Annotated in this window: 54 protein-coding genes and 3 pseudogenes (1 of these 57 only partly in view); 26 read left to right on the top strand and 31 right to left on the bottom strand. The window is 63.4% G+C overall.

Annotation, left to right across the window (positions count from 1 at the left end):
- The 7 genes in view from NKG59_RS17385 to NKG59_RS17355 are tightly spaced (at most 49 nt apart) and all read right to left on the bottom strand, a layout consistent with a single transcriptional unit that may run on beyond the window.
- Positions 1-593: the 5' portion of a 1,6-dihydroxycyclohexa-2,4-diene-1-carboxylate dehydrogenase gene (locus tag NKG59_RS17385; protein ID WP_253539346.1), read on the bottom strand. It extends 190 nt beyond the left edge of the window; the window shows 593 of its 783 coding nt (coding positions 1-593); its start codon is at positions 591-593; its stop codon lies off the left edge, out of view.
- Positions 590-1,618, bottom strand: a complete 1,029-nt coding sequence (gene benC, locus NKG59_RS17380; protein WP_253539343.1) for a benzoate 1,2-dioxygenase electron transfer component BenC — start codon at positions 1,616-1,618, stop codon at positions 590-592. Before benC ends, NKG59_RS17385 begins: the two co-directional genes overlap by 4 nt.
- 35 nt (positions 1,619-1,653) lie before the next feature.
- A complete protein-coding gene (gene benB, locus NKG59_RS17375; protein WP_253539340.1) occupies positions 1,654-2,142 on the bottom strand; it encodes a benzoate 1,2-dioxygenase small subunit in 489 nt (162 codons plus the stop codon).
- Positions 2,139-3,497: a Rieske 2Fe-2S domain-containing protein gene (locus NKG59_RS17370; protein ID WP_253539338.1), complete on the bottom strand. Its 1,359-nt coding sequence runs from the start codon at positions 3,495-3,497 to the stop codon at positions 2,139-2,141. Before NKG59_RS17370 ends, benB begins: the two co-directional genes overlap by 4 nt.
- A 28-nt stretch (positions 3,498-3,525) precedes the next feature.
- The gene (catA, locus tag NKG59_RS17365) at positions 3,526-4,461 is read right to left on the bottom strand and encodes a catechol 1,2-dioxygenase (RefSeq protein ID WP_253539336.1); all 936 of its coding nucleotides are present in this window, start codon (positions 4,459-4,461) and stop codon (positions 3,526-3,528) included.
- Between the two features lie 49 nt (positions 4,462-4,510).
- Positions 4,511-4,801 carry a muconolactone Delta-isomerase gene (gene catC, locus NKG59_RS17360; protein ID WP_253539334.1) on the bottom strand — a complete coding sequence of 97 codons (291 nt, stop codon included), beginning with the start codon at positions 4,799-4,801 and terminating at the stop codon, positions 4,511-4,513.
- Positions 4,802-4,839: 38 nt separating this feature from the next.
- A complete protein-coding gene (locus NKG59_RS17355) occupies positions 4,840-5,949 on the bottom strand; it encodes a muconate/chloromuconate family cycloisomerase (RefSeq protein ID WP_253539332.1) in 1,110 nt (369 codons plus the stop codon).
- 112 nt (positions 5,950-6,061) lie between these two features.
- Here NKG59_RS17355 and NKG59_RS17350 point away from each other — a divergent pair, with 112 nt between their 5' ends.
- Together NKG59_RS17350 and NKG59_RS17345 are read left to right on the top strand one after the other, a co-directional pair.
- Positions 6,062-6,973 carry a LysR family transcriptional regulator gene (locus NKG59_RS17350; RefSeq protein ID WP_253539330.1) on the top strand — a complete coding sequence of 304 codons (912 nt, stop codon included), beginning with the start codon at positions 6,062-6,064 and terminating at the stop codon, positions 6,971-6,973.
- 103 nt (positions 6,974-7,076) lie between these two features.
- The gene (locus NKG59_RS17345) at positions 7,077-10,112 is read left to right on the top strand and encodes a transglycosylase domain-containing protein (protein ID WP_253539328.1); all 3,036 of its coding nucleotides are present in this window, start codon (positions 7,077-7,079) and stop codon (positions 10,110-10,112) included.
- Positions 10,113-10,115: 3 nt separating this feature from the next.
- Here NKG59_RS17345 and NKG59_RS17340 read toward each other — a convergent pair whose 3' ends face one another.
- A complete protein-coding gene (locus NKG59_RS17340) occupies positions 10,116-11,669 on the bottom strand; it encodes an MFS transporter (protein WP_253539325.1) in 1,554 nt (517 codons plus the stop codon).
- Positions 11,670-11,733: 64 nt separating this feature from the next.
- On the opposite strand from NKG59_RS17340, the gene NKG59_RS17335 reads away from it, so the two are divergent.
- The 12 genes from NKG59_RS17335 to NKG59_RS17280 all read left to right on the top strand — a co-directional run bounded on the left by NKG59_RS17335 (position 11,734) and on the right by NKG59_RS17280 (position 23,794).
- Positions 11,734-12,699 carry a LysR family transcriptional regulator gene (locus NKG59_RS17335; protein ID WP_253539322.1) on the top strand — a complete coding sequence of 322 codons (966 nt, stop codon included), beginning with the start codon at positions 11,734-11,736 and terminating at the stop codon, positions 12,697-12,699.
- A gap of 33 nt (positions 12,700-12,732) precedes the next feature.
- On the top strand, positions 12,733-13,212 hold the full coding sequence (locus NKG59_RS17330; protein ID WP_253539319.1) for a CreA family protein: 480 nt from the start codon (positions 12,733-12,735) through the stop codon (positions 13,210-13,212).
- 181 nt (positions 13,213-13,393) lie between these two features.
- Positions 13,394-13,570 (top strand): hypothetical protein, encoded by a 177-nt coding sequence (locus tag NKG59_RS17325; RefSeq protein ID WP_009238172.1) that lies wholly within the window; start codon positions 13,394-13,396, stop codon positions 13,568-13,570.
- Positions 13,571-13,940: 370 nt separating this feature from the next.
- Positions 13,941-14,468, top strand: coding sequence for a (2Fe-2S)-binding protein (locus NKG59_RS17320; protein ID WP_253539317.1), 528 nt, complete (start codon positions 13,941-13,943; stop codon positions 14,466-14,468).
- Positions 14,469-14,487: 19 nt separating this feature from the next.
- On the top strand, positions 14,488-16,866 hold the full coding sequence (locus tag NKG59_RS17315; RefSeq protein WP_253539315.1) for a xanthine dehydrogenase family protein molybdopterin-binding subunit: 2,379 nt from the start codon (positions 14,488-14,490) through the stop codon (positions 16,864-16,866).
- A gap of 15 nt (positions 16,867-16,881) precedes the next feature.
- Positions 16,882-17,688 carry an FAD binding domain-containing protein gene (locus NKG59_RS17310; RefSeq protein ID WP_253539313.1) on the top strand — a complete coding sequence of 269 codons (807 nt, stop codon included), beginning with the start codon at positions 16,882-16,884 and terminating at the stop codon, positions 17,686-17,688.
- A gap of 20 nt (positions 17,689-17,708) precedes the next feature.
- Positions 17,709-18,605, top strand: coding sequence for an AAA family ATPase (locus NKG59_RS17305; RefSeq protein WP_253539311.1), 897 nt, complete (start codon positions 17,709-17,711; stop codon positions 18,603-18,605).
- Between the two features lie 3 nt (positions 18,606-18,608).
- Complete coding sequence (locus NKG59_RS17300; RefSeq protein WP_253539309.1) at positions 18,609-19,841, top strand: vWA domain-containing protein; 1,233 nt, start codon at positions 18,609-18,611, stop codon at positions 19,839-19,841.
- On the top strand, positions 19,832-20,509 hold the full coding sequence (locus NKG59_RS17295) for an SRPBCC family protein (protein WP_253539292.1): 678 nt from the start codon (positions 19,832-19,834) through the stop codon (positions 20,507-20,509). Before NKG59_RS17300 ends, NKG59_RS17295 begins: the two co-directional genes overlap by 10 nt.
- Before the next feature lie 54 nt (positions 20,510-20,563).
- Positions 20,564-21,595 (top strand): XdhC family protein, encoded by a 1,032-nt coding sequence (locus NKG59_RS17290; RefSeq protein WP_253539276.1) that lies wholly within the window; start codon positions 20,564-20,566, stop codon positions 21,593-21,595.
- A gap of 273 nt (positions 21,596-21,868) precedes the next feature.
- Positions 21,869-22,972: an SDR family oxidoreductase gene (locus NKG59_RS17285; protein ID WP_045206380.1), complete on the top strand. Its 1,104-nt coding sequence runs from the start codon at positions 21,869-21,871 to the stop codon at positions 22,970-22,972.
- 99 nt (positions 22,973-23,071) lie between these two features.
- Positions 23,072-23,794: an MgtC/SapB family protein gene (locus NKG59_RS17280; protein WP_082076180.1), complete on the top strand. Its 723-nt coding sequence runs from the start codon at positions 23,072-23,074 to the stop codon at positions 23,792-23,794.
- A gap of 17 nt (positions 23,795-23,811) precedes the next feature.
- Here the strand turns inward: NKG59_RS17280 and NKG59_RS17275 are convergent, their stop codons facing one another.
- From NKG59_RS17275 to NKG59_RS17250, 6 genes are all read right to left on the bottom strand, one after another.
- Entirely contained in the window at positions 23,812-24,279 is a 468-nt protein-coding gene (locus tag NKG59_RS17275) for a hypothetical protein (RefSeq protein ID WP_253539273.1), read from the bottom strand.
- Between the two features lie 101 nt (positions 24,280-24,380).
- The gene (locus NKG59_RS17270; RefSeq protein ID WP_253539270.1) at positions 24,381-25,922 is read right to left on the bottom strand and encodes a methyl-accepting chemotaxis protein; all 1,542 of its coding nucleotides are present in this window, start codon (positions 25,920-25,922) and stop codon (positions 24,381-24,383) included.
- A gap of 143 nt (positions 25,923-26,065) precedes the next feature.
- Positions 26,066-26,998 (bottom strand): fimbrial protein, encoded by a 933-nt coding sequence (locus tag NKG59_RS17265; protein WP_253539267.1) that lies wholly within the window; start codon positions 26,996-26,998, stop codon positions 26,066-26,068.
- A gap of 451 nt (positions 26,999-27,449) precedes the next feature.
- Positions 27,450-28,415 (bottom strand): fimbrial protein, encoded by a 966-nt coding sequence (locus tag NKG59_RS17260; protein WP_253539265.1) that lies wholly within the window; start codon positions 28,413-28,415, stop codon positions 27,450-27,452.
- 384 nt (positions 28,416-28,799) lie between these two features.
- The gene (locus tag NKG59_RS17255; protein ID WP_253539262.1) at positions 28,800-29,930 is read right to left on the bottom strand and encodes a 3-deoxy-7-phosphoheptulonate synthase; all 1,131 of its coding nucleotides are present in this window, start codon (positions 29,928-29,930) and stop codon (positions 28,800-28,802) included.
- Positions 29,931-30,008: 78 nt separating this feature from the next.
- Positions 30,009-31,235, bottom strand: coding sequence for a DUF2252 family protein (locus NKG59_RS17250; RefSeq protein WP_253539259.1), 1,227 nt, complete (start codon positions 31,233-31,235; stop codon positions 30,009-30,011).
- A gap of 37 nt (positions 31,236-31,272) precedes the next feature.
- On the opposite strand from NKG59_RS17250, the gene NKG59_RS17245 reads away from it, so the two are divergent.
- Together NKG59_RS17245 and NKG59_RS17240 are read left to right on the top strand one after the other, a co-directional pair.
- The gene (locus NKG59_RS17245) at positions 31,273-33,144 is read left to right on the top strand and encodes a glycoside hydrolase family 15 protein (RefSeq protein WP_253539256.1); all 1,872 of its coding nucleotides are present in this window, start codon (positions 31,273-31,275) and stop codon (positions 33,142-33,144) included.
- A 30-nt stretch (positions 33,145-33,174) separates the two neighbouring features.
- Positions 33,175-33,435, top strand: a complete 261-nt coding sequence (locus NKG59_RS17240) for a DUF1289 domain-containing protein (protein ID WP_024975718.1) — start codon at positions 33,175-33,177, stop codon at positions 33,433-33,435.
- A 68-nt stretch (positions 33,436-33,503) separates the two neighbouring features.
- Here NKG59_RS17240 and NKG59_RS17235 read toward each other — a convergent pair whose 3' ends face one another.
- Positions 33,504-34,940, bottom strand: a complete 1,437-nt coding sequence (locus NKG59_RS17235; RefSeq protein WP_045206387.1) for an aldehyde dehydrogenase family protein — start codon at positions 34,938-34,940, stop codon at positions 33,504-33,506.
- A 151-nt stretch (positions 34,941-35,091) separates the two neighbouring features.
- On the opposite strand from NKG59_RS17235, the gene NKG59_RS17230 reads away from it, so the two are divergent.
- Together NKG59_RS17230 and NKG59_RS17225 are read left to right on the top strand one after the other, a co-directional pair.
- On the top strand, positions 35,092-35,628 hold the full coding sequence (locus NKG59_RS17230; protein ID WP_253539254.1) for a hypothetical protein: 537 nt from the start codon (positions 35,092-35,094) through the stop codon (positions 35,626-35,628).
- Between the two features lie 168 nt (positions 35,629-35,796).
- Positions 35,797-36,690, top strand: coding sequence for a LysR family transcriptional regulator (locus tag NKG59_RS17225; RefSeq protein ID WP_253539252.1), 894 nt, complete (start codon positions 35,797-35,799; stop codon positions 36,688-36,690).
- A gap of 17 nt (positions 36,691-36,707) precedes the next feature.
- Here NKG59_RS17225 and NKG59_RS17220 read toward each other — a convergent pair whose 3' ends face one another.
- The 9 genes from NKG59_RS17220 to NKG59_RS17185 all read right to left on the bottom strand — a co-directional run bounded on the left by NKG59_RS17220 (position 36,708) and on the right by NKG59_RS17185 (position 45,325).
- Positions 36,708-38,255 carry an acetyl-CoA hydrolase/transferase family protein gene (locus NKG59_RS17220; protein ID WP_045206390.1) on the bottom strand — a complete coding sequence of 516 codons (1,548 nt, stop codon included), beginning with the start codon at positions 38,253-38,255 and terminating at the stop codon, positions 36,708-36,710.
- A 322-nt stretch (positions 38,256-38,577) separates the two neighbouring features.
- Positions 38,578-39,201, bottom strand: a complete 624-nt coding sequence (locus tag NKG59_RS17215) for a carboxymuconolactone decarboxylase family protein (protein ID WP_315862605.1) — start codon at positions 39,199-39,201, stop codon at positions 38,578-38,580.
- A 242-nt stretch (positions 39,202-39,443) separates the two neighbouring features.
- Positions 39,444-41,066, bottom strand: coding sequence for an ABC-F family ATPase (locus NKG59_RS17210; protein ID WP_253539248.1), 1,623 nt, complete (start codon positions 41,064-41,066; stop codon positions 39,444-39,446).
- A gap of 110 nt (positions 41,067-41,176) precedes the next feature.
- Positions 41,177-42,103, bottom strand: a complete 927-nt coding sequence (gene ldcA, locus NKG59_RS17205) for a muramoyltetrapeptide carboxypeptidase (RefSeq protein ID WP_253539246.1) — start codon at positions 42,101-42,103, stop codon at positions 41,177-41,179.
- Complete coding sequence (gene tadA, locus NKG59_RS17200) at positions 42,100-42,648, bottom strand: tRNA adenosine(34) deaminase TadA (RefSeq protein ID WP_253539231.1); 549 nt, start codon at positions 42,646-42,648, stop codon at positions 42,100-42,102. Before tadA ends, ldcA begins: the two co-directional genes overlap by 4 nt.
- Before the next feature lie 19 nt (positions 42,649-42,667).
- On the bottom strand, positions 42,668-43,144 hold the full coding sequence (gene queD / locus NKG59_RS17195) for a 6-carboxytetrahydropterin synthase QueD (protein WP_253539229.1): 477 nt from the start codon (positions 43,142-43,144) through the stop codon (positions 42,668-42,670).
- A gap of 78 nt (positions 43,145-43,222) precedes the next feature.
- Positions 43,223-43,861, bottom strand: a complete 639-nt coding sequence (gene queE, locus NKG59_RS17190; RefSeq protein ID WP_253539227.1) for a 7-carboxy-7-deazaguanine synthase — start codon at positions 43,859-43,861, stop codon at positions 43,223-43,225.
- A 121-nt stretch (positions 43,862-43,982) separates the two neighbouring features.
- The gene (locus tag NKG59_RS26425) at positions 43,983-44,111 is read right to left on the bottom strand and encodes a hypothetical protein (RefSeq protein ID WP_301288186.1); all 129 of its coding nucleotides are present in this window, start codon (positions 44,109-44,111) and stop codon (positions 43,983-43,985) included.
- Complete coding sequence (locus NKG59_RS17185; RefSeq protein ID WP_253539214.1) at positions 44,108-45,325, bottom strand: MFS transporter; 1,218 nt, start codon at positions 45,323-45,325, stop codon at positions 44,108-44,110. The genes NKG59_RS26425 and NKG59_RS17185 overlap by 4 nt, the downstream gene beginning before the upstream one ends.
- Before the next feature lie 149 nt (positions 45,326-45,474).
- Between NKG59_RS17185 and NKG59_RS17180 the strand changes: the two genes are divergently transcribed.
- The 4 genes and pseudogenes from NKG59_RS17180 to NKG59_RS17165 all read left to right on the top strand — a co-directional run bounded on the left by NKG59_RS17180 (position 45,475) and on the right by NKG59_RS17165 (position 48,783).
- Positions 45,475-46,419, top strand: a complete 945-nt coding sequence (locus NKG59_RS17180; RefSeq protein WP_253539211.1) for a LysR substrate-binding domain-containing protein — start codon at positions 45,475-45,477, stop codon at positions 46,417-46,419.
- Positions 46,420-46,426: 7 nt separating this feature from the next.
- Positions 46,427-46,708 (top strand): annotated as a pseudogene (locus NKG59_RS17175) (DsbA family protein); the annotation flags it as partial.
- 3 nt (positions 46,709-46,711) lie between these two features.
- Positions 46,712-47,539 (top strand): isocitrate lyase/PEP mutase family protein, encoded by an 828-nt coding sequence (locus NKG59_RS17170; RefSeq protein WP_253539208.1) that lies wholly within the window; start codon positions 46,712-46,714, stop codon positions 47,537-47,539.
- 29 nt (positions 47,540-47,568) lie between these two features.
- The gene (locus NKG59_RS17165) at positions 47,569-48,783 is read left to right on the top strand and encodes an MFS transporter (protein ID WP_253539205.1); all 1,215 of its coding nucleotides are present in this window, start codon (positions 47,569-47,571) and stop codon (positions 48,781-48,783) included.
- Here NKG59_RS17165 and NKG59_RS26530 read toward each other — a convergent pair.
- A pseudogene (locus tag NKG59_RS26530) lies at positions 48,776-49,366 on the bottom strand (substrate binding domain-containing protein); the annotation flags it as partial. The gene NKG59_RS17165 and the pseudogene NKG59_RS26530 sit on opposite strands and share 8 nt — an antisense overlap.
- A 144-nt stretch (positions 49,367-49,510) precedes the next feature.
- Positions 49,511-49,687, bottom strand: a pseudogene (locus tag NKG59_RS26525) (helix-turn-helix domain-containing protein); the annotation flags it as partial.
- 108 nt (positions 49,688-49,795) lie between these two features.
- Here NKG59_RS26525 and NKG59_RS17155 point away from each other — a divergent pair.
- Both NKG59_RS17155 and NKG59_RS17150 read left to right on the top strand, forming a co-directional pair.
- Entirely contained in the window at positions 49,796-50,677 is an 882-nt protein-coding gene (locus NKG59_RS17155) for an MBL fold metallo-hydrolase (protein WP_253539199.1), read from the top strand.
- Between the two features lie 25 nt (positions 50,678-50,702).
- Complete coding sequence (locus NKG59_RS17150; RefSeq protein ID WP_253539196.1) at positions 50,703-51,404, top strand: DsbA family protein; 702 nt, start codon at positions 50,703-50,705, stop codon at positions 51,402-51,404.
- 11 nt (positions 51,405-51,415) lie between these two features.
- Here the strand turns inward: NKG59_RS17150 and thpR are convergent, their stop codons facing one another.
- From thpR to pcaH, 3 genes are all read right to left on the bottom strand, one after another.
- On the bottom strand, positions 51,416-52,000 hold the full coding sequence (gene thpR / locus NKG59_RS17145; protein ID WP_253539193.1) for an RNA 2',3'-cyclic phosphodiesterase: 585 nt from the start codon (positions 51,998-52,000) through the stop codon (positions 51,416-51,418).
- Positions 52,001-52,145: 145 nt separating this feature from the next.
- Positions 52,146-52,841 (bottom strand): protocatechuate 3,4-dioxygenase subunit alpha, encoded by a 696-nt coding sequence (gene pcaG / locus NKG59_RS17140; protein WP_253539174.1) that lies wholly within the window; start codon positions 52,839-52,841, stop codon positions 52,146-52,148.
- Positions 52,841-53,590, bottom strand: a complete 750-nt coding sequence (gene pcaH, locus NKG59_RS17135; protein ID WP_253539171.1) for a protocatechuate 3,4-dioxygenase subunit beta — start codon at positions 53,588-53,590, stop codon at positions 52,841-52,843. Before pcaH ends, pcaG begins: the two co-directional genes overlap by 1 nt.
- A gap of 102 nt (positions 53,591-53,692) precedes the next feature.
- Between pcaH and pcaQ the strand changes: the two genes are divergently transcribed.
- Positions 53,693-54,637: a pca operon transcription factor PcaQ gene (gene pcaQ / locus NKG59_RS17130; RefSeq protein WP_253539168.1), complete on the top strand. Its 945-nt coding sequence runs from the start codon at positions 53,693-53,695 to the stop codon at positions 54,635-54,637.
- 59 nt (positions 54,638-54,696) lie between these two features.
- On the opposite strand, the gene NKG59_RS17125 is transcribed toward pcaQ, so the two are convergent.
- Positions 54,697-56,085, bottom strand: coding sequence for an L-cystine transporter (locus tag NKG59_RS17125; protein ID WP_253539150.1), 1,389 nt, complete (start codon positions 56,083-56,085; stop codon positions 54,697-54,699).
- Between the two features lie 89 nt (positions 56,086-56,174).
- On the opposite strand from NKG59_RS17125, the gene NKG59_RS17120 reads away from it, so the two are divergent.
- On the top strand, positions 56,175-56,387 hold the full coding sequence (locus tag NKG59_RS17120) for a hypothetical protein (RefSeq protein WP_253539147.1): 213 nt from the start codon (positions 56,175-56,177) through the stop codon (positions 56,385-56,387).
- Here NKG59_RS17120 and NKG59_RS17115 read toward each other — a convergent pair.
- The coding region (locus NKG59_RS17115) for a porin (RefSeq protein WP_253539144.1) at positions 56,375-56,586 on the bottom strand (212 nt) is incomplete at its 5' end. The genes NKG59_RS17120 and NKG59_RS17115 overlap by 13 nt on opposite strands.

The raw sequence follows: 56,586 nt of genomic DNA, 5'->3' as shown, positions 1-56,586 counted from the left end.
TTGCGCGGAATCTTCCGCGGCGGCGCTTCGGTGCCACCCGTGGCGACCGCGTTGACGCGGATGTTGTCCTGCGCATGCTCCAACGCCATGCTAGCCGTGAGCGCATTCACGCCACCCTTGGCCGCCGAATACGGAATCCGGTAGATGCCGCGCGTGGCAACCGATGACACGTTCACGATCACGCCCTGCCGGCGCTCCACCATGTGCGGCAGCACAGCGCGGCAGCACCACAGCGTGGGAAACAATGAGCGGCGTATCTCCGCCTCGATCTGCGCTTCTTCATAGTGCTGATACGGTTTTGCCCAGATCGTGCCGCCGACGTTGTTGATCAGTGCGTCAATGTGGCCGAAGGCATCGAGTGCGGCCTGCACGGCATGCTGAGCGCCAGCGTAGGTTTCCAGATCGGCCGTAGTGGCGTGGGCCTGGCCACCCGCTGCGGTAATCTCGGCCTGCACCTCGTAGACCAGCTCTGCTCGATCCACCAGCAGCACCTGGGCGCCCTCTTCTGCCAGCGCCAATGCCACGCCACGCCCGATACCTTGGGCCGCGCCCGTCACGACGACGGTCTTACCTGAGAATCGTTGCATGCTCATGCCGCCTTCGCCTCCGGTACTGCATTGGGCGTGAATTTCTCGTAGTAGAAGCTGCTGGGCTTCACGCCCTCGTCGTCAAAGTACTTGCGCACGGCGTCGACCATCGGCGGCGGCCCGCACAGATAGACATCCACGTCGCCATCGTTCAGGGCGTTGGCGGGCACGTGCTGCGTCACCCAACCCTTGCGCGGATGATTCGACGCTGCGTCGGCCACGACGGTGGCGTAGGTGAAGTTCGGCAACCGCGCCGCATAGGCTTCAAGCGCATCGACCTGCACCAGGTCGAGGTCACGGGTCACGCCATAAATGAGATGCACCTTCTGCTGCGAATTGGTGCGTGCCAGCACCTCAAGCATCGACAGGAACGGCGCGAGACCCGTGCCGCCCGCAAGGAACAACAGCGGCCGCTGCACATTGCGCAGATAGAAGCTGCCCAGCGGCCCCTGCAGATCGAGCTTGTCGCCTGGCTGCGCGGTTTCCAGCCAACGGCTCATCACGCCACCGGGAATCTTCTTGATCAGGAAGCTGATCTTCGATTCTCCGGGGGCGGATGAGAACGAATACGAGCGGTGCTGCCCGCTGCCCGGCACGCCGATGTTGACGTACTGGCCAGGGAGAAACACCGGCGCAGTAGCGTCCACGTCCAGTTCCAGCACGACGGCTGCGTCGTTATGCAACTCGACTTTCGACACCGTTGTCCCGAAGCTGCTCTGACCAGTCTTACAGCTGGTCGACGTGGTGGGCACCGCGATCACGCAATCGCTTTGCGGCACCATCTGGCACGTCAGGACGAGGCCCGTGTTCTTCTCGTCTTCGGTCAGGGCGTCGTCAATGTAATCGTCGCCAAGGTCGTAGCTTCCGCTCTCCGCGCGGCACTTGCAGGTTCCGCACACACCATCGGAGCAATCCATGGGCAGGTTGATCTTGGCGCGGAAGGCGGCATCGAGCACCTTCTCGCCCGCTTTGCAATCGATGAAACGGGTCACCCCGTCCTCGAAGTTCAATGCGACTGTGAAACTGGACATGGAAAACCTCGCTGCCTTGGATACGGATGTGCAAATCAGACGTGATAGACGTCGAGCACCTGCCGGATGTAGTCGTTCTTCAGGACGATCTTCTTTGATGCGATCAGGAAACCATCGCCGGCGCGGCGCAGGGTGACGAACATCGTGCCGAAGAAGTGATCGGTGGTTTTGTACCGATGGCTGAGCGTGTGAAAGTTGTAGCGCACGTCGACTTCATCGCCGCGTTCGGCCACAACTTCGACGTTGGCGACGGTGTGACTGGTTCTCGGCTCCGGCGTTGAAGCGCCGCTGCGTTCGGTCTTGATACGGAAGACGCGATCCTCCAACCCGCAGCGATTGGCGTAGTACATCAACGAGATCTGGCTCTGCGGGTCGTCGGTCAACTGGTCGTCGTCATCCCATGCGGGCATCCAGTACGTGACGTCTTCTGCGTAGCATTCGAGCCACGCGTCCCACTGGCGGTCGTCAAGCAGTCGCGCCTCACGGTACAAGGCGGCGCAAATGTTCTGGTAATCCGCGCTCATGCCGGCACCCCTTCGCATTCCTGCTTGAGCGCCTCGCGCATGACGTGCACCCAATATTCGTGCTGGCAGACGAACAGGCCTTCGTCTTCACTGCGCTCGCCCGAGATGAGCGGCTTCAATCCCATCCTGGTTGCGTTCTCATCGGGGCCGTGAATCCACAGCGGTGCCCCGCGCGACAGGTCGTTCCACAGCGCGGTAGTGCCGGCATATCCGTTCTGGCAGGCGCGGAATTCCTCCAGGTCATCGGCGGTGCCCATGCCGGTGACGTTGAAGAAATCCTCGTACTGGCGGATGCGCGTGGCACGGTCGGTTGCGCTCTCACCCTTTGGCGCGAAACAGAAGATCGAGACCTCGGTCTTGTCGACGCTGATCGGCCGGACCACGCGAATCTGCGTGCTGAACTGATCCATCAGGAACACGTTCGGATACAGGCACAGGTTGCGGGTCTGGTTGACGATGAAGTCTGTCTGGATTTCGCCCACGCGCGCCTTGATTTCGTCACGGTGCGCATAGACGGGCCGCACCTCCGGATTCATTGTCTTGGTCCACAAGAGGATGTGGCCATGCTCGAACCCGTAGACGCCCGCCACCGACTTGCTCCAGCTGTTCGCATCCACCGCCTGGGTACCGCCTTCCTTGCGCCGCCCCATCGTTGCGGCGTAGTTCCAGTGCACGGTGCTCACGTGGTAGCCGTCGCAGCCGTTCTCCATCTGCATCTTCCAGTTGCCGTCATAGACGTAGGAAGAATTGCCGCGCAGCACTTCCAGGCCATCGGGCGACTGATCGACGATCTGGTCGATGATCACCCGCGCTTCGCCAAGGTAGGTCTCCAGCGGCTGCACGTCGGCATTGAGGCTGCCGAACAGGAAACCACGATAGTTCTGGAACCGCGCCACCTTCTTCAGGTCATGCGAGGCATGCGTGTTGAACTGCACCGGATACTCGGTGGTCTTCTCATCCTTCACCTTGAGCAGCTTGCCGGTGTTGGAAAACGTCCAGCCGTGGAACGGGCACGTGAAGCTGCCCTTGTTGCCATGCTTGCGGCGACACAGCATCGCGCCCTTGTGCGCGCACGCGTTGATGACCGCATGCAGCTCCCCGGTCTTGTCGCGGGTGATGACGATCGGCTGGCGACCGATCCACGTGGTGTAGTAATCGTTGTTGTTCGGAATCTGGCTTTCGTGCGCCAGATACACCCAGTTGTTCTCGAAGATGTGCTTCATCTCCAGCTCGAACAGATCCGGGTTGGTGAAGATGTCGCGGCGGCAGCGGAAAATGCCGGCCTCTTCGTCATCCACCACGGCGGTTGACAGCAGTTGGTCCAGTTCGCTGGCTTTATCAATCAGGGCGGACATGGTCTTCTCCACGTTGAGGCACTCGGCCTCAAGCCTCGGCCGAAGCGCGCAGGCGATTCACGCGCTGGTTGTCCTTGCCCTGAACCAGCGGCGTCAGGGCAATATTGAATTCAATGTCTTTGTACGCATCGGCCTTCAGGGCGAGCGCGGCACCACCGGTTTTTTCCACCACGTGCGGAATCAGTTCTTCGCGTGTGGCATAGGCAAAGTCGTCCCAGATCAGCGGATCGCCTTCGATGTTGAATTGCGTCGTCAGCTTGCGGTGGCCTTTGCTCGTGACGAAGAAGTGCACATGCGCAGGCCGGTTGCCGTGGCGGGCAAGCCCGTTCAGCAGTTGCTGCGTGGCACCTTGCGGCGGGCAGCCGTAGCCCACCGGCATCAGCGTGCGGAATTCATATTTGCCATCGGCGCCGGTCCTGACCGCGCCGCGCAGGTTGAACGGGCTTTGCGCACCGGTCGGATCGAAATGCGAATAGAAGCCGTTCGAGTTCGCATGCCAGCATTCGACCACCGCGCCAGCCACCGGCTTGCCGTCGGCACCGGTCACCGTGCCGTGAATGATCAGCGGGCCCGCAGCCGGATCCGGGTCGATATCGATCCTGGACACGCCATCGCGCACCGTCGTGCCCGCTACGTACAAGGGGCCCTCAATCGTGCGCGGCGTACCGCCGTTGATGCCAAGCGCCTCGTCCGCAGCGTCCATGCGGATATCGAGATACTTCTCCAGGCCAACGCCTGCCGCCAGCAATGCGGCCTCCCCGTCCTGGCCGAGCTTGTTCAGGTAGTTGATGCCCGCCCAGACTTCATCGGGCGTGATGTCGAGGTCGTCGATGGCCTTGAACAGATCGGCCAGCAAACGATGGGTGATCTGCTTCAGGCGGGCATCGCCCTCCTTGCCATCCAGATTGGTGGCGGCCTTCAGCAGGTCCTGTACTTCTTTCGTTTGGAATACGCGCGCGTTCATGATGGGTGTCTCCACGTGGTTTTCTGGGGGGAATGTCTCAGGCGGGATCTCAATCGTCCGTGCCGTGAACTGACGAGGGGTGACGGCACATCGGTGTCACCGAAATCTCCATGTACGGAAACAGCGGCAGCGCCGTCAGGATGTCGTGCAGTTCGGCATTGCTCTGCACGTCGAAGACGCTGTAGTTCGCGTACTCGCCAACCAGGCGCCAGATGTGGCGCCACTTGCCGCTGCGCTGCAGATCTTGCGAGTAGGCTTTCTCGCGCGCCTTGATCTCGTTGGCGACATCGGCGGGCATGTCGGCCGGCAGGCGGACATCCATGCGAACGTGGAACAGCATCGTGGGCTCCTTGGTGGGGTGTCTTGGTCTGGTTGTTCTTATTGGCGGCGCAGGCGCGCCAGCTTGTCGCGGTCAATCTGGATGCCCAGGCCGGGGCCGGTGGGCACCTGCAACATGAAGTCGCGGTACTGCAGCGGCTCGGTCAGCAGTTCTTGCGTAAGCAACAAGGGGCCGAACAGCTCGGTACCGAACTGCAGCTCGCCAAAGGTGGAAAACACGTGGGCGGAGGCTGCCGTGCCAACGGCGCCTTCGAGCATCGTTCCGCCGTACAGGCCGATGCCCGCAAGCTGCGCGATGGCGGCGACTTGCATGGCCGGCACAAGGCCGCCGGATTGCGCGATCTTTACTGCGAAGACGTCGGCGCTTGCAGAGCAGGCCAACTCAAATGCGTCCAGCGGACCATGCAGCGCTTCGTCGGCCATCATCGGCACGGCGAACTGGCGAGCGAGGCGTTCCAGCGCGGCGCGGTTCTCGGCACGCACCGGTTGTTCGATCAAGTCGATGCCGCCGGCCTGCAACGCGGCGATGCCGTTGGCGGCGTCAAGCTCGCTCCAGGCCTGGTTGACGTCCACGCGCACGCTCACGGCGTCGCCCAGGGCGCGCTTGATGGCCAGCACGTGGGCAACATCGTCTGCCACAGGGCGCAGGCCGATCTTCAGTTTGAAGATGCGGTGGCGGCGCTCAGCCAGCATCGCCTCTGCCTCGGCAATGTCCTTCTTGGTGTCGCCACTGGCGAGCGTCCAGGCCACCGGCAGCGCATCACGCAGCCGGCCGCCCAGCAGCTCCGACAGCGGTACGCCAAGCCGGCGGGCCTGCGCATCCAGCAGCGCCGTTTCCAGCGCGCACTTGGCAAAGCGGTTGCCCTGGATGGTCTTTCGCACCTTTGCCATGGCAGCCGCCACATTGCGGGCCTCCATGCCGATCAGCAGCGGCGCGATGTGCGTGTCGATGTTGACCTTGATGCTCTCGGGGCTTTCTTCGCCGTAGTTGAGCCCGCCAATGGTGGTGGCCTCGCCCCAACCTTCGATGCCGTCTTCGCAGCACACATGCACGAGGACGAGCGTCTGCGTATGCATGGTGGCGACGGACAGTTTGTGCGGACGGATGGTGGGCACATCCACTAGAATGGCCTCGATCGAGCGAATCATGTTTTCCAGGTATCAGAAGAACTGCTATCAACGTGGAATCCAGATTACGCAACGCGATTTATTGCGTCCAACACCGATTTAGTATCAGTTTCATACCCATCAGGTATAAAAAATGGAGCTGCGCCACCTTCGCTACTTCGTTGCCGTCGCTGAAGAGCTGAACTTCACGCGTGCCGCTGAACGGCTGCACATCGCGCAGCCGCCGCTCTCGAGGCAGATCCAGCAGTTGGAAGAGGAAATCGGCGTGCTGCTGTTCGAGCGCGGCAGCCGCCCGCTCAAGCTCACCGAAGCCGGCCGCTTTTTCCACGCGCACGCGCGGCAGTTGCTCGCGCAAACGGCAGAACTTGCGTCGATGACGCAGCGCGTGGGTCAGATCGAGCGGCGCATGTCCGTCGGCTTCGTGGCGTCGACGCTGTATGGGATGCTGCCGAAGGTCATCCGGCGCTTTCGGGCGGAATACCCGATGGTCGATCTGACCATGCACGAGATGACCACCATGGACCAGATCCAGGCGCTCAAAGATGGCCGCATCGACGTCGGGTTCGGCCGCATCCGCTATGAAGACCCGAACGTGCGGCGCATCCTCCTGCGCGATGAGCGATTGATCGTCGCGCTGCCGTCAGGCCATGCCCTGCTGGACGGCAGAACGACGGTATCCCTGCGCGACCTTGTCGGCGACACGCTCATCATCTACCCGCGCGCGCCGCGCCCGAGCTATGCGGACCAGGTGCTCGCCCTCTTCCACGACCGCGCGCTCGAACCCAGCAAGATCTACGAGGCACGGGAATTGCAAATTGCGCTGGGGTTGGTTGCTGCAGGCGAAGGTATATCGGTGGTGCCGCGTAGCGTGGCGGGCTTGCGGCGAGAAGATGTCTGCTACATGGAACTCGACGATCCGCAATTGGTCTCCCCCATTATCTTCAGCACGCGCCTGCTCGACGAGTCTGAAGACATCCAGGCCATGCTGGCGCTGACGTATCGGTTGTATGACGAGCAGAAGATCCCGTATTACGCGCCCTCGTAAGGCTTGCAATGGCAGCACCAAAGTTACAAGCCGCTGGACACGACGGCCGCATGGGCTAGATTGAAGCAAGGCGCCCGTCCGCCTGCGATTGGAGCGCAAGCGAGTGAAAAGAATACGCCGCCCCATCATCATCAAGTTGGCCCTCTTCGTGGCGCTGCTGCTTGCGATGGCCGCCTTGCTTGTCGCTCACGAATTCCGCACCTCCGCCTGGCAAGCCCGCTACTTCGCGCATCTGGCGAAATCGCAAACCTTTCCCGTCAAGCCGGGGCCAAACAATTCGGCCCGCTACCCGAACTCCGGCCCTTACGACCAGCGGCTCGGTTATCACGACCTCCCCACGTTTCTAGACCGCCTGCGCTCGCGCGGCTACATCGTCGCTCAGCAGGCCGTGCCATCCAACGAGATGGTCGCGCGAATGGACAGCGGCATGAATCCGCCCTATCGCGAGAAAGACCAAGCGGGGCTGGAATTGCTGGACGACGATGGCCGACCGATCTACAGCGTGCGGCACCCCGAACGTGTGTATGACAGTTTCGCGTCGGTGCCGCCGCTGCTCGTCAACTCGCTGCTCGCCATCGAAAACCGAACGCTGTTGCAGACCGAATACCCCAAGCGCAACCCGGCCGTGGAGTGGTCACGCCTGGCGCGCGCCGTGTGGGACCGCGCCCTGCACGCCGTCAACCCGGCGCATGAATCGCCCGGCGGCAGCACGCTTGCCACGCAAATCGAGAAGTACCGTCACTCCCCCGAAGGCCGCACCGATTCCCCCAGCGAAAAGCTGCGTCAAATGTTTTCAGCATCCGCGCGCGCTTACCTGAACGGGGAAGACACCACAGTCACGCGCCACCAGCTCGCCGTCGATTATCTGAACACCGTACCGCTGGGCGCGCGCGCCGGGTTTGGCGAGATCCAGGGGATTGGCGATGCGCTGTGGGTCTGGTACGGACGCGACTTTGCGCAGGTGAATGGGTTGCTCTCGGCCAACTCCGCTGCGCCGCTGGCAGACCGTGCGCTGGCGTACAAGGAGGCGTTGAGCCTGCTCGTATCGCAGCGGCGGCCGTCGTATTACCTTGAGAACCTCGATGAACTCGAAACACTGACCAACGCCTACCTGCGCGTGTTGGCCGTGACCGGCGTGATTCCGCCGGCGCTGCGCGATGCGGCGATCGCGCAATCGCTCAAGCAACAGGCCCTGAACACACGCGTGCCGCCTCCGCCAATTGAGCACAAAGGCACAAACGCGGTGCGCGTCAACCTGGCGGGCATGCTCGGCATCTCGCGCATGTATGCGCTTGACCGGCTCGACCTGACCGCCAGCAGCACGCTCGATGCGCCGTTGCAGCGCGATATCTCCACTGAGCTGCGCAAACTGCGCGACCCGGCACAAGCCAAGGCTGCCGGCCTCGTCGGCGACATGATGCTGGAGCGCGGCGACCCGCGCGGCGTGACTTACAGCTTCACGCTCTATGAACGGGCGCCGGGCGGCAACCGCGTGCTGGTGCAGGCCGACACGTTCGACAAGCCGTTCGACATCAACGAAGGCGTCAAGCTGGATCTGGGCTCGACGGCCAAGCTGCGCACACTTGTGACGTATCTCCAGATCGTGGCCGAGCTGCACAAGCGCTATGCCGACCAGCCTGCGGCGGCGCTGCGCAAAATCAACATCCCAGTGCAGAACCCGATCGAGCGCTGGGCGGTGGACTACCTCGCCCACACGCAAGACCGGTCGCTCGAGGCAATGCTCGATGCGTCGATGGAGCGCAAGTACTCCGGCAACGCTGGCGAATGGTTTGCCACCGGCGGCGGCATGCAGAGCTTCGAGAACTTCGAGAAATGGGAAGGCACGCAGAACTTCACGGTGCGTGAGGGGCTCAAGCACTCCGTCAATCTCGTGTTCGTACGGATCATGCGCGACATCTCGCGCTACTTTCAGCACCAATTGCCCAACGCCGGCGCCGAGGCGTTGACCAACCCCGATTCCCCGCAGCGGCAGGTCTACCTGCAACGCTTTGCCGACCGCGAAGGCAAGCTGTTCATGGGGCGGTTCTACGCAAAGTACAAGGGCAAGACCGACCAGGAGCGCGAAGCCATCCTGGTGCAAAGCACACGTGCCACACCGGTGCGCTTGGCCACGATCTACCGCAGCATCGACCCGGAAGCCGGCCCGGGCAAGCTCGCAGCGTTCATCCGCAGCTACCTGCCGGGCGCAAAGCTGGATGAGGCCGAACTCACCAATCTGTACGAGAAGTATTCCGTCCAACGTTTCGACCTGGCCGACCGCGGCTACATCGCACGGCTGCATCCGCTGGAACTCTGGCTGGTGGCCTACCTGCGAACTCATCCGCAAGCCACGCTCACGCAGGTGAACGAGGCAAGCGCCGATGAGCGCTTGTCCGTCTACAAATGGCTGCTGCAATCGCACCGCAAGGCCGCGCAAGACAAGCGCATCAAACAGATGTTGGAGATTGAAGCGTTCCAGCAGATTCACGCCATGTGGAAGCGGCTGGGATATCCATTTGAATCGCTGGTGCCGTCATACGGCACGGCCATCGGCGCATCGGCAGACCGGCCGGCATCGCTGGCGGAGCTGATGGGCATCATCGAAAACGACGGCATTCGCCTGCCTAGCGTACGCATCGACCGCCTGCGCTTCGCCGCCGACACGCCGTACGAAGTGATGCTCTGCCGCGACCCCAGCGCTGGAGAACGTGTGCTGCCGCCCGAAATTCCGCCTTTGGTCAAGTCAGCGCTGGCCGGCGTCGTCGAAGGCGGCACCGCCAAGCGGATCTCCGGAACGTTCGTTCAGAAGGATGGCAAACCCATCGCCATCGGCGGTAAAACCGGCACCGGCGACAATCGCTTCAAAACCTTCAGCCGCGGCGGCGGCCTCATCTCTGAGCGAGTCGTCAGCCGCTCCGGCGCGTTTGTCTTCTATTTGGGAGACCGCTACTTCGGCACCGTCGTCGCATATGTAGCCGGCGCCGACGCTGCCAAGTACAAATTCACCAGCGCACTGACGGTGCAAGTGCTAAAAGTCCTGGCGCCCACGCTGATGAACCACCTGAACCTGCAAGACGAGGCGCCAGCCTTCAACTGCAAGGTGCCGCAGGCCATGGCGCCGGAACAAAAGCTGGATTGACCCTCACCGCAACGACCGCTGCAACCAAATCGCCCCCGCGCAAACCAACGCCACCACCGCGCCCCAGGCAAACAAATCTCCCACAGCCAACAACGTCGCCTGCCGGTCAATCTCGGCGGAGATGCGAATCAACTCAGCGCCCTGCAACGGATGCGGCCACTGCCAAGCAGGCGTCAGCGCGCTTACGTGCCCGACCAGGTCGGTGCGATGCTGCGCCTGTCCGCGCTGCAGTAACAGCGTGGCTCCCATCGTCCCAAACGCCTGCGCCCAAGCCCGCATGATTCCCTTGAACTGGTAGGCATGGCCGAAATCCTTGGCCGGCAAATCCACGTAAGAGAGTCCCGCCACCTGGATCACCACAAACATCCCCACCATGCCTTCGATCATGAACCCCGGCACCACTGCCGCCACCGAAGCCCCCGGCATGGCCACACGCGACATCCACAGCAGCGCAGTCGCCATCAGCACAAAGCCAATGGAAATCAGCACGCGCTTGGTCGGCAGCAGGTTCGTCAACTGAAAGTTCAGGATGCCCAGCACCACCGTTACCAAGCCGCCCAGGCTCATCAACTGGGCGGTGGTCTCGTAACGGAAGCCCAAACCGTTCTGCAGCAGGCTCGACGAGAGAAACCCCCAGGCGCTCGCAAACATGTAATAGATGGCGTAGAACACCATGCCCATCAGGAAACGCCGCTGCAACGTCGCCCGCAAATCGACCCACGGCACGGGATGGCCCGTCTGGCGAATGCCAACCCAGATGATGAGCGTCACCACCGCAATGATCGGCACCACTTGCGCGGGCGAACCATCGGGGTGAATGAAGCGGGCCTGCTGGAAGCCATGCAGCGCAATCAGCGCCGCCAGCCCGAACGCGATGGCCGAGGGCCAGTCGAGCGACGCGAAATCGCCCTTGCGCTCGTGCATCTTTGGGTGCGGATAGAACGCCGCCACGAGCCCGCACACCACCACCGCCACCAGCAACTGCGCGACGAAGATGGCGCGCCAGCCAAATTGCTCCGTGAGCGCCGCCGACAGCATCGGTGACACGCAACTCAGCCCGAAGATGCCGTAGATCATGCCCTTCATCATCGTGCGGCGTTCGTGCGCGGGGCTGTGCTGCACAAAGATGCGCGAGGTGGACAGCATCGGCCCGCCGCCAAACCCCTGCACCGCCCGGCCGACGATCAGCATCGTGCCGCCCTCGGCAGCCGCGCACATCAGCGTGCCGACGATGAAAACAAGCAGCGACAGCAGCGTGTGCTTCCGGTACGTCATGTGATCGGCCAGCCGGCCCATCACCAGAATCGCCAGGCTGGCCGCTGCCGCATACGCCGTCACGGCCCACAGATACACATCTTGTGACGCCAGCACCCCGCCTTCGATATGCGGCCCGGCAATCGAGAACATCAGGTTGGACATGTAGTCCACGCCCGTCGCCAAGCCAATCACCATGCCCACCATGCGCAATTCCATCCGGCTGCCGACGGTCGATGCGGCGGCCGGTTTGCGCGGTGCGGGCGGCGGAGAAACCGTGTGGTCTGTGCTTGGCGTGTTCATGCAGGGATGGTAATTTGCCTCGAAACCGGCGGAAATCGCCTGCTAACAAATTCATTGTTCAACTATGCGAACGACGGACTGGAACGACTGGGACACTTTCTGCACCGTGGCCACGCTCGGCAGCTTCACGCGCGCGGCCGATCGGCTGGGGTTGCCCAAGTCGTCGGTCAGCACAGCGGTGTCGCGGCTGGAAGGCAAGATGGGCGTGCGCCTTTTCGAGCGCAGCACGCGCCGCCTGCGCCTGACCGATGCCGGAGAAGCCCTATTGCGCGACGCCGGCCCATTGTTCCAGCGGCTGCGCGAAGTTTCGGAAGATGCCGCAGCGACGTTCCAGTCACCCGCGGGCACCTTGCGCATTGCCATGCCATACGAATTTGCCGCCAAGCAGCTCGCCGAGGTGGTGCTGGAAGTCATGCGCGAGCACACCGGCTTGCGCATCGAGGTGGATGTCGCGCCGCGCCAGATCGACCCGCTCGCCCAGGGCTACGACATCATGCTGACCGTGCCGCGCGGCCCGTTGCCCGATTCCGGCCTCGTCGCCCAGCGCGTCTTTGACTTGCGGCGCGCCGTGGTCGTCGCCCCGCAGCTGCTGGAGCGTCTTGGGCCGCTCACCCACCCAGACCAGCTCGCCGATTGGCCCTGCCTCGGTACCTCAAACGAAGCCGAATGGCAGTTCCGCACGCCCGGCGGCGAGACGATCAACCTGCCGCTGGACTTCCGCATGCGCACCGCCAACAGCGAGTTGCGCATGCAGGCCGCGATTGCGGGTCTGGGTGTCGCTCGCATCACCTCCGTGTTTGCTACCGACCTGATCGCTTCAGGCGCGCTTCAGGAAGTGCTGACGGATTTCCAATCCCCGCCGATGCGCGTGTATGCCGTATTTCCAGGCCGCCGCCTGATGCCCGCCAAGGTCAAGGTCTTCATGGACGCCCTGCACCGCCGCATAGAGCATTCCCGCCAACACACCGACATGCGGCCCACCTTTGTCGACGAAGCTGCCGCTTCCTGGCCGCCTGAGTCGCTGCTCTGACTTTCAATCTTCCCTTTTTATCTACGCAAAGCCATGCGCCCGTTCACCAAACTCCCCGTTTTGATTGCCGCGCTCGCTCTGAGCACCGTTGGCTGTTCCCGCGCCGAAGATATCGGCAGCGTCAGCACCAATTTCCGCATCACGGGCTCTGACAAGATCGTCATCGAAGCCTTTGACGATCCGCTCGTGCAGGGCGTGACCTGCTACGTCTCGCGGGCCCGCACCGGCGGCATCAAGGGCACGCTGGGCGTGGCCGAAGACGTGAGCGAAGCCGCCGTGGCCTGCCGCCAAGTCGGTGACATCAGCTTCGTCAAGCCCCTGCCGCAGCAGGACGACATGTTCACGCAGCGCCTGTCGCTCGTCTTCAAGACGCTGCACGTGGTGCGCACGGTCGATCGCAAGCGCAATGTGTTGGTCTATCTGACGTATTCAGACAAGGTCATTTCAGGCAGCCCGAAGAACAGCGTGACGGCGGTGCCGATTCCGGCCAGCCAACCCATTCCGGTCAAGTGAGACGCAAGGCGTATAGAAAGCGGTGACCGCACCACATTGGTGCGGCGCAACGCCAGCGTGGTGGCCGAGCAACGATAGACGGCGCAAAAGGGGTGCATACGTAAGCCTACGTATGGTGCATTGCGTCATCTGATGTATGATCAGGGTATTCCCTAACCGGGATTTCCCTAAGAGGCCAATCATGCAAAACACGAACGACCTGAAGCTGACCGATCAACTCGAACGCGAACTGATCGAGCGCGAAATGTCCGAAGGTATCTACTACTATCGTCGTCCGAGCGGCCAATCGTTCTCGTTCGCCCAGTTCTTCTCGGCAATCGCGAACCTGTTCGGCACGCACCGCACCGCCAAGGCCTAACCCGCCACGCTATTGTTGATGGGCGTGTGCCCAGGTTAGCTGTATGCAGCAATCGCAGTTTCAGTAGCACCGTGCGCCGGCCGTGTGTCATCACACCCGCCGCCACACCCGCCAGGTCATGACCGCCTGGTGCCAATCGAGGGCCGGATTCCGGCCCTTTGTCATTTCTGCGGCATTTGTTTGCTTTGTCTGCGTGCCGCAGCATCGCCCTTTTTCCTCCGACCAGCTCACCGCGCTGCGGTTGTCTTCTGGTTCGCCTGTGCTTTACTGAGTAGAGCCGCGACCACCGATATCGAGACCACGCGCGCATCTTCGCAGCAACGAAGGCGCACAGCATGGCACCCGGCGCCCATCCCCCAAGGAGACTCCCATGGCGATCAGCCTCAAGCTGTCGGTCAACGGTGCGCCTGTCACCGTCAGTGTCGAACCCCATACCCTGCTAGTCCAATTGCTGCGCGAAAACTTGCGCCTGACCGGCACGCACGTCGGCTGCGATACGGCGCAATGCGGCGCCTGCACCGTGCATATGAATGGGCGCGCGGTGAAGTCCTGCAACATCCTGGCCGTGCAGGCGGACGGCGCCGAGGTGACCACCATCGAAGGCCTGTCGAAGGACGGCACACTGCACCCGATGCAGGAAGCCTTTCGCCAATGCCACGGCCTGCAATGCGGCTTCTGTACACCGGGCATGGTGATGGCCGCCACGGCGCTGGTTGCACAACACCCGCATCCCGATGAACACACGGTGCGTGAGCAGCTCGACGGAAATCTTTGCCGCTGCACGGGTTATCACAACATCGTGCGGGCCGTGATGCACGGTGCCGAAGCCATGGCTGAAGCTGAGGGCGACGATGCCTCTCTGCAAAGCCTGGCCGCAGCGCGCGCCCACGCCGCCTGACCCGAGCGAGGAGACCACCATGAACGCTCCCGCAGAACCCAACAGCCACCTGATCGGTGCGTCCGTCAAACGCAAGGAAGATTTCCGCTTCCTGACAGGCGCCGGACAGTACACGGACGATGTCGTCCAGGCCCACCAGTCGTACGCGGTATTCCTGCGCTCGCCGTATGCACATGCGCGCATCAAACACATCAATGCGGATGCCGCACGCAACCATCCGGGCGTGCTGGCCGTCCTCACCGGCGACGACCTGGCCGCCGACAAGGTGAACGGCCTGCCGTGCGGCTGGCTCATCCACAGCATTGACGGCACGCCGATGAAGGAGCCGCCCCACCCCGTGCTCGCGCAAGGCAAGGTGCGCCACGTGGGTGATCAGGTCGCGCTGGTGGTGGCTGAATCGGTGAAGATCGCCAAGGACGCCGTCGAGATGATCGACGTGGAATACGACGAACTGCCCGCCGTGGTCAACACTGCCACCGCAGATGCCGCCGGCACCGCCGTCCACGACGACGTGCCCAACAACACCTGCTACACCTGGGGGCACGGCGACAAGGCCGCCACCGACGCGGCGTTTGCCAAGGCCGCGCACGTGACGCACCTCGACATCGTCAACAACCGGCTGATTCCGAACGCCATCGAGCCGCGCGCCGTCAATGCCAGCTATTCGCGCCAGGACGACAGCTACACGCTTTACGTCGCCAACCAGAACCCGCACGTGGAGCGCCTGCTGATGTCGGCGTTCGTGCTGGGCCTGACCGAAGCCAAGGTGCGCGTGATTGCGCCGGATGTGGGCGGCGGGTTCGGCTCGAAGATCTTCCTGTACCCGGAAGACGTCGCGCTTACGTGGGCATCGAAGAAGGTCGGCCGGCCGATCAAGTGGACGGCCGAGCGCTCCGAATCCTTCCTGACCGACGCGCATGGCCGCGACCACGTTACGCATGCAGAACTGGCGCTCGACGCACAGGGCAATTTCCTCGCCATGCGCGTGCATACGACGGCCAACATGGGTGCGTATCTGTCGACGTTTGCCAGCAGCGTGCCAACCATCCTGTATGCGACGTTGCTTGCGGGCCAGTACAAGACGCCAGCCATCTATGCCGAGGTGAAAGCGGTATTCACAAACACCGCGCCCGTCGATGCGTATCGTGGCGCCGGCCGGCCTGAGGCGACGTATGTCGTCGAACGCCTCGTTGAAACTGCCGCGCGCGAGTTGCAAGTTGACCCGGCTGAGCTGCGCCGCCGCAACTTCATCCGCACCTTCCCCTATGCCACGCCGGTGGGGCTGACGTATGACACCGGCGACTACGAGCCGTGCCTGGACCGCGCCATCGAACTGGCCGATGTGAAGGGCTTTGCGGCCCGACGCGATGCCTCGCGCGCCAAGGGGCGGCTGCGCGGCATGGGTTATTCCTGCTACATCGAAGCGTGCGGACTGGCGCCGTCGAACATCGCGGGGGCCCTTGGCGCGCGGGCTGGTCTGTTTGAAGCCGGCGAAATTCGTGTGCACCCGACGGGCTCCGTCACGGTCTTCACCGGCTCGCACAGCCACGGCCAGGGCCACGAGACGACGTTCGCGCAAGTGGTGGCCGATCGGCTGGGCGTGCCCATCGACAACATCGAGATCGTGCACGGTGACACCGGGCGCATCCCGTTCGGTATGGGCACGTATGGCTCGCGTTCGATTGCCGTGGGCGGCTCCGCCATCATGAAGGCACTCGACAAGATCGAGGCCAAGGCCAAGAAAATCGCCGCGCATCTGCTGGAGGCGTCGGCGGAGGACATCGAGTTCAAGGATGGCGTCTTCTGCGTGGCCGGCACCGATCGCACCAAGACCTTTGGCGAAGTCGCGCTCACCGCATACGTGCCGCACAACTACCCGCTCGACAAGCTCGAACCTGGGCTGGACGAAAACGCCTTCTACGACCCGACCAACTTCACCTACCCGGCCGGCGCGTACATCTGCGAAGTGGAGGTCGATCCTGATACCGGCGAAGTCCACATCGACCGCTTCGTCGCGGTGGACGATTTCGGCAACATCATCAATCCGATGATCGTCGAGGGTCAGGTACACGGCGGGCTTGGCCAGGGGATCGGACAGGCGCTGATGGAAGCGTGCGTGTACGACGAGAACGGCCAGTTGCTGACCGGCTCGTACATGGACTACGCCATGCCGCGCGCAGACAACCTGCCCAGCTTTACGGTGGAAACCGCCAAGGGCACGCCGTGCACGCACAACCCGCTGGGCGTTAAAGGTTGCGGCGAAGCCGGCGCGATCGGCTCGCCGCCGGCGCTGATCAACGCCATCGTCGACGCGCTGGCGCCGCTGGGCGTGAAGGACATCCAGATGCCAGCAACGCCGCATCGTGTCTGGCAAACCATTCAAGCGGCCAAGGCCTAGGCAGAGGAGCCCACCATGTACGATTTCGAGTACCAGAAAGCCACCGACGCCCAGACCGCCGTCACCGCGCTGAAGACGCACTCCGACGCCAAGTACCTTGGCGGCGGCCAGAGCCTGCTGGCCGCGATGAAACTGCGGTTGGCACAGCCGTCTACGCTGGTGGATGTCACGCGCATTCCGGGCATGTCCGGCATTCGCACGCAGCCCGGTGTGATTACGGTGGGTGCAGCCACACGCCATGCCGATGTGGCAGACAACGCGGACATCGCTCGCATGCTGCCCGCGCTGGGGGAACTGGCCGGCGGCATCGGCGACCGACAAGTGCGCGCGATGGGCACGCTCGGCGGCTCGCTCGCCAACAACGATCCGGCGGCGTGCTACCCGGCCGCTGTGCTGGGCCTGAACGCCACCGTCGTCACTGAGCGGCGCAACATCGCGGCGGACGATTTCTTCCTCGGCATGTATGAGACCGCGCTGGCTGCGGACGAACTCATCACCGAGGTGCAGTTTCCGGTGCCGGACCAGGCGGCCTACGTGAAATTCCGCAACCCCGCGTCGCGCTTTGCGCTGGTGGGCGTGTTCATCAGCCGCAAGGGCAACAATGTGCGGGTGGCGGTCACGGGCGCGGCGCCGTGCGTGTTCCGTTGCACGCCGTTGGAGCAGGCGCTGGCAGCCAGCTTTACCGCAGAAGCCGCTCGCAAGGTGGTGGTGCCGGCCGATGATCTGGTGGGCGATCTGCATGCCTCGCCGGAATATCGGGCGCACCTCATTCCGGTATTGACGGCGCGTGCGGTTGAGCAGGCGTTGGCGCACCACCATTGAGCGCACGCCCAAGGAACGGCATGCCGGTCGATTCCATCGACGACTGCATCGCGCAACTTCAGGGCCAGGGCTATTTCGCCAGCCGTGAGCTGGCCACGGCCTTGTTCCTCGCGTTGCGCATGCAGCGGCCGCTGTTTCTCGAAGGCGAGCCCGGCGTCGGCAAGACCGAGCTGGCGAAGGCGGCAGCCGGGCTGCTCGGCACGTCGCTGCTGCGGCTGCAGTGTTACGAAGGGCTCGACACCGCCAGCGCGCTCTATGAATGGGATTACCCGCGCCAGATCATGGCGCTGCGCCTGGCCGAGGCCGCCGGTGAGAAGCCGCGCGCCGACACGCTCTATCGCGACGAATTCCTCCTCAAGCGCCCGTTGCTGCAGGCGCTGCTACCCGACCCGCTCCATCCCGAGACACCGCGCGTTCTCCTGATCGACGAGATCGACCGCGCGGATGAACCCTTCGAGGCGTTTTTGCTGGAGCTGCTGTCGGACTTCCAGGTGTCGATTCCTGAATTTGGCACGGTGCGCGCGCAGGTGATTCCGCTGGTCATCATGACGTCCAACCGCACGCGCGAGGTGCACGACGCGCTCAAGCGGCGCTGCCTGTATCAATGGATCGGCTACCCCGATAAGGCACGAGAGCTGCAGATCGTGGCGCAGCGTGCGCCCGAGACCTCTGCCCGCCTGCAGCAGCGCGCGGTCGATTTCGTGCACCGCCTGCGCGGCATCGACTTGTTCAAGGCGCCGGGCATTGCCGAAGCCATCGACTGGTGCCGCGCATTGGCGGCGCTCAACGTGACCGAGCTTGATCCGCAGTCCGTGCAGGACACGCTGGGCGTGCTGCTCAAGTATCAGGACGACCTGGCGCGCGTCGATACGCAAACCATCGAGCAACTGCTGGCCGCGCCCGCGCTGCCGGAGTAAGGCATGCAAGCGACCGTGCCGATGCAGCTCCCGATGCTGGCGCGCAACGTGACGCATTTCGTGCGGCTGCTGCGCAACGCCGGCATGCCGCTGGCGCCCTCGCGCGCCGTGGATGCCATCGAAGCCCTGAGCCATATCGACATCGGCCGCCGCGACGACGTAAAGGCCGCGCTGTCTGCCCTGCTCGTCTCGCATCCCGACGAACGCACGCTGTTCGATGCCGCCTTCAACGTGTTCTGGCGCGATCCGGACTGGGAAGGCAAGCTGCGCGCGCTGTTGCTGCCCAAGGTGCGTGGCGGCATTCCCGCAGCGCGCAGCAACCGCCTGGCCGATGCCCTGCGCGCGCAGCCGTCGACCAACCTTCCGCCGGGCCCGAAGCCAGATGGCGAACGCCATGACATCGTGGCGCCGCTGGCGTTTTCTGCAAACGAGGCCCTGCGCACGCGTGACTTCGACACGCTCAACGCTGCGGAATGGCGCACGCTACAACACATGATCCGCCGCCGGCGCGTGCATCTGGCGCAGGAGCGTACGCGCCGGCTCAAAGCAGCCTCGCGCGGGCGCCATCCAGACCTGCGTGCCACCGCCCGCCAGGCCGTGCGCGCCGGCGGCGAATGGACCGGCTGGAAATACCGCCAGCCCGTCGATCGCACACCGCCGCTGGTGCTGCTGCTCGACATCTCGGGATCGATGAGCCGCTATTCGCGCGCCGTGCTGTATTACTGCCACGCGCTGGTGCAATCGCGCGAGCGCATCCAGGCCTTCCTGTTCGGCACGCGGCTGACGAACGTCTCGCGGCAGCTGCGCGAGCGTGATCCGGATGTCGCCGTGCAAGCCATCGCGCAGCTTGTGCCGGATTGGTCGGGCGGCACGCGCATCGGCACAGCGCTGGCAGAGTTCAATCGCCAATGGGCGCGCCGCACGCTGTCCGGCCGTGCCACCGTGCTGCTCGTGACGGACGGGCTCGACCATGAGCATATCGACCTGCTCGACACCGAGATGGCGCGTCTCGCGCGCTTTGCCCATCGCATCGTCTGGCTCAACCCGCTGCTGCGCTTTGCCGGTTTTGAGCCGCGGGCACGTGGCGTGCGGGCCATCCTGCCGCATGTCAATGTGATGGTGCCGGCGCACCATTTCGACAGCCTGGCTGCGCTGGAGCACGAATTGGCGCATGCTCGCCGCACGCGCAACCCCCGCCACCCAACCCCAGCCCGATCGACCGCGCCATGGAACTGACCCAGACCCATCTCTTGCCCGTGCCACTCCAGACCGCCTGGGATGCGCTGAACGACCCAGCGGTGCTGCAACGTTGCATTCCCGGCTGCGAGAGCATCACCGCCGCCGAAGGAGCGGCCAACCCCGCCTACGACGTCGCTATGACCGCCGCCGTCGGGCCCGTCAAGGCGCGCTTCAAGGGGCGCATGGAACTGGTCGATGTGGCGCCGCCGCGCAGCTACACGCTGCATTTCGACGGCCAGGGCGGCGCGGCCGGCTTCGGCAAAGGCAGCGCGCAGGTGCAACTCACGCCCGAAGGCCCCACGGTCACGCGGCTTTCTTACACCGCGACCGCGCAGGTGGGCGGCAAGCTTGCGCAAGTCGGCTCGCGGCTCATCGACGGTGCTGCACGCAAGCTGGCCGACGAGTTCTTCCAGCGTTTTGCGGCCGAATTCGGCCCCGCAGATACGGCCGGCGCCGACGGACAGGCCGCGCCGCCCGTTGACGGCATGCCGGCCACGCAGGCAATTCCCGACCTCGCGGCCGGCCAACTGCAGGCTCATGGCGCACCGCCGGGCGCCGCCCCCAACGTCAGCCCGGCGCTGCAGCCGCGTAACCCATGGCCGTGGATCATCGTGGCGTTGGTGGCCGTGGCGGCCGCCTACCTGTTTTTGCACCACGGGGCATAATCGGTGCATTCCCCGCAACAGACACACAGCGCGCGAAAGCGCCGCTAACGCATCATGGACAGCGTCGATCTTGAAGTCTTGAAAACCAGCGTGCGCTGGCTGAAACAGGGGCGGCGCGTGCTGCTCGTCACGGTGGTCAAAACGTGGGGTTCGTCGCCGCGGCCCGAAGGCGCAATGCTCGCGCTGCGCGATGACGGCGTGGTCATCGGCTCGGTTTCAGGCGGCTGCATTGAAGATGACCTCATCGACCGCGTGCGCCGTGAAGGCCTGCATTACACCAAGCCCGAAGCCGTCAAATACGGCATCAGCGCTGAAGAAGCGCACCGCTTTGGCCTGCCCTGCGGCGGCACGCTGCAACTCGTGCTTGAGCCCCTGAACGCCTCCAGCGGGATCGAAGCCTTGCTGCGCGCCGTGGAGGCCGGTCAGCTCGTCGCGCGTACGCTCGACATGGCGACCGGCGCCTCGACGCTGCAGCACGCCACCGTCACCGATGGCCTGCAATTTGACGAAGCGCGCCTCGTGACGATTCACGGGCCGCGCTACCGGATGCTCGTCATCGGCGCGGGACAGCTCTCGCGCTACCTGTGCCAGATCGCCGTGGGGCTGGACTACCAGGTCACCGTCTGCGACCCGCGCGAGGAATACAGCGAAGAGTGGTCGATCCCTGGCGTGGCCATGGTCCGCACCATGCCCGACGATACGGTGATGGCCATGAAGCTCGACGAGCGCTGCGCCGTCATCGCCCTCACGCACGATCCCAAGCTCGACGACCTCGCGCTCATGGAAGCGCTCAAGACGCCCGCCTTCTACGTTGGCGCGCTGGGCAGCCGCCGCAACAACGCCAACCGCCGGGAGCGGCTCAAGGAATTCGACCTGAGCGATGCCGAGCTGGCGCGCCTGCATGGGCCGGTCGGCATTTACATCGGCAGCCGCACGCCGCCGGAAATCGCCATCTCGATCCTGGCCGAAGTGACGGCCGCCAAGAACGGCGTATCGCTGCCGACCATCCTGCAAGTTGAAGGCGCCAAAGCCGCGCGCGAGATTGCCGCCAATGCCACGTCGAGCTGCGCAGTGCCGCAAACTTGAGTCAACCCTCTGATGGAATGGGGTGCTGAAAGGCACCTGAAAGGTTACATTCTTATAAATCGCTGATTGTGCGCAGGTTTCGGCCGCATCGCGTCACGCGAATCTTGCGGCCCGCGAACCCCGTTTCGTGTGCGCGGCTTCATCTGGCACGACTTGCCCCTCCCTGCCTCGAGCGTGCTGCCGATACGCGCCTCGCCGGTGCGGCAGCGGCAGTGTTGTTTGCAAGCGGGTTGGTCGCCCGTTTTGCCACCCAAGGGATTCAAGTTTTCTCGCATGAGTATTTTGCTAACCGGTGCGACCGGTTTCGTAGGCGGCGCCATTGCCGCCAATCTGGCAGCCAAAGGTTTGCTGGCCGACACACGCTTTGCCGTGCGCGGCGACACGCCCGCAGAAGGGTTGGCGCGGCTGCGCAGCAACCTGCGCCGCTTCGAGTTTGCACAGGGCACGCTGGAGGGCATTAAGGAATCGCAGATCGTGCCGTTCGACCTGCGCGAAGCCGGTGCCGCCAAGCTGGGCGATCCGGAAATCATCATCAACTGCGCGGCGCTGGCAACGTTCTCGAACCACCCGTCGCTGTGGGAAACCAACGTGGAGGGCGTGCTGGCGCTGGGCCGACTGGCGGCGCAGGGCAAACGCCTGAAGCGATTCCTGCAGATCGGCACGGCCATGTCGTGCGGCCAGTTGGCGGATCGCCATGTCAGCGAAAGCTGGGATGTCCCCCCGCTGGAGCAGCACGCGGTGCCTTACACGTATTCCAAGGGCATGGCCGAGCTGAAGCTTCGCGAAGACGTGCCCGAACTGCCGTTGGTGGTGGTGCGGCCGTCCATCGTGGTGGGTCATAGCACGCTGGGTTGCGAGCCCTCGGGCAGTATTTTCTGGATGCTGCGCATGGTGGCGCTGCTGGAGACATTCAGCTGCCGCTTGTCCGACCGCGTCGACATCCTGCCCGTGGACGACTGCGCCGAGGCCATCGTGCAGTTGTCGACCAAGCCCACGCTGGCGCACGACCTGTATCACATCAGCGCCGGCGACGCGAACTCCGAGCGCATCGAAACGCTGTACCCGCGCTTCAAGCGTTGCAAGACGCCGGAAGAAGATGCCCAGGCGCTGGCCGGCTACGTGTATCAGGAAAAAATCGCCGAGAAAGCTTTGGCGCGTAAATTCCTGAGCCTGACGGGCGACGGCAATGTGCGACTGGTCGCGCGCTGCATCCACCTGTATGCCAAGTTCGCCAGCATGAGCTACGTGTTCGACAACACGCGGCTGGTGCAGGAGACCGGTTTTCAGCCGCGCTCCCTGCTCGCTTACCTCGACCGCTGCCTGGAGACGTCGGACGCCGTGCCGATCCCCGAGCAGATGCAGTGGGACTATAAGTAGCCGTCCGGCCTCCTCGGCTCGCACGGCGTGTCATGGCGCCGTGCTATAACCATCGGCGCCCTTCACCAAGACTCCGGTCACCACAACAAGGAGCCGCCGATGACGCTGCAAGCCCTCGTCCATCTCAATGTCGCCACGCTGGTGGATTCGTTCGTGAGCCTTGCCTCGGCCTTTGCGCTTGGGTCGCTGATCGGCTTCGAGCGGCAGGTCAGACAGCGGACTGCTGGGCTGCGCACCAACGCGCTGGTGGCGGTGGCGGCATCGGCATTCGTCGACATGGCCGCGCAGATCGGCACCGCATCGGACACCACGCGCGTGATCGCCTATGTGGTGTCGGGCGTCGGCTTTCTGGGTGCCGGCACCATCATGAAGGAAGGCCTGAACGTGCGCGGCCTGAACACCGCCGCCACGCTGTGGGGCTCGGCGGCTGTGGGTGCGGCAGCAGGCTCCGACCTTGTTGGCCAGGCCATTCTGATTACGCTGTTCGTGCTGGCCTCCAACATCCTGCTGCGGCCCGTGGTGGACCGCATCAACCGCACGCCGCTGGACAATCAGGCCAGCGAAGTCACGTACACGATGTGTGTCATCTCCACCAGCGAGCGCCAGAAAGAAGCCCTGGCCGATCTGGAACGCCTGCTTGAAGAGGCTCGCTACCCCGTCAGCGACCTGTCAGTCGAGCCCTTTGGCGACGACCACGTAGAAATTGAAGCGATGCTGATGTCGACCGCCGTGAATGCGGCCGAGCTGGACCGCATCGTTGCGTCGCTGCAATCGCAGCCGCACGTGGCCCAGGCGTTCTGGAATCCGAGTACGACGGAATAAGCGGGTCGACGCGCCGGTCAAAGCTCCTGGCTCGCCGCCAGCGCAAAGATCTTCGCCCAACGTTTTGCTTCCTGGCGATTGCGCATCGGGATCGCCCAATCTGCCTGCGCCTGATGCTTCAGACGCAGCGCCAAAGCCCAGGCACCTTCGCGTTCAACCGCATCAGCGCCGGCAATATCGGCGAAGAGAAAGCGCGCGCTTTGCCCGTGCAACCGCAGCGTCCCGCGTTTCTGTTCGGCGTCAACGGCGACCTGGCCCCAGCTTGCGCTGAGCGACACAATCCGCTGCCCTTTCACACTCACGCCATGGACGGCGCGGTAACGTCGGATGAAGGTGATGACTGCCCCGGCCAGCAGCGCAACGGCAAGCAGCACCGCCGCGCTGCCCGACAACGCGCCGTAAGCCGCGGCAACGCCTGCATACAGCCGGACTGCACCGTAGATCAGCAGACCAACCAGCGCGAGCGCGGCAATGATGAACGGCATGAAGCGACTCCTTGAATGGGCCAGTCGGTTATATCAACCGAAACCGCGTTCAAGGCAAGTCTTAAGTCTTTAGCGGGCCCCGTGCATCGACGGGGCGAATATCAGGCGAGGCGGAATGCGGCGATGGCGGCGTTCAAGGCTTGGGCCTGCTCCTCCAGCGATTCAGCCGCTGCGGCAGCCTGCTCCACCAGCGCTGCGTTCTGCTGCGTGGCTTCGTCCATCAGCGTGACGGCCTTGTTGACCTGTTCGATGCCGGAGCTTTGCTCGTTCGAGGCGGCGGCAATTTCGCCCATGATGTCGGTCACGCGGCGGATGGACGACACGATGTCTTCCATCGTGCTGCCTGCACGTTCGGCCAACGCGCTGCCTGTCTCGACCTTTGAGAGCGACGCCTCGATCATTTCCTTGATTTCCTTCGCGGCCGCGGCGCTGCGCTGAGCGAGGTTGCGCACCTCACCGGCCACCACCGCAAAGCCACGGCCTTGCTCGCCGGCACGGGCGGCTTCCACGGCGGCATTGAGCGCAAGAATGTTGGTCTGGAATGCAATGCCGTCAATCACGCCGATGATCTCTGACACCGTGCGCGACGACGCGCTGATCTCGCGCATGGTCGCCACCACGTCGGTCACCACGGCACCGCCCTGGCTCGCGACTTCCGATGCGCTGTCGGCCAGTTGGCTGGCCTGGCGGGCGTTGTCCGCGTTCTGACGCACGATGGAGGTCATCTCTTCCATGCTGGAAGCGGTTTCTTCCAGCGAGCTGGCCTGCTCTTCCGTGCGTTGCGACAGGTCTGCATTGCCCGCGGCAATCTGCTTGGTGGCGGCGCCGATGGATTCGGAGCCCGTGCGCACGCGGCGCACCGTGTCGGTCAGCGCGGCCTGCATGCGGGCCAAGCCCTCCAGCAGCCGGCCCATTTCATCCCTGCGGTCGATGCGCACCGGCTGCGTGAGGTCGCCAGCGGCAATGCGGTCGAACTGGGCCAGCGCGGCGTTCAGCGGTTCCACAATCGCACGCAGCAACGACCAGGCGCACCAAAGCGCCACCACCAGCGCGACGAGAATGGCCGCCGTCACGATCACGCGAAAACGCGCGTAGGCTTCCTGGGATTCGTCGAAATTGGCCTTGGAAAAGCCGAGCTGCTTCTTGCTCAATGCCAGGCTTTTGTCGTTGGAATCGCGGAAGGCGTTGGACACGCGCTTTTCCATGATGCCATCGGCCGTCGCACGGTCGCCCGTGCGCAGCGCCTTGATGATGTCCCGCAGGCTGGCCGCTGCGGCCTCACGCGTGGTGGCAACTTCCTTGGCCAGGCGATCCTCTTCTTCGCTGCGGGGCAGCGTCAGGTATTTCTTCCACGCTTCATCCGAGCGTGCGATCAGCTCTTCGGTACGATCAAGCAACTTCATCGCGCCCTTGTCGTTCGGATACAGCATGGCCTTGTCGAGGGCCGTGCGTGCGCGCGTAAGGCTCAAATCGGATTCGCCGAGCGCGAGCGCAGACGGAAACTGATTGGTGAAGGTTTCCTCGTGCGCATGGTTGGCGGCGCGCAGGCCGAGCAGGCCTGCCACGCCAATCAGCAAGGCAAGCAGAAACAGAATCGAAACCGAAAGCACCAGGCGGGTGCGGATGGTCAGGCGAGCAGACATGGGCGCGGCAAGAGTGGCGTGCGCGGCTCTTCACGCGGGCGCGACCATCGCGCCGGGCGGCCGGCTACCTCAGCACTATCGGCCACGCCCCCTTTAACTTAAGGGCGAAGAGGCGAATGCATCACTAAAGCCCGCCCTTCCCGTCATTGATAGTCGAGCCGCAGCGAGATCGCGCCCTTTACCGTACCGGGGGTGACTGCGGCGTCGGTCTGGATATACGACGCCTGCATCGGGATCATGTATGAACCGCCAGTCGCCTTATCGTAATCGTCCACCTTGATCGACGTCCCGAATTTGGCCGCGAGCCCGTCACGGCCGGTAAGGCGAATCTTCACACCCTTTGCGGTTGAATCGGTGCCAAGCGGCAGTACGCCGGGCGCATCCGCCACACCGCCCATTGGCTCAAGCGTGTATCCGACCCGGTTGTATCCCTTCGGGCAGCCGTTGACCTTGATATTGAAGTCACGCACTCCGGCTGTTGAACCGATACCTTCCAATCTCCGTCCGACGGTGGGCGGTAGTTCTACCGTCTGACTTGGCACCGAACATGTTCCTTCGATTCTGGTCAGTGTGGCGTCATTGATGAGAAATTGGGCAATAACAGTGTCATTGGGTTTCGACATTGCTCTCATGTAGAGCGTGAAGTGAATTTTGCGGCTCGTTGTGCTGGTAGTGACGTCGCCGTCGTTTCTGAACAACTGCACTTCCATGGGGCTGGAAAATTTGATCGAGGGGCTCGAACTCGTAAATACTTCTTGAGGCTTTCCATTAACAAGAACACGCATGCTCAAGCCTATTAACTTTGTGCCAACCTCAGATCCAGTCAGTATCTCGCGCCCCCCAGCGCTGAGCATGTGGAAACTATACAATTCGCAATGGACCTCACCACAGAGTTGCGTAGGCGTATAAAAGCGCCTCGCCACAACCGTTCCTTCGGCCATGCCACCTGGGAGTGCATATGAGCCGGAAAATGCGACAAGATCGACAGCCTCGGCGCGCGACATCATGGCCAAACCTAAAATTGCAAACGCCGTGGCTCTCAACATTTGCGTGCGGCGCTTACTCAATCGTTTCACAATCGTTGATCTCCAAAACATAATTTCGTTCTGATGGTTTGGTTTTCTGCGCAACTATTTTTGCGCCAACCTTGATAGAAATTCAGTGTGCATCTCGGTGATTGCGCAATGCTTTGCCAGAGTCTTCCGCTGTCGGATGAATGCACGACCAAGGTGGGACTCTGAATGTTCTGGAATGCCACGAAAATAGGAGAATTCCTATAAGAACAAAAACTGGGTCAAGGCCAAAGTTGGCGTGAAAATCGAGAATTGCTCGGCTGACATCTGTCGCGCAGCGGCAAGGGAGCACGGCGTCGAGCGCATTGGAGATGCGCTGATCGCCTGGATCGGTACGCTGGGAACGGGGTTCCGACGCTGTTCTTGCTTTGCAGCGACAACGTACCAACTCCGATCACACGGCCCCGGTACGGGTTTTTGAATCACTGGAGCCAGCCTTTCTCGGGCAATCAGATCATTGATAGTCCAGCCGTACCGAGATCGCACCCTTTACCGAGCCTGGGGTGACCGCGGCTTCGGTCTGGAGGTATGAGGCCTGCATCGGGATCGCGTATGAACCGCCGGTCGTCTTGCTGTAATCGTCCACCTTGATTGACGTGCCGAATTTGGCTGCAACGCCGTCACGGTCGGTAAGGCGAATCTTCACGCCCGTTGCAGTTGAATCAGTGCCAAGCGGCAGTACGCCGGGCGCATCCGCCACACCGCCCATTGGCTCAAGCGTGTATCCGACGCGGTTGTATCCCTTCGGGCAACTATTGATCTTGATCTGGAACTCACGGGTTCCAAATGTTGAACCGAGACCGCCCACATTCCTCACAATGGTTGGCGGCAACTGCACCGTCTGGGTTGGCACGGAACACGTTCCTTCAATTCTGGTGAGTGTGGAATCACCAAGGCTGAAGTAGTTAATGATCTCGGTGTTGTCCGTCATTGTTTTCGTGAAAAACCAAGAGTGAACCAACTCTTTCGCCGTGCTACTTTTGATTTCCACGTATGGATCTTTAACCAACTGCACTTCAACAGGCGTGGAAAATATGACCGGCTGGTCTTTCCACTTATCGATCAATGTTTGAGGTTTTCCATTCACGATGACCCGCATAGCCAATCCGGTTAGCCTTGTGGAAACTGTCGTGGCAGGCAGGCCGACATCGACCGCTCCCATGGTAATCAGTTTGAATTGATGCAGTCTGCATTTGGTCTCACCGCAGAGTTGCGTAGGCGTATAAGAGCGCCTCGCGACGACTGTCCCCGTAGCGAGACTGCCCGGAAGCGCATACGAGCCGGTAAATGCGGTAAAGTAAGCCGCAGCCACGTCGGCCGGCACCATAGTCAAACCCAACGCGATGAGCGCCGTGGCTCTCACCATTTGCGTGCGGCGCTGAATCAACCCTTTCCCAATCATCGATCTCCAAAGCCTCATTTCAGTTTTTTCCTACTGAGTTTTCTGCGCAAATACGCGCTGTGGGGTGAAATTCTCAGTGTTGAGAAATGTCACGCATATAGGAGCGCTCCTAAAAACCGAAAAGTATTTGGAGATCGCAGGATGAGCACCGGCAGGCCGCGTGCGCGCGCAACGTGCACGCCGCGCGGGAGATGCGGTCTGGAAAGAAGAAAGCTGGAAAAGGGGCTGCGGTGTCACTCCACGAACGACACCGAGAAGCGTGCGGGCAGGACGCCGACACACAATGCCGGACCAAGCCGCATGCGCATACGCAGCGGCTGGCCATCAGTGAAATGGTAGTGAGACGCCGAGCTACGTCAGGGAGAGGGAAAAGGCGACAAGCCTGAACCTGCCGCCGTCACATCACCCGTCGTACGAATACGCGCGCCGATGCCGCACCGCCTCGGCGAGTATGTCGAGCACGGGCTCAGTCTGCGTCCAGCTCAGGCACGCGTCGGTGATCGACACGCCGTACTTGAGCGGCACGCCCGGTTTCAGGTCTTGGCGGCCCGCTTCGAGATTGCTTTCCACCATCACGCCGACGATCCGGCGCTCCCCCTGCGACAGTTGCCGCGCGAGATCCTGCGCCACGTCGATCTGCCGTTCATGCGATTTGTTCGAATTCGCGTGCGAGCAGTCGACCATCACCTGTTCGCGCAACTTCGCCGCACGCAGCGCCGCGCAGGTCGCCTCGATGTGCGCGCTGTCGTAGTTCGGCCCGCTCTTGCCGCCGCGCAGGATCACGTGCGCGTCGTCGTTGCCGCGTGTCTCGAAAATCGCGGCCATGCCCATCTTTGTCATGCCCATGAACGCATGGCTGGCGCGCGCCGCGATGATCGCGTCGGACGCAACCTGCACGCCGCCGTCGGTGCCGTTCTTGAAGCCGATCGGGCAGCTCAGGCCCGACGCAAGCTGTCGATGGCTCTGGCTTTCTGTCGTGCGCGCGCCGATCGCGCCCCATGCGATGAGGTCGGCGATGTATTGCGGGCTCAGCAGGTCGAGGAATTCCGTCGCTGCGGGCAGACCGAGCGCGTTGACGTCGAGCAGGAGTTGCCGCGCAGCGCGCAGCCCTTCATTGATGCGGAAGCTGCCGTCCAGGCGCGGGTCGTTGATGTAACCCTTCCAGCCGACCGTCGTGCGCGGCTTCTCAAAGTAGACGCGCATCACGATCAGCAGGTCGTCCTTCAGTGCATCGGCCGCAGCCTTGAGGCGGCGCGCGTAATCGAGCGCCTGGTCGTGATCGTGGATCGAGCACGGGCCGACGATGAGCAGCAGCCTGTCGTCGCGGCCGTGCAGGATGTTGCTGATGGCCCGGCGGGTGTCTTCGACAAGCGTCTGCGTATCGGCAGGCACCGGCAGCTCATCCAGCAGCAGCGCCGGGGAAATAAGCGGACGCACCGCGCCAATGCGGGTGTCGTCGATGCGCGTCGTGTCTTGCGTCGCGTCGGCGATGCCCACCTCGCGATCATGTGAGGGGTTGTCGAGGTTTTTCATTGCAATCTCAGAGGGATTTCAAATAGTAGTCACGGGCCCGACGTCAACGGCGCGCCATCGCGCACTTACACCGCGCATTTAAGCGGACTTGCCACCGCGCGCCTGCCGATAATCTTCAGCAAACTCAGCCCATTGCTTGAGCGACACGTCTTTGCCATGCGCCGCCAGCTTCAACGCCGATTTGCGCCACGCTGTGCCAGCCGCGTAGTCCTGCACCTTTTCGACGAGATCGGTGCCGTGTCGGCCACAGCCGCGCAAATGACACCACGCTGCTACGCGCGCCATGGTCTGCAGCGCATCGTCCAGGTTGGCGACAACGTTCTTGCCCGAGCCTAGTGCGACGCGGTCGGCGGTCGGTTGCAGGCTTTTGACGACATACGATTTCGGCTTTTCGCCCTTGGCTCCGTAGACGACGCCGCGCAGCAGTGCGGGCGAAATGGCCTGCGAAACGCGCTGGATATCGACCACGCGCCCGGCCTCGCTACGCCAAGGGGCTACGCTGCAGGCGTCGCCCAGCACATCGTCCCAGACACTTGGGATGGAGAGCTTGATGTCGATCAGGCGCAGCGTGGTGGGGTCGTTTTCGGGGCGAGCGAGCACGGAATAGCGCTCAAGCCCGAGACTGCCTGTGCCGGCAATCCGCCGCGCGACGTCGATGGCAATGAAACGCTGGCCGCTACCCTGCTGGCCGTAGGCCTCGAGAATGCGGCGCGCGCGGCGGGCCTCTTCCTTGCTTGCCCGTAAAGTGCGTCGGCCGTCAATGCGCAGGGTGACTTGGTTGCCGTTGCGCTCGGTGCGGTCAGCCAGGTACGCCGCCCGGTTACGCTTGCGCAGGCCCCGCAGCAGATTGCGCACGATGCCCGTGGCGGTGGCCCGCTCGACCCAGCGCGGCTTGCCGTCAACCAGCGCGGCCGCATACGTGTCGAGAAAGCGCCGGCACAGGTTGTGAGCGTCTTCATCGGCCAGCTTCCAGCTAAAGGACGCCACCAGCAGGCTCGACAGCACGCGCACCAGGTCGACTGTGAACGGCGCGGCCAGTGCCTCGTCAAAGTCGTTCATGTCGAAGTAGACGAGACCGTTGTCGCCCTTGAAGCTGCCGAAGTTTTCAAGGTGCAGGTCACCGCAGACGAGCGTGCGGGGCGCGTCGTGCAGCAAGGCGGCATCGGCCAGCGACGCGGCATACAGGTTGTTGGTGCCGCGAAAGAATGAAAACGGGTCAGCGGCGATGGCATCCAGCTTTCGGGTGAGTCTTTCGGGATCACGCCCGGCGTTGTATTCAAGCAGGATGCGGGTGCTGTCATGCATGGTCACGGCCTCGTTGAAGTGCTTGGAGTGGAGTGCAATGCCCTCAAAAATCGAAGATTACGCGTTGATTGGCGATTGCGAAACCGCGGCACTGGTTTCGCGCGACGGGTCCATCGATTGGCTGTGCTGGCCGCGGTTCGATTCGGGCGCGTGTTTTGCCGCGCTCCTTGGCACGCCGGACCACGGACGATGGCGCATCGCGCCACAAGGCGAGGCTCGCGCCACGCGCCGGCGCTACCTGTCTGGCACGCTCGTGCTGGAAACCATATTCGAGACCGACACCGGTTCCGCCAGCGTGACCGACCTGATGACCGCCCGTCTGCCGGGCACCGCCGGCGCCCGGGACGACACCTCGGACCTCATCCGTATCGTCCGGGGGCTCTCCGGCACCGTCGACATGCGCATGGACCTCACGCTGCGCTTCGACTACGGCGCGTCGATACCGTGGGTCAGCCGCGTGTCCGAAGTCACGGGGGCGCCGGCTGACGGCCCGTGCGACATGGCCGATTGCGTGCTCCGGGCCGTGGCCGGCCCCAACATGACGACGCTGCGCACCCCAGCCCCGATCCGTGGCGAGAACCTCTCCACCGTCGCGAATTTCACCGTACGCGAAGGTGAAGCGGTGCCATTTGTGCTCACACATTCGCCGTCGCATCTGCCATTGCCGGCATCGATCGACGCGCTTGAAGCCCAGGTTGACATCGAGGCGCGCTGGCGAGCGTGGTCTGGCCGCTGCCACGGTGCCGGCCAATGGACAGAAGCCGTCGAACGCTCGCTCATCACGCTCAAGGCACTGACGTATCACCGCACCGGCGGCGTCGTGGCCGCGCCCACAACGTCGCTACCTGAGCAGCTCGGCGGCGTGCGTAACTGGGATTACCGCTACTGCTGGCTGCGCGACGCCACCCTCACACTGCTCGCGCTCATGAACGCCGGCTTTTATGACGAGGCGCGCAGCTGGCGCGAGTGGCTCGAACGTGCTATTGCCGGCAGCCCCGCCCAGGTGCAGATCATGTACGGCATTGCCGGTGAACGCCGCCTGGGCGAATGGACCGTTCCGTGGCTGCCCGGTTACGAGGGTGCGCAGCCCGTGCGCGTGGGCAACGCGGCCGCGATGCAGCTCCAGCTCGATGTGTACGGCGAACTGATGGACGCCCTCTTCATCGCCCGTAAAGGCGGCCTGGATGGCGACGAAGCCTCGTGGCGCCTGCAGGTCGCGCTGATGACACATCTGGAAAGCGTCTGGCAAACGCCCGACGAAGGCATCTGGGAGATCCGCGGGCCCTCGCGCCATTTCACGCATTCCAAGGTCATGGCATGGGTGGCGTTCGACCGCGCCGTCAAAACCATCGAGCAATTCAACGTGGACGGCCCGGTAGAGCGCTGGCGCGCGGTGCGCGATCGCATCCACGCGGAGGTCTGCGCACACGGCTACAACGCCACGCGCGGCTGCTTCGTGCAGAGCTACGGTGGCGATGAGCTGGACGCCGCGCTTCTGATGCTGCCTCTCGTCGGTTTTCTGCCGGCATCCGACCCGCGCATCCGGGGCACGGTCAAGGCCATCGAAGAAGACCTGCTGGTCGATGGCCTCGTGCGCCGTTACCGCACCGAAGCCGTGACCGACGGCCTGCCCCAGGGTGAAGGCGTATTCCTCGCCTGCAGCTTCTGGTACGTCGACAACCTCGTCCTGCAAGGCCGCCAGAACGAGGCTCGCGCGCTCTTCACCAAGCTGCTGGCTTTGCGCAATGACGTCGGCCTGCTCGCCGAAGAATACGACCCCCGCGTGAAACGGCTCGTTGGCAACTTCCCGCAAGCGTTTTCGCATATCGCGCTCGTGAATTCAGCATTGGCGCTATCTGCCGCGGCCGATCATGTCAGCCAGCGCACTGGCAACCCGGCGCGCAGCTGACGACCGGCCGAAGCCGGTAAAATAGCGGCTATGACCGAATCGACCGCATTCAGCCCCATGCCAGACGACGCAACCAGTGCTTCCGACAGCACCCTGCTGGGCCGCCCAGACAGTCCCTGCATCGGCATCTGCTCAACGCTCTTCGATGAAGTCTGCCAAGGCTGCGGACGCACGCAGCTTGAGGTCAGCAACTGGGTGTTCATGACGGACGAAGAACGCAACACGGTCTGGACCCGCATCCTTGCCGAAGGCACGGCCCAGGGCTATAACCCAGATGGCAGTCGCAAGTAGGCGCAAGCGTCAAACGCAAAAAACCCGGCCGAAGCCGGGTTTTTCATTGGTGCGGCACGCCCAGCCGATCAGGCCGTCTTCGCAGGATTGAGCTGCATCGCCTTGTACTCCAGGAACTCCTCCAGCCCGTACTTGCCGTTCTCGCGCCCGTGGCCGGACTGCTTGTAGCCACCAAACGGCGCCTGCATGTTGAACGGCCCGCCGTTGATGTTGACCTGCCCCGTGCGGATGCGCCGCGCCACGCGAATCGCCCGCGCCTCGTCGCCCGACCACACACCGCCGCCCAGACCGTAGATGCTGTCGTTGGCAATGCGGACGGCCTCTTCCTCGTCGTCGTAGCAGATCACAGTGAGCACGGGGCCGAAGATTTCCTCGCGCGCCACGGTGTCAGTCGTCTTGACGTTGCCAAGTACCGTCGGCTTGACGAAGAAACCGGTGGACAGGCCTTCCGGCGTGTCGGCTCCACCGGTAATGAGTTCTGCGCCCTCTTCCAGACCCTTGCGGATGTAACCCAGCACGCGATCGCGCTGCACGGCAGAAATGAGCGGCCCGAGGCGCGTGTTTTCCTGCGCCGGATCGCCCGGCACGTACGCGGCGGCAAACTGCGCGGCCAGCGCCTTCACCTCTTCATACTTCGCGCGCGGCACCAGCATGCGCGTGTGCGCCGAGCACGTTTGCCCAGAGTTCAGGAAACACGCCGACAGCGTGCCCTTGACCGCCGATGCCAAGTCCGCATCATCCAGGATCACCGATGCCGACTTGCCGCCCAACTCCAGCGCCACGCGCTTGACCGACTGCGATGCCAGTTCCGCCACACGCTTGCCTGCACGCGTTGAGCCCGTGAACGACACCATGTCGACATCCGGATCACTGGCGAGCACCTCGCCCACCACCGGGCCATAGCCGGTGACAAGGTTGAACACGCCCGGCGGCAGACCGGCTTCTTCAATGACTTCCGCCAGCACGAAGGCATTGAGCGGCGCCACTTCCGACGGCTTGAGCACCACCGTGCATCCCGCTGCCAACGCGGGTGCGACCTTCAGCGTGATCTGGTTCAGCGGGTAGTTCCATGGCGTGATGGCGCCCACCACACCCACCGGCTCGCGCACCACCAGCGAGTTGCCAACGTGCTCTTCAAATTCGAACGTGCTGAGCAGCTTGGCGAAATTGCCCCAGTTATAGACCGGGCCGCCCACCTGGATGGCACGCGCCAGCTTGATCGGCATGCCGACTTCGCCGGCAATCAACTGCGCCAGCTCTTCGCTGCGGGCCTGCAGGCCGTCGGCAATCTTCTGGATGTATTCGGCGCGCTTGGCAACGGGCGTGGCAGCCCAGTCATCAAATGCGGCGCGCGCCGCTGCCACGGCGGCTTCCGCATCGGCCGCGCTGCCTTCGGGAATGGTTCCCATGACGGCTTCGGTGGCCGAATGAATCACTTCAATGACGCCCTTGCCCTGCGGCGCCACCCACTTGCCATTGATGAAAAGCTTGTCGCGTTGCTGCATCGTTGGTCGTCTCGCTCTGGTGGATGCGCGATTTGCGCGTTGTGCTATCCGGGTTGCGACTGAGGCCCACGTCGCCCCCGGGCGGTTATGATCGGTCTATTGTAGAGCCAGCAGAGCGCGCGCTGCAGACGCGCCGGCCGAGGGAGACAGCATGACCACCACCATCTACCAGAAGACCGAAAAAGGTCAGGACGAGATCCGCACACGTGCGAATCACCTCGACCAGCGTCACCGCGCGGTCCTTCTGATGATCAACGGCGAAAAAACCTGCGACGACATCCTCGTCCAGCTGCAACCTCTGGGCATGACGCAAGCCGTGTTCGACGAGCTCGAGAACGCCGGATATATCCGCACGCACGTGCCCGGGGCCGCTACCGTGAAGGCGGCATCGGCCACCGCCTCTGCGGCAACTGCAGAGGCGGCGACCCCCGCATCTGCAGCGACTTCTAAAGAGCCGGCCGCCGAAGGCTATCAACGCCTCTACCGCTTCTATACCGAAACCATCAGCCGGTATCTCGGCCTGCGCGGCTATCTGCTTGAGATGAAAGTGGAGAAAGCGGGCAACATCACCGAACTCGTCGCCCTGCGCGACACGCTCAAGGCCGCGCTCAGCAAAACGCGCGGCGAGCCCGAGACCAGCAACGTGATCGCCCAGCTGGATCTGCTGATCGACGAGGCGAAAGGCTGACAGCGACGTATCCGGGCGAGCATGAAAGGCGGTCGCGTTAGCCGCCTTTTTTTTGAGCGCCGTTGAATGCGAGCGTCCACCAGATCTTGAGGTCACCGCGTCGCGGAATGGGAAAACTTCATTACCATGGCGAATCCCATTCGCGTGCTTCATGGCTGAGGACCGCCCATGCCCATCGATATCCGAGCCCTTCGTTACTTCGTCGAAACCGCGCGGCTGCAGAGCTTCACCCAAGCGGCGAGTTCGCTCTCGGTGACACAATCCACCATCAGCAAGATGGTGCGTCAGCTGGAAAACGAGGTTGGGCAGCCGCTGCTGATCCGGGAAGGCAGGCAGGTGCGGCTTACCGACGTGGGCCGTGTCGTGTACGCGCGCGGCCAGGAAACGCTCGGTGTGGTGCACAGGCTGACGCTTGAAGTCGCCGACCTGTCTTCGCTTGGACGGGGCGAACTCACGGTCGGCATCCCGCCGATGGTGAACCTGTTCTTCTCGCCCGTCGTAAGCGCATTTCGGCAGCGTTATCCCAACCTGGCGCTGAACCTGGCCGAATACGGCGGCAAAACTGTGGAACAGCAGGTAGCCAACGGCGAACTGGAGGTCGGCGCCACGGTTCTGCCCGGCGACAGCGGCCTCGAACTCGCTACGCGGCAGTTTGCAAAGTATCCGATCTGGGTGGTGGGACCGCGCAAAGCGAAATGGGCCAAGGGCAAGACCGTCAGCCTCTCGGCGCTGCGTGACGAACCGCTGCTGTTGCTGGCTGAGGATTTCTCCCTCACGCGCAAGCTGCGGCAGGCCTTTCTTGAAACCCGCATCGAGCCGCACATCGCTGCGCAGAGCGGGCACTGGGAATTCCTCGCCTCGATGGCGGCAGCGGGCCTGGGCACGACTTTTTTGCCACAGCCGCTGGTGGCCAATCTTGCGAACCGTGACAAGCTGGCTGTGGCGCGCTTGACCGCTCCCGACATGGAATGGGCGCTCGCGCACCTGTGGTCGCCGGGCCGCTATCTTTCCCACGCCGCTCGTGCGTGGCTCGCGACGTGCGAGGAAGTGCTGGGCGCCTGAGCAGCGGCGCCCACGCTTCAAGCGCTGAGAGCGGGTTCCAGGGGCTGGCTCTCATCCATAGAATCTGCCGGGGCCATCGAGCCCTGATCGCGGAAGCGCACATGCCAAGCCAGCGCCTCTTCCAGCAGATGCGGGGTATGCCCGCCGCGCCGCTGCGCGCGCACAACGTAGTCGCGCAGCAGCTCGCGGTAGCGAGGATCAGCGCAGTTGCCGATGATCTGGACAGCACGCTCGCGCGGCGCCAGCCCCCGCAGATCGGCCAACCCGTGTTCGGTGACGATGATGTCCACGTCGTGCTCGGTGTGGTCCACATGCGAGACCATCGGAACGATGCTCGAAATATCGCCGTCCTTGGCCAACGACTTGGTTACAAAGACAGACAGATGTGCGTTGCGCGCAAAGTCGCCCGAGCCGCCGATGCCGTTCATCATGTGTGTGCCGCCCACGTGCGTCGAATTGACGTTGCCGTAGATGTCGCATTCCAGCGCGGTATTGATGGTGATCAGACCCAGCCGGCGGATCACTTCCGGGTGGTTGCTGATCTCCTGCGGCCGCAGAACCACGCGCGTCTTGTAGCGCTCGAGTTCCGTCAGGAACCGCTTGTAGACCGGGCGCGAAAGCGTGATCGATGAAGCCGACGCAAACGCCAGCTTGCCCGAGTCGAGCAGCTCGATGGAGCTGTCCTGCAAGACCTCGGAGTACATCTTGAGGTCATGGAACGGCGAGTCGATAAAGCCATGCAGGACCGCGTTGGAGATCGTTCCGATACCCGCCTGCAGCGGCTGCAGCGTGGGCGAAAGACGGCCCGTGCGCACCTCGCGCGCCAGAAACGCATTCAGATGCCCGGCAATGGCGTTGGTCTCCACATCGGGCGGCAACACGTTGGATGGGCTGTCATCCTGCCCCGTAATGACGATGGCCGCGATCTTGCGCGGATCAATCGGGATATACGGCAGGCCGATGCGCTGCTCCGGTGCAATGAGCGGAATCGGCTGACGATGGGGCCGCTGCACCGGGAAGAAGATATCGTGCAGCCCTTCCAGATTGGCGGGCATGTTCAGGTTGATCTCGACAATCACCTGCTTCGCCAGCACCGCAAAACTTGCGGAATTCCCCACCGACGTGGTCGGCACGATGCCGCCGTTCTCGGTGATGGCCGTGGCTTCGACAACCGCCACATCCAGCGGTGCAATCTGCCGCGAACGTAGTTGCTCCACGGTTTCCGACAAGTGCTGGTCAATGAACATGACCTCGCCTGCGTTGATCTTGCGCCGCAGCGTGGCATCGGCCTGGAACGGCAAGCGGCGAGCAATCACATCGGCTTCGGCCAACACCTTGTCGATGTCGTTGCCCAGCGATGCACCGGTCATCAAGGTAATGCGCAGCGGCTCGTGCGCGGCACGCCGGGCCAGGGCAAACGGCACGGCCTTGCAGTCGCCTGCACGGGTGAAACCGCTCATGCCGACCGTCATGCCATCGCGGATCAGGGCTGCGGCTTCGTCCGCAGACACCACTTTGTCCAGCAGGGATTGCAACCGAATGCGGCCGCCGATATCAGAGGTCATTTCGTCTCCTGGGTACTTCGCCGGGCCTGCGTTTGGCGCTTCTTGGTGTGACGCGCGGCGCCTGATCCGCAGCTCTCGGCTTGTTCACTGTGATATGCAGCCCCAGTGTAGCGACGGCAATGAATTCTGATGGCGATAAAAAATCATGGAATCCAGTCGGTTTTTTCATAGATGACCGACCTTGGTGGCGCGTCTGCCGCTTGCGGTGAAAACCAAAAGCAAGGGGCCGCACATAGGCGGCCCCCTGATTACGGCAAAGAATCGATGCTCACCCTGCGCGGCATCAAAGCTGATGCGTAGTCCTCGCTCGGCTGCACGGCGGTCAGTGCTCCGGGAAACGCGCGAGCTTGGCGGTATTTTTCGGCACCGGATACTGCGCCACGTTCATTTCCATGGCGAGCAGCGTGTAGTAACCGCAGATACCGGTCATGTCTACGATGCCCTTATTGCCGAACCGCTTTTCCGCCCTGGCATAGGTCCCGTCGGCCACGCGCTTGTTGCGGATCAGTTCGGTCGTGAAGTCATAGACGATCTCCTCGTCATCACTCATCCCGGTGGGGCGGCGGCCATCGGCAATCGCATCGGCAATACTGGGCTTGATGCCCGCCTTCAGGGCGATCGGATGGTGCACGTACCACTCGTAATCCTGGCTCCACTCCCGCGCAGTGATGAGGATGACCAATTCGCTCAGCGTGTTGCCGATGGCGGAGTGATATCGCAGATAGTCGCCCATGGCCCGGGTCTGGCTCATCACCTCCGGGCTATGCATCAGGGGCTCGAACGGCCCGAATACAGGCACCTTGCGCGCAGCCTGAAAGTCTTGCGCTGCCTTGGCCTGTTCGACGTCGTATTTGTCCGGCGGAATGGTTGGCAGGCGCTCGGCAGCGTGTGCAGACGTCATCAGCACCAGTGCGGCTGTCGACAGCAATGTCAGTACGTTTTTCAACGTGAGTCTCCTCATATGTTTTGATTGTTCTTTGCTGGCGCTGAACGCAACGGCAGGGATGCAGGTGCGGCGTTCGGCCAAGGCATTCTGGGATCGGGAGGAGGTACTGTCAACGCAGCCTTGGCGAGCGGCACGCGAAGCGCCGATCAAGATCGGACAACGCGTGTTCGCCTTGCAAAGCCGGCCGAAAAAAAAAGAGGCCGCACATCGGCGGCCCCTTGATCACGTCAGAGGATCAGCGCTCAGACTTCGACGCCCTGGCTCTGCAGGTATTCGTCGTAGGTGCCAAGGTAATCGGTCAGCGTGCCGTCCGGGCGCACTTCGATTACGCGCGTGGCCAGGGCGCTAATCAACTCGCGGTCATGCGACACGAAGATCAACGTGCCTTCGTACTTGTCCAGCGCGATCTGCAGCGACTCAATGGATTCCATGTCCATGTGGTTGGTCGGCTCGTCGAGTGCCAGAACGTTGTGACGGCCCAGCATCAGCTTGCCCCAGATCATGCGGCCCTTCTCGCCACCGGAAAGCACCTTCACGCTCTTCTTGATGTCGTCAGCCGAGAACAGCAGGCGGCCCATCGTGCCACGCAGCGATTGGTCATCGTCACCGGCTTGCGTCCACTGGCTCATCCAGTCCATCAGGTCGCGGTCTTCGGGGAATTCTTCGTAGGTGTCTTGCGGCATGTAGCCGACATTGGCGTTCTCGGCCCACTTGACGGCGCCACCGTCGACCTCGATGCCGCGCTGTACGCCGGTCTTCACGGCGCCGTTCAGCAGGCAGCGCAGCAGCGTGGTCTTGCCCGCACCGTTCTCACCGATGATGGCAATCCGCTCGCCCGCGCGCACGGCCATGGTCAGGCCATCGAAAATCTTGCGGTCGTACGTCTTGCGTGCATTATCGGTTTCCACCGCCAGGTTGTGCAGCTTCTTCTCCATCTCGAAACGGACGAAGGGGTTCTGGCGCGACGACGGCTTGATGTCTTCCACCTTGATCTTGTCGATCATCTTCAGGCGCGACGTGGCCTGGCGAGCCTTGGACTTGTTGGCCGAGAAGCGGCGCACGAAGTCCTGCAGGTCGGAGATGCGTTCCTTGGCCCGCGCGTTGGCGGCCTGCAGGCGTTCACGCGCCTGCATGGAGGCTTCCATGTAGTCGTCGTAATTGCCCGGGTAGACCTTGAGCGTGCCGTAGTCCATGTCGGCCATGTGCGTGCAGACCGAGTTCAGGAAGTGGCGATCGTGGGAAATGATGATCATGGTGGAATTGCGCTCGTTGAGCACCGATTCCAGCCAGCGGATCGTGTTGATGTCGAGGTTGTTGGTCGGCTCGTCCAGCAGCAGCACGTCCGGGTTCGAGAACAGCGCCTGCGCCAGCAGCACACGCAGCTTCCAACCGGGAGCAACGTCTCTCATCGGGCCCTGATGCTGGCTGGTCGAGATGCCGACGCCCATCAGCAGTTCACCCGCACGCGCTTCGGCGGTGTAGCCGTCGTATTCGGCGTACTTGGCCTCCAGGTCGGCGGCCTTCATGTAATCGTCGTCGGTCGCTTCCGGGTTGGCGTAGATGGCATCGCGCTCCTGCGCGGCGGCCCACATTTCGGTGTGGCCCATCATCACCACGTCCAGCACGCGCATGTCTTCATAGGCGAACTGGTCCTGACGCAGCTTGCCCAAGCGCACGCCCGGCTCCAGCATCACGTTTCCGCCGCTCGGCTCCAGATCGCCGCCCAGGATCTTCATGAAGGTCGACTTGCCACAGCCGTTGGCGCCGATCAGGCCATAGCGATTGCCCTCGCCAAACTTGACCGAGATGTTCTCGAACAAGGGCTTGGGCCCGAACTGCATGGTGATGTTGGCGGTGGAAAGCACGTGGAAACCTTGATTTGGAAAGCAGTGATCTGACGCGGCAAGCACTTAGCCGTTCGCCATTTGGGGAACCGGAGATTTTACCACCCGGACGTGACCGGGATGGCCGGGGGCTATGCCTTCAGTGTCGGATACCCCGACAAGTGCAGCGTAAAGCCCGTGGCGTCGACATCCAGATTGGCCTGTGCGCCAATCGGCAGCGTCGCCTTGGTCGGGCAATGGCCGAACGGCAAGCCTGTGACGACCGGAATCGACAGGCGTTCGGCCAGGTAATCGCGCATGGCGTCGAAATCGTAGCCGGCGTCGTACGACGTGGTGCGATAGCCGGAGAAGTCGCCCAGCACCAGCGCCTGCTGCGTCTCCAGCACGCCGGCTTGCTGTAACTGCAGCAGCATGCGTTCCACGCGGTACGGATGTTCGTTGATGTCTTCAACAAACAGGACGCCGTCGCGGATATCCGGCAGATACGGCGTGCCGATGAGGCTGCACAGCATGGCCAGGTTGCCGCCCCAGAGCGTGCCAGCGTAGCGGCCAGGCCGTGCGCAACCATTCGGTTGCGGCACATCCACGCGCAACGCATAGGTCGGGCTGCGCAAAATGCCCCAGAAGTGCTCGACCATGAATGGGTCGATGTTTTCCAGCCCGAAGTCCGAACACACGTGCGGGCCGGCAAACGTTACGCCGCCCGTGGCCGCCAGGTACGCCAGCGAGAACACGGTGAAATCGCTGTGGCCCACAATGATGGCGTCCGTCGCCTGCGCGCGACGACCGATGTCGATGAAGTCGATATGGTCCAGCAAGCGCGTGAGGCCGTAACCGCCGCGGATGGCCATGGCGATTTCCTGGTCAGTACCCGTGCCGATCTGGTGCAGGTCAGCCAACCGCGCAAGTTCGCCACCGGCAAAACGCTGATGCTGCCGGCTCAGGCATTCAAGGTTGACGACCGTGCAGCCCTGCGCTTCCAACGCCGCCACGCCGCGCTCGGCAATGGCCGCATCGTTCGGATAACCGGAAGGCGCAATCAGGCGGACAGTGGTCATGTGGCGGATTCGTCGGGTTCGGTGGACGCCAGGCGTGCGGCCTTCTGGCTCGCGCGGCGCTCGGCAAAAAATGCGCGCAGCATGTCGCCGCATTCCTGCGCGAGCACGCTGCCGGCGATGGTGGTCTGGTGGTTCAGCCGCGTCTCGGCAAACAGGTCGAGGATGCTGCCGGCGGCACCCGTTTTGGGGTCGGGCGCGCCATACACGACGCGCGCCACGCGGGCATGCAGCATGGCGCCGGCGCACATCACGCACGGCTCCAGCGTCACGAAGACTTCGCAATCGGGCAGGCGATAGTTGCCGAGGTTCTCTGCGGCCTGGCGCAGGGCGCGCATCTCGGCATGCGCGGATGGGTCATGCGTGCCAATCGGGGCGTTGTAGCCGACGCCGACGATTTCGTTGCCACGCACGACCACGGCTCCCACTGGCACCTCGCCCTGCCCCCACGCGAACTTGGCCTGTACGAGCGCCTGCTGCATCCAGTAGCCGTCGCGCTCATGGGCGGACATGTCGGCGGGCGGGGTGAGGACATGCGGTGTGGTCATGCGATCCGGCGCTGTCGAATCAATCCTGCTCGTGCGGGCGCGCGAGTTTCACGTCGGCCCAGCAATTCGGGGTTTCGTACAGCACGAGCTTGGACAGGCGCAGATGGTGCCCAAATGTGTTGCGAAACACCGGCTCGAGAATGTCGAACGCAATCTGCGCGAGGTTCTCGACGGTGGGCACGTCGTTCAGCACGACGGTCTTATGACCGCCTTCCATATCGTTCAGGAACTCGACCAGCTTGGTATCGCCGCGATAGACGAGGAAGGCGTGGTCCCACAGATCGACGAGGTGCTTGTTAGCGAGCTGCTTGACGTCGCCGAAGTCGAGGATCATGCCGTCGTCGGCAGCCTTGTCGTTGTGCAGGACTTCGCCGGTGAGCGTGAGTTCGAGCTGGTAGCGATGCCCATGCAGATTGCGGCACTGGCCGGCATGGCTCGGGATGCGGTGGCCGGCATCGAATTCGAGCCGGCGCGTGATGGAAACGGTCTTGGTCATGGAACAAGGTGGCGGCAGCAGGCGCCGCGAAACGGCTGGAACCGGCAGAAAACCGGAGACAAAGTGCTGCGGCCCGCCTTAGCGGATGCCCAGCATCTTATGGGTTTGCAGCGACAGGCGCCAGCGCGGTCGGCGCTGGCACAGCTCAACGGCGAGCGCCGTATTCTGCCGGGCAAGCGGGCCGTCCATGGCCTGCAGGAAGAAATGCTGGAAATCCAGCCGTTCGTATGCGTCGAGGTCCTGTCCGTCTTGCGGAATCACCACCTTCAGCTCGTCGCCGCGCGTGACAACGAGTTCGGAGCCCATCTTGGGGCTCACGCACACCCAGTCGATGCCCTCCGGCACGGCGATGGTGCCGTTGGTCTCGATGGCGATTTCGAAGCCGCGTGCGTGCAGCGCGTCGATCAGAGGCTTGTCGAGTTGCAGCAGCGGCTCGCCGCCGGTACAGATGACGAGCGGCTTGCCGCCCGCGGCGTTGGCCGGCCATTCGGCGGCAACGGTATCGGCGAGTGCGTTGGCAGTGGCGTATTTGCCGCCTTGTGTGCCGTCCGTACCGACGAAGTCGGTGTCACAGAATTGGCAGACGGCAGTAGCGCGATCGGCTTCGCGCCCACTCCAGAGATTGCAGCCGGCAAAGCGGCAGAAGACAGCTGCACGGCCGGTGTTGGCACCTTCGCCTTGCAGCGTGTAGAAAATTTCCTTAACGGCGTAAGTCATGTCTGAACGGTGGCATTCACAGGAGAACGCCGCAAAATCGACGTCATTCCCGCGCAAACCGTACCAGTGCCCACTAGTGATTAACCCGACATTGTTTCACAAATTGGGCTGTTACGCCGCTCTACCCGCAGAAGGACGCCAGCGTCACAAAGGAAAAAGCGCCCTCTGGCGTCAGCCATGTCGCAAAAATGAAGGCGCCGCCGGCCGCCGCCAGCGCCCATGCCGCCCATCGTTTCAGTCGCGCGTTCATGCCGGTTGCGCCAGCGGCGTGCGCGCGAGTTGGCGATCATCGATCGGCCAATGCAGCAGCGCGGCCACCACGCCGAGCGCCATCGCACCAAACCAGATCGCGTCGTAAGAATGCAGGTGGTCGTACACCACGCCGCCCAACCACACGCCCAGGAACGCGCCAATCTGGTGGCCAAGGAACACGAAGCCGAACAGCGTGCCGATATAGCGCACCCCAAACACCTGCGACAGCAGCCCGTTCGTCAGCGGCACCGTGCCCAGCCACAACAAGCCCATCACGATGGCAAACGCATACAACGTTGCCTGCGACAGCGGCAGCAGGATGAACAGCGCAATCGCCGCCGTGCGAATCAGGTACAGCAACGACAGCAGATACTTGCGCCGGAACAGCCCGCCCAACGCGCCGCAGTAATACGTGCCGACGATGTTGGCGGCAGCGATCAGCGCCAGCGCGACCATGCCGTGTCGGCCGGTGAGCCCTTTGTCGAGCAGGTACGCCGGCATGTGCGCACCGATAAAGGCGAGCTGGAATCCGCACGTCAGAAAACCGAGATTCAGCAGCCAGAATCCGCGGTGGGCAAAGGCCTCGCGAATGGCCGAACCCATGCTCTGGTGCGCTTCCTGTGCGGCAGCAGTAGACGTTTTTTCGCGCAACGGCGCGGCAAGCGGCAAGAAGATGGCCATGACCACCGCCATGACCACAAGCGCCGTCACCCAGCCGACCGTGCTCAACAAGCCCTGTGCGGTCGGCACCATCACGAACTGGCCGACACCGCCCACCGCACCGGCCACGCCCAGCGCCCAGCTGCGCCGCTCAGGCGGCGTCAATCGGCTGATTGCGCCATACACCACGCCGAACGACGTGCCTGACAACCCGAGCCCGATCAGCCCGCCCGCCGACAGCGTGAAGCTCAGCGGCGTATTCGCATGTGCCATCAGCAGCAAACCAAGCGCATACACCACGATGCCCGCGACTACCACTTTGGCGGCCCCGTAGCGGTCGGCCAGCATGCCCGCAAATGGCTGTGCCGCGCCCCAGATGAGGTTTTGCAACGCGATCGCCAGGCCAAAGGTTTCGCGTGTCCAGCCGTGCCCCATGGTGATCGGCACGAGGAAGAGGCCTTGCACGTGGCGGATGCCCAGCGCAAGGCCGATCACCGCCCCGCCGGCCAGTACCGGCAACCAGGGCGATTGGGTGAGAGATTTCGATGTCATGAGCGTTTTTTCTCCGGTGTGAGTGACATTCCCACTTCGCAAGCGTGCTGAATATGCATTTGGCTGGAATGTCGCTTGATGGCTTATTAAACTTCGCCATATCCGGGTTCTCAACTGACCTTTGAGAACGCCTTGCATGAGGAAAACGCATGTCGACTCCCCTGGTTCGGTTGGCCTCCCTGGACTTGCTGCGCGGTTTCGTGGCGGTGGGCAGGCGCATGAGCATCACGCTCGCGGCCGATGATCTGTGCCTGACGCAATCCGCCGTGAGCCGGCAGGTGTCGGCGCTGGAAGAGGCGCTGGGTGTGAAGCTGCTGGTGCGCGGGCACCGTTCGATCGCGTTTACGCCCGAGGGTGAACGCCTGTTCCGCAGCGCCGACAGTGCCGTGCAGCAGTTGCAGGACGCCATTGGCGCCATCCGCGTGGCGGCCGAACGTCGGCCGGTGACGATCACGGCGAGCATCGGCGTCACAGGCTTGTGGTTGCTGCCGCGCTTGGCGCGCTTCCAACTGCAGTACCCCGACATCGACGTGCGCGTAGCCACCAACAATCGCCTCGTCGACCTGAGGAACCAAGGCATCGAACTCGCCATCCGGTATTGCCCACCGGGCGATGCACCGCCCGGCGCCATCCGGCTGTTTGGGGAGACCGTTGCACCGGTCGCGCATCCGTCGCTGGGGCTGCGCTCGCTGGATTCCGCCGAGGCGCTTGGCGGCCTGACGCTGCTCGACTTTGACGACCGTGACCTGCGCCGCCCGTGGCTCCAGTGGACAGACTGGCTCGCTGCAGCGGGCTGGAGCCACGCCAAACCGCGCACCGTCCTGCGCTTCAACCAGCACGACCAGATCATCCATGCGGCGGTGGCCGGCCAGGGGATCGCGCTCGGGCGCCTGGAACTGATCGCCCCGCTGCTGGCCGACGGCCGCTTGGTCACCGTACCGACCATTGCGCCTGGGGTGCGCAACACGCATGCGTATTGGCTGATCCAATCCGAGCCGAACCCGCGCCGCGACGTGCGCGATGTGGCCGCGTGGATCTGCTCGGAAGCGACAACCCAGGCCACGCATGCGCCGGGCGCATCCGAACTTGCGTGACACGCCGCGCAATTTCGCCCAGGACCGCGACATCCACACGCCCAAGGCTTTGGCCAAAGAACTGACGGCGCTCGGCTTGCCTGCCGACGCGATCCTCGCGCAGGCGCAGTCCGACGCCAGCAAGCCGCGCCTGCGCGAGCAAACGCACGCCGCGCAGATTCGTGGCATCTTTGGCGCTCCCACGTTCTTTGTCAGCGACGCGATGTTCTGGGGCAATGACCGCCTGGACGATGCGCTCGCCTGTGCCGCAGCATTGCAGTCCTGCCCCCCTCCACTTCACACCGGATAGCCCATGCCGACCCAGATCGAAAAAGCCCACGCCTTCCGCGCGCTGCACGAACGCAGCGGCACCTTCGTGATCCCCAACCCGTGGGACCGGGGCTCGGCCCGGCTGCTGGCATCGCTCGGCTTCGAGGCATTGACCAGCACCAGCGCAGGCTTCGCGTTTTCGCGCGGGCTGCCGGACTATGGCGTGGGCCGCGACACCATCCTCGCGCATGTGGCCGATTTGGCCGCCGCCACGGATGTGCCCATGGCTGCCGATCTGGAAAACGGCTTTGGCGACGCCCCGGAAACCGTGGCGGAGACGATCCGTCTGGCAGGCGCCACCGGCATCGTCGGCGGCTCGATTGAAGACGCCACGGGCCGCGCTGATGCGCCCATCTATTCGCTGGAAGCTTCGGTGGAACGCGTGCGTGCCGCGGTGGAGGCTGCACGCTCTCTGCCGTTTCCGTTCACGCTGACCGCGCGCGCTGAAAACCACCTGCACGGCCGCAACGACCTGGCCGATACGATCCGCCGCCTGCAAGCCTTCCAGGACGCTGGCGCCGACGTGCTCTACGCTCCGGGCCTGAAAACGCGCGACGAGATTGCCACGGTGCTGCGCGAGATCGATCGCCCGCTCAATGTGCTGATGGGCTTTGCCGACGGCAACCTGAGCGTGGCCGAGTTGACTGAATTGGGCGTCAAGCGCATCAGTGTGGGCGCCACGTTGATGCGCGTGGCCATGGGCGCGTTCCAGCGTGCGGCGGAAGAACTGCGTACCGCCGGCACGTTCAACTTTGCACGCGATGCCGCCAGCGGGGCCCATCTCAACAGCCTCTTTGCGCCGTTCGCCTGACCCGCGCGACCAAGCCAACGCAACCCGCCATGCCATCCTCCCCAACCGATGTAAAGCCGCCCGGCGGCCTGCGCCAGATTCCCGCCGGCATCTGGGTGCTCGGCTGCGTCAGCCTGCTGATGGACATCGCTTCCGAGATGATCCACAGCCTGCTGCCGCTGTTCATGGTGTCGGTGCTGGGGGCAAGCGCCTTGTCGGTCGGCTTGATCGAAGGTCTGGGGGAATCGACGGCGCTCATCGTCAAGATCTTCTCCGGCACGCTGAGCGACTACCTCGGCAGGCGCAAGGGCCTAGCGGCGTTCGGCTATGCGCTGGGGGCGCTGTCCAAGCCGCTGTTCGCCATGGCGCCCACGGCCGGCGTTGTGCTGACAGCGCGCCTGGTGGACCGTCTCGGCAAAGGCATCCGCGGGGCGCCGCGCGATGCGCTGGTCGCCGACATTGCCCCGCCTGCGCTGCGCGGCGCGGCCTTCGGGTTGCGGCAAGCGCTCGATACCGTGGGCGCGTTTCTGGGGCCACTTCTGGCCGTCGGGCTGATGCTGCTGTGGGCTGATGATTTTCGCGCCGTGTTCTGGGTGGCCGTCGTGCCGGCGCTGTTGTCAGTAGCGCTGCTGATGTTTGGCCTGCGCGAGCCCGAGACCCACAACGGCGCGCGCCGCACCAACCCCATCCGCCGCGACAACCTCCAGCGGCTGAACGGCGCGTACTGGTGGGTGGTGATGATCGGCGCGGTCTTCACCCTGGCACGCTTTTCCGAGGCCTTCCTGGTCCTGCGTGCACAGCAAGGCGGCATTCCCGTCGCGCTGGTGCCGCTGGTCATGGTGGCAATGAACGTCGTCTATGCGCTGGCGGCGTATCCGTTCGGCAAGCTCTCAGACCGCATGAGCCATACGAAGCTGCTGGCGCTCGGGCTGGTGGTGTTGATTGCCGCCGATGTGGTGCTTGGTCTATCCGCTCACTGGAGCGTGGTCGTCGTGGGCGTGGCGTTGTGGGGCGTGCATATGGGCATCACGCAAGGCTTGCTGGCGACCATGATCGCCGATACTGCACCGGCCGATTTGCGTGGCACCGCATACGGCATGTTCAACCTGGTAAGTGGGCTGGCCATGTTGGCCGCCAGCGTTCTGGCCGGGCTGCTGTGGGACAAGCTGGGCGCAGCCGCAACGTTTCACGCGGGAGCGGTGTTCTGCGTGCTGGCGTTGGGGCTGCTGGCAATACGAGGAAAGTCTTCCGGGCCGATCACGTGACTCCCGTGACGTTCGGCTGCACCTTGAACCAGCCCACCAGAAAATCCAGCATGGCCCGCAGCGCCGCCGGCATCTGCCTGCGCGAGCTGTACACGCCGTGAATGCCCAGCGCCTGGGGCGCGTGCTCAGGCAACAGGCGCACGAGTTGCCCGCTGGCGATCATCGGCGCGGCAGCAAACACCGGCTGTAAAGCAATGCCCGCGCCCTCTCGTGCCGCTGTCAGCAACACCATCGACTCATTCGCACTCAAATTGCCACCCACTGGCACGTCCGACGGGGCGCCCGTCTTCGCATCCGTGAACTTCCACAGGCTTTTGCCAAAGTACGAATACGTCAGGCAGTTGTGAATAGCCAGATCCTCCACGCGGCGCGGTGTGCCATGCGCGGCCAGGTACGACGGTGCCGCCACCACGACGGACTCACACGTGCCCAGCGGCCGCGCAATCAGGTTCGGGTCAAGATCGTTGGTAATGCGCACGGCCAGGTCGATGCGCTCTTCCACAAGATTGATGGTGCGGTTGTCGACCACCAGATCGACGGCCGTGTGCGGATAGCGCCGCAGGTAGGCCGTCACCGCCGTGCTCAACGTCTGCTGCGCCAGGGATTGCGCACAGGCAATGCGTAGGAGCCCGCGCGGCGTATCGGCTTCGGGGCCATCCGCCACAGCCATCTGTGAGGCGATTTCCAGCATCTGGCGGCAGCGCGCGAGCGTCGCTTCACCGGCGGGCGTCAGGCCGATGCGGCGCGTGGTTCGGTGCAGCAGCCGCGCGCCGGACCACGCCTCCATCTGCGCCAGATAACGCGTGACCATCGCGCGCGACATGTCGAGCCCTTCTGCGGCGGCGCTCAGGCTGCCGCGATCGACGATCGCCACAAATACTTCGGCTGACGTGATGCGATCCATATTTGATCGATTGGCGAAACAAATATGCGCATCTTAGGTGGTTTTTTGATCGAATCAAGCAACCTAAAGTGGCGACATTGCTGCAACCACATGCAACTGGAGAAAACAATGCCCCTGCTTCGCACCTTGCTTGCCGCCGCCCTTGCCACCGCCGGCCTGATTGCCCACGCTGCCGCACCGGCGCCGCTGCATCTTGAGGTCTACAACCCGGGCGACAAAGGCATCTTCCCCGTGTCGTCGGAAATCATCACCGGTGCACATGAGGCCATCCTGATCGACGCGCAATTCCAGCGCAGCGACGCAGAAGCGCTCGTGCAGAAACTCAAGGCCAGCGGCAAGACGCTCACCACCGTCTATATCAGCCATAGCGATCCGGATTATTACTTCGGGCTGGATGTCATCCGCGCGGCATTCCCGAAGGCGAAGATCGTGGCCACGCCGCAAACGGTGGCTGCCATCAAAGCATCGATGGACGGCAAGCTGGCCTACTGGGGCCCGATCCTTAAAGACAATGCGCCCAAGATGCTCGTGCTGCCCGAGGCGCTGCGCGCCGACCGCCTGACGCTGGAGGGCCGCGCCATCGAGATCAAAGGCCTGAACGGCCCGAATCCGGCACGCACGTATCTGTGGATTCCGTCGATCAAGACCGTGGCCGGCGGCGTGGTGGTCTTCAATGGCGGTCACGTATGGGTGGCCGACACGCAAACGCGCGAATCGCGCCTGGGCTGGCTGCAGACGCTCGACAGCATCACGGCGCTCAAGCCGACGACGGTGGTGCCGGGCCACTTCACCGGGGCGATGCCCAAGGGGCTGGAGGCGGTGCGCTTTACGGCGGATTACCTGAAGACCTTCGAAGTACAGGCCGCCAAGGCCGACAACTCGGCAGAGCTGGTCAAGGCGATGAAGACCGCGTACCCGACGCTGGCCGGCGATGCATCGCTGGACTTGAGCGCCAAGGTCATCAAGGGCGAAATGAAGTGGCCGCAGTAAATCGGCCGGTCACCTGGAAAACAACATGACGACGCTGCATTACATCTACGACCCGCTATGCGGCTGGTGCTACGGCGCCGCGCCGCTCGTGCAAGCCGCGCGAAACGTGCCGGGCTTGACGATCACCTGCCACGGCGGCGGCATGCTTGCCGGCCCCAACCGCCGCGCAGTAACGCCTCAGTGGCGCGACTACGTGATGCCGCACGACCACCGCATTGCAGAGTTGACTGGCCAGCCCTTTGGCGAGCCCTACTTTGAAGGCTTGTTGCGCGACACCACTGCCACGATGGATTCGGAGCCGCCCATTACTGCCGTGCTCGCCGCGCAAGCGCTTGGCGGCCGCGGGCTGGACATGATCCACCGCATCCAGCGCGCGCATTACGAAGAAGGCCGACGCATTGCCGACGTGCCTGTATTACGCGAGCTGGCAGCGGAGATCGGCCTATCGGCCGAAGCATTCGATGCGGAATACGCGCAGCAAGCCGGCGGCCCGACGCAGAAGCACATCGCACAAAGCCGGCAGTGGCTCGATCGTGTTGGCGGTCAGGGTTTTCCGACGTTTGCGCTGGAAGATGCGCAAGGCAAGCTTGGCATCATCGATATCGGCCCGTGGCTTGGTAACCCGGAGCACTGGGCGCAAGCGCTAACCCAGCACATCGGCGCGTCTTCCCCGGCCCCGAAGATCGAAGCTGATGGCCCCGTCTGCGGGCCGGACGGCTGCGCGTAACGGCGTGGCGCTCAGCCCTTGAGCGGCCAGCGGGCAAGTTCGTCGTAGCGCGTCTTGCCCAGCCAGCTATGGATGAGAACGAACTCGCGCACCGTCCACGTGATGGGCTCGATTGCCTTTGGCGCAAAGCCGCCGCGGTCATACAGCAGCGTGATGTGAGGTTTGAACGCCCCACGCGGCGCCGGCACGGCGGCATGTTGGAGCGCTTCGCCCAGCGCCGCCTGAAACGCCGTCAAACCGGCCACACCTTCATCGCCCAAGAGAACAAACGGCCGGTGATCTCGCCGGCCATGAAAGCTCACCACTTGGTTGAACGTGGCATCGAATGCCGGCAAGGCCAGGCTGTCTGCCGCTGCGCGCACGCGCGTCACGATATCGTCAGGCGGCAGATGAACGAAATCGCCCAGATGATGCAGCGTGACATGCAGACGCTCGGTGCGCAGCGCCTTGCCTTTGAAACCCACCACGGGCCGCAATTGGTCGATCAGGCGTGCAATGCGCCCTGCGGTCTCCACGTCGGGCTTGATTGCCAGAAACAGGCGATGTGCGGGCAATTGCGGGGTGGCTTCGAATCCGGGAAGAGTGAGCTGGGTCACGGCAGGGTCGTCAAACGCCGGTTGGCGATTCACCCATTATCGACGCCCGCATGACGTCTCGCTGAAAGTCCTGCTGAGCGCATCAAAAGCAACGCCCGGCGGTGACAACCTGCCGGGCGAAGTCTTTCCAGATGTGATGCAGCGATCAGATGTCGAAGAACACCGTCTCGGCGCCGCCATCCGGCGTGTCTTGCAGGCGCACGTCGAAGGTGTAGACCACCTCGCCGTTACGCTCGCTGCGCTGGGCAATCAGCGTCTTGCGGCGCACTTCCCACTCAATGCCGTTCAGCACCGGGTCCGCACCATTGGCCGCGGCCTCATCGCTGAAGTACACGCGGGTATGCAGGCCGAGGTTGATGCCGCGTGCAAACAGGATCATGCAGATGTGCGGTGCCTGCGTCGACGCGCTGCGGCCAGCCACCGCGCCCGGCTTGATGGTGTCGAAACGATAGACGCCCGTATCGAAATCCGCGCCGGCGCGCCCCCAACCACGGAATGCCGGGTCGACGGCTTTGTCTTGCCGGTCTGCTGGATGCGCGTATTTGCCGTCGGCGTTGGCTTGCCAGATCTCGATCAGCACATCACGCACGAGCGAGCCCGAGCCGTCGTAGACCCGGCCTTCCAGCGCGATGCGTTCGCCGCGCGTGGCGGGCGTGGTCAGTACGCTGCCGAATTCCTTGTCGTAGATGTCGAAGCCAGCCTGGCGCGGTGCAAGGCCGATGTGCACATACGGGCCGCCTGTCTGCGAAGCGGTTTCGTTGAAATGCGCGAACGGAGGCGTTGTCGTCATGGCCGTTGCCTGGGCACGTTCGAGCGATTCACGCAGTGTGGTCGTGGTCATCACTTGGCTCCTTGCAGTGCGGGCACGGCGTTCTCGAAATGCGTGGCACGGCGGCCGCGCAGCGTGATGTCGAAGCGATAGCAGCGGCTGTCGAGCGGCACGTGGTTTGCCGTGTCGTGCAGCGCGATCAGGCCCCGCACCTGCTCTTCGCTGGGGATGGTTTTGATGATGGGGCACTGCGCGATCATCGGATCGCCCTCGAAGTACATCTGCGTGATCAGGCGTTGCGCCCAGCCATCGCCGGAGAGCGAGTAATGGATGTGCGACGGGCGCCAATCGTTGATGCGGTTACGCCACGGATACGGGCCGGGCTTGATGGTGCGATAGACGTAGTAGCCGTTGGCATCCGTCAGCATGCGGCCGCAGCCGCCGAAGTTCGGGTCGATCGGCGCGATGTACTGGTCTTTCCTGTGGCGGTAGCGCCCACCGGCGTTGGCCTGCCACACCTCCACCAGCGCGTTCGGCACGGGGCGGCCGAACTCGTCGCGCACGTAGCCGTGGACGATGATGCGCTCGCCGATCGGCAGGCCTTCCTTGGCGTAGTTGAGGATGAGGTCGTTGTCGAGCGCGCCCAGGTCGTCGGCGTGGAACACCGGGGAGGTGGTCTCCGACAGCGTATTGAGCGTGGAGATGAGCGCGTTGCGCGGCGAGCGCAGCACGCTGGTCTTGTAGCCGGGGGTCAGTGCGGGCGGATGCTGCGCGGTGTCACGCTGGGCGAATTCGCCGGTGCCGGAAAGCGGCAAGGTCATGGGGCGTCTCCTTATGGAACTTATGAAATCGTGGGAAGACTGTATCGCCGCCAAAAAGTGAAGTAAATTGACTTCTTATCGGAAAATCGATAACTCCAAGTTATGGAAAGAGTGATTTCGGCCGACCTGCCATCCCGCATCCGTTTTCGCCATCTGAGCTGCTTTGTCGCCATCGCGCAGGAGCGCAACCTGCGGCGCGCTGCCGAGCGGCTGCATTTGAGCCAGCCGGCGGTATCGAAAACGCTGGGTGAGCTTGAAGCCCTGGCCGGTGTGCAACTTGTTGAGCGCGGCCGCCAAGGTGCACGGCTCACCGCTGCCGGCGAGCAATTCCTCCGGCACGCCGTGGGCGTGACGCAGGCGCTTGATTCGGCCACTGCCGCGCTGATGGGGTCGACGGATGCTTCCGCGCCAGTCGTGCATGTGGGCGCCCTGCCGACGGTGGCGAGCAGCCTGCTGCCCCAGGCGATCGCACATCTGCACGCGCAGCGCCCGCATGCCGGCGTGCGCTTGCGTACCGGCACCAATGTCGAACTGCTGACCGCGCTCAAGGCCGGCGAACTCGACTTCATCGTCGGGCGCATGGCCGAGCCGGATCGCATGCAGGGGCTGTCGTTCGAACTGCTATATGCCGAGCCGCTGGCGCTGGTCGTGCGGCCCGGGCATCCGCTGTTGACGCAGCCCGGCGCATCGGCCTCGTTGCAGGCGGTGCTGGATTACCCGCTGGTGATCGCCATGCCAGGAACGGTGCCGCGCCATCACACCGAGGCGCTGTTCCAGACGCACGGGTTGCGCTTGCCCGCGGGAGTGACGGAAACGCTTTCGGTGTCCGTCGCACGCTTGCTGGCGTGTCGATCCAACGCGGTGTGGATCACGCCCGAGCGCTCCGCCGCCGACGACCTTGCGCACGGGCAACTTGCCCGTCTGGACATCACCACGTCCAGCACCAAAGAGCCCGTCGGCCTGCTGCGCAGAAGCGACGCCACGCCAAGCGAACTGGCCAGCGCGTTCATGGAACTGCTGACCGAACTGGCGCAAGCGCCCTACTGAGCCGCCGCCCAAAAAAAATGCCGACCCCATGGCCGGCATTCTTTCTTTCGAGGCGCAGATCAACGGTGCGCCATCTCCACGTCATCCGCAGCATCGAAGACACTGCGATCGGTCTGTCCGAGCAATTGGCTGGTGATCGTTCCAGCAGTCATCGAGCCATTGACGTTGAGCGCGGTACGGCCCATGTCGATCAGGGGCTCGATGGAAATCAGCAGCGCCACGAGCGTCACCGGCAAGCCCATGGCCGGCAGCACGATCAATGCCGCGAAAGTGGCGCCACCGCCCACACCTGCCACGCCAACCGAGCTGAGGGTGACGATTGCCACCAGCGTTGCAATCCACACCGGATCGAACGGGTTGATGCCGACGGTGGGCGCCACCATGACTGCCAGCATGGCCGGATACAAGCCCGCGCAGCCGTTCTGGCCAATGGTGGTGCCAAACGAGGCGGCGAAGCTGGCGATCGACTCCGGCACGCCGATGCGCCGCGTCTGCGCCTCGATGCTCAGCGGAATGGTGGCTGCACTCGATCGGCTCGTGAACGCGAAAGACAGCGCCGGCCAGACCTTGCGGAAGAAGCGAAGCGGATTGATGCCGTTGAGCGTAAGCAGCACGGCATGCACGCCAAACATGATCGCCAGGCCCAGGTAAGACGCCACCACGAAACCGCCTAGCTTGATGATGTCCTGCACGTTGGACACAGCCACCACGTTCGTCATGAGCGCGAGCACGCCATAAGGCGTCAGGCGAATGACAAGCCGCACGAGCTTCATCACCCAGGCCTGCGCGGTGTCGATGGCGGTCAGCACGCGCTCGCCTTTCACAGCATCATCCTTGAGCAGGTTCAACGCCGCCACACCCAAGAACGCCGCAAAGATCACCACGCCGATGATGGACGTCGGCTTGGCGCCGGTCAGCTCGGCAAACGGGTTCTTCGGGATAAAGGACTGCACCAACTGCGGCACCGAGAGGTCTGCCACCTTGCCGACATAGCTGTCCTGGATGGCAGTCAGCCGGGCGGTTTCCTGCGCGCCTTGCACCAGACCTTGCGCAGTCAGCCCAAACAGGTGGGTGACGAACACTCCGACCAGCGCGGAAATCAACGTCGTAAGCAGCAGCGTGCCGATCGTTAGCACGCTGATCTTGCCCAGCGACGCCGTGCTGTTGAGCTTGGCCACCGAGTTCAGCACCGACACCAGCACGAGCGGCATGACGATCATCTGCAGCAGCTGGATATAGCCGCCGCCAACGATGCTGAACCAGGAGATCGACTGCTTGAGTGTCGCGCTGTCGTCGCCATAGATGAGGTGCAGCGCCAGGCCGAAAACGATGCCCAGCACCATGCCAAGCAGCACACGTTTGGCCAGACTCCAGCTCGCGTTCACGCGACCCAGAGCGAACAGGAGGACGACAAAAGTCGTGATATTCAGTGAGAGCGGAAGGTTCATGTTCCTTTGTGTCGCACGTTGCGCTCGAAATCGAGCCGGAATCTTACGCCTGTTGCACAAAGGCTGCCCGAGCACGGATCGCCTCACAAATGCCAACCAATCCGCCGCACAACCAGCACAGGATTCGCTTTACGGCCGAAGCGCTTCCACACGCCGTGATGAAAAATGCTCCAACCCGGGCGCTCGCCACCCCCATTTCCCCCGCACAAGAATGGCTTTCCGAGAACGAAAAAAAACCCGCACAAGTGCGGGCTGACAAGGAGCCGAGCGATCAGGAGGTCACGCTCAGTCAGAACGAGTGAACGATACCGGTGTACGCACCCAGCTGGTTCTTACCCACCGCCGGGTTGTTGTTGGTTGCTTCCACCGAAAAATTGGCGGTAGCGCTGTTCTGCACCGTGCCGACGCTCGCGTACAGCATCGTGCGCTTGGACAGGTTGTAGTTCGCGCCCGCCATGAACAGGTTGGCGTTGCCGCCGCCGTGGTTCACGTTGACGCGAT

Source organism: Ralstonia chuxiongensis (assembly GCF_024158925.1).
In the GTDB taxonomy this organism is placed as follows: domain Bacteria; phylum Pseudomonadota; class Gammaproteobacteria; order Burkholderiales; family Burkholderiaceae; genus Ralstonia; species Ralstonia chuxiongensis.
This window is presented reverse-complemented; position numbering and strand designations above follow the sequence as displayed.

Coding starts and splice junctions, on each gene's coding strand:
- NKG59_RS17335 (WP_253539322.1), top strand. CDS start 11,734: ATGCGAACGACGGACTGGAACGACTGGGACACTTTCTGCACCGTGGCC.
- pcaQ (WP_253539168.1), top strand. CDS start 53,693: ATGGAAAGAGTGATTTCGGCCGACCTGCCATCCCGCATCCGTTTTCGC.
- NKG59_RS17220 (WP_045206390.1), bottom strand. CDS start 38,255: ATGACCTCTGATATCGGCGGCCGCATTCGGTTGCAATCCCTGCTGGAC.
- NKG59_RS17285 (WP_045206380.1), top strand. CDS start 21,869: ATGAGTATTTTGCTAACCGGTGCGACCGGTTTCGTAGGCGGCGCCATT.
- NKG59_RS17325 (WP_009238172.1), top strand. CDS start 13,394: ATGCAAAACACGAACGACCTGAAGCTGACCGATCAACTCGAACGCGAA.
- NKG59_RS17290 (WP_253539276.1), top strand. CDS start 20,564: ATGGACAGCGTCGATCTTGAAGTCTTGAAAACCAGCGTGCGCTGGCTG.
- NKG59_RS17315 (WP_253539315.1), top strand. CDS start 14,488: ATGAACGCTCCCGCAGAACCCAACAGCCACCTGATCGGTGCGTCCGTC.
- NKG59_RS17350 (WP_253539330.1), top strand. CDS start 6,062: ATGGAGCTGCGCCACCTTCGCTACTTCGTTGCCGTCGCTGAAGAGCTG.
- pcaH (WP_253539171.1), bottom strand. CDS start 53,590: ATGACCTTGCCGCTTTCCGGCACCGGCGAATTCGCCCAGCGTGACACC.
- NKG59_RS17295 (WP_253539292.1), top strand. CDS start 19,832: ATGGAACTGACCCAGACCCATCTCTTGCCCGTGCCACTCCAGACCGCC.
- tadA (WP_253539231.1), bottom strand. CDS start 42,648: ATGACCACACCGCATGTCCTCACCCCGCCCGCCGACATGTCCGCCCAT.
- catC (WP_253539334.1), bottom strand. CDS start 4,801: ATGCTGTTCCACGTTCGCATGGATGTCCGCCTGCCGGCCGACATGCCC.
- NKG59_RS17180 (WP_253539211.1), top strand. CDS start 45,475: ATGTCGACTCCCCTGGTTCGGTTGGCCTCCCTGGACTTGCTGCGCGGT.
- catA (WP_253539336.1), bottom strand. CDS start 4,461: ATGAACGCGCGCGTATTCCAAACGAAAGAAGTACAGGACCTGCTGAAG.
- pcaG (WP_253539174.1), bottom strand. CDS start 52,841: ATGACCACGACCACACTGCGTGAATCGCTCGAACGTGCCCAGGCAACG.
- NKG59_RS17370 (WP_253539338.1), bottom strand. CDS start 3,497: ATGTCCGCCCTGATTGATAAAGCCAGCGAACTGGACCAACTGCTGTCA.
- NKG59_RS17230 (WP_253539254.1), top strand. CDS start 35,092: ATGACCACCACCATCTACCAGAAGACCGAAAAAGGTCAGGACGAGATC.
- NKG59_RS17305 (WP_253539311.1), top strand. CDS start 17,709: ATGCCGGTCGATTCCATCGACGACTGCATCGCGCAACTTCAGGGCCAG.
- NKG59_RS17170 (WP_253539208.1), top strand. CDS start 46,712: ATGCCGACCCAGATCGAAAAAGCCCACGCCTTCCGCGCGCTGCACGAA.
- NKG59_RS17125 (WP_253539150.1), bottom strand. CDS start 56,085: ATGAACCTTCCGCTCTCACTGAATATCACGACTTTTGTCGTCCTCCTG.
- NKG59_RS17255 (WP_253539262.1), bottom strand. CDS start 29,930: ATGAAAAACCTCGACAACCCCTCACATGATCGCGAGGTGGGCATCGCC.
- NKG59_RS17280 (WP_082076180.1), top strand. CDS start 23,072: ATGACGCTGCAAGCCCTCGTCCATCTCAATGTCGCCACGCTGGTGGAT.
- benB (WP_253539340.1), bottom strand. CDS start 2,142: ATGAGCGCGGATTACCAGAACATTTGCGCCGCCTTGTACCGTGAGGCG.
- NKG59_RS17245 (WP_253539256.1), top strand. CDS start 31,273: ATGCCCTCAAAAATCGAAGATTACGCGTTGATTGGCGATTGCGAAACC.
- NKG59_RS17120 (WP_253539147.1), top strand. CDS start 56,175: ATGCCAACCAATCCGCCGCACAACCAGCACAGGATTCGCTTTACGGCC.
- NKG59_RS17155 (WP_253539199.1), top strand. CDS start 49,796: ATGCCCCTGCTTCGCACCTTGCTTGCCGCCGCCCTTGCCACCGCCGGC.
- ldcA (WP_253539246.1), bottom strand. CDS start 42,103: ATGACCACTGTCCGCCTGATTGCGCCTTCCGGTTATCCGAACGATGCG.
- NKG59_RS17340 (WP_253539325.1), bottom strand. CDS start 11,669: ATGAACACGCCAAGCACAGACCACACGGTTTCTCCGCCGCCCGCACCG.
- NKG59_RS17300 (WP_253539309.1), top strand. CDS start 18,609: ATGCAAGCGACCGTGCCGATGCAGCTCCCGATGCTGGCGCGCAACGTG.
- NKG59_RS17240 (WP_024975718.1), top strand. CDS start 33,175: ATGACCGAATCGACCGCATTCAGCCCCATGCCAGACGACGCAACCAGT.
- queD (WP_253539229.1), bottom strand. CDS start 43,144: ATGACCAAGACCGTTTCCATCACGCGCCGGCTCGAATTCGATGCCGGC.
- NKG59_RS17235 (WP_045206387.1), bottom strand. CDS start 34,940: ATGCAGCAACGCGACAAGCTTTTCATCAATGGCAAGTGGGTGGCGCCG.
- NKG59_RS26425 (WP_301288186.1), bottom strand. CDS start 44,111: ATGAACGCGCGACTGAAACGATGGGCGGCATGGGCGCTGGCGGCGGCC.
- NKG59_RS17225 (WP_253539252.1), top strand. CDS start 35,797: ATGCCCATCGATATCCGAGCCCTTCGTTACTTCGTCGAAACCGCGCGG.
- NKG59_RS17270 (WP_253539270.1), bottom strand. CDS start 25,922: ATGTCTGCTCGCCTGACCATCCGCACCCGCCTGGTGCTTTCGGTTTCG.
- NKG59_RS17310 (WP_253539313.1), top strand. CDS start 16,882: ATGTACGATTTCGAGTACCAGAAAGCCACCGACGCCCAGACCGCCGTC.
- NKG59_RS17260 (WP_253539265.1), bottom strand. CDS start 28,415: ATGAGGCTTTGGAGATCGATGATTGGGAAAGGGTTGATTCAGCGCCGC.
- queE (WP_253539227.1), bottom strand. CDS start 43,861: ATGACTTACGCCGTTAAGGAAATTTTCTACACGCTGCAAGGCGAAGGT.
- NKG59_RS17185 (WP_253539214.1), bottom strand. CDS start 45,325: ATGACATCGAAATCTCTCACCCAATCGCCCTGGTTGCCGGTACTGGCC.
- NKG59_RS17250 (WP_253539259.1), bottom strand. CDS start 31,235: ATGCATGACAGCACCCGCATCCTGCTTGAATACAACGCCGGGCGTGAT.
- NKG59_RS17320 (WP_253539317.1), top strand. CDS start 13,941: ATGGCGATCAGCCTCAAGCTGTCGGTCAACGGTGCGCCTGTCACCGTC.
- benC (WP_253539343.1), bottom strand. CDS start 1,618: ATGTCCAGTTTCACAGTCGCATTGAACTTCGAGGACGGGGTGACCCGT.
- NKG59_RS17330 (WP_253539319.1), top strand. CDS start 12,733: ATGCGCCCGTTCACCAAACTCCCCGTTTTGATTGCCGCGCTCGCTCTG.
- NKG59_RS17355 (WP_253539332.1), bottom strand. CDS start 5,949: ATGATTCGCTCGATCGAGGCCATTCTAGTGGATGTGCCCACCATCCGT.
- NKG59_RS17165 (WP_253539205.1), top strand. CDS start 47,569: ATGCCATCCTCCCCAACCGATGTAAAGCCGCCCGGCGGCCTGCGCCAG.
- NKG59_RS17275 (WP_253539273.1), bottom strand. CDS start 24,279: ATGCCGTTCATCATTGCCGCGCTCGCGCTGGTTGGTCTGCTGATCTAC.
- NKG59_RS17150 (WP_253539196.1), top strand. CDS start 50,703: ATGACGACGCTGCATTACATCTACGACCCGCTATGCGGCTGGTGCTAC.